Source organism: Pseudomonas sp. UBA4194 (genome assembly GCF_002379585.1).
In the GTDB taxonomy this organism is placed as follows: Bacteria; Pseudomonadota; Gammaproteobacteria; order Pseudomonadales; family Pseudomonadaceae; genus Aquipseudomonas.
This window is the reverse complement of the sequence record NZ_DFUE01000071.1, coordinates 30477-88147: the sequence shown is the minus strand read 5'-3', so window position 1 is coordinate 88147 and position 57671 is coordinate 30477. Positions and strand designations below refer to the sequence as shown.

Sequence of the window (57671 nt, the reverse complement as noted above, 5' to 3'; positions counted from 1 at the left end):
TGAGTTCACTGGCGGCGATGCCCATATATGCCTCGAACCAAGAGAGGAAAGTCGGCGAGCCCGGCGCTTGGCAGCGGTGAATCGGTCAGGCCCGCCTTGAGCGGCTCAGGCCGCTTGAATTGAAGTGTAGTGTCATATATGTGCTGTAAAGGACTGTTTTTAAATCAAATGCGCTGAGGGTTGGATCAGCATATGCCTTGGGGTTTTAAGGCGCCCATAAAAAAGCCCCGAGGATTCGGGGCTTTTGGGCGTTCGCCGCAGGTCAGGCAACCAGTGCCTGACGGGTGCGGTCGATGACAGCCTGCAGCGGTTCGGCGCTGGAATACTGTTCCGGATACAGCCGCTCGGTGTGGCGAGCGATGCCGTATTCGTTGACTACGGTGAAGCTGAAGCAGCCTTTGCGGGCGGCCAGAATCAGGCAGTTCATCGGTGCGAAAGCATTGGTTAGGGTGCGAATGGCATCCTGAGTATGGATATGAGTCATTTTTAGTGTGTTCCTGCAATGGTCACGACTTGGAGCCATGATCGATGAAAACGTTCCAGTAGCGCGGGCCTTTGGGCCGGGCGAAGAACCTGTCTGGAACAAGACAGCCAGTGATCAGCGCAATATAAGGTGGGCGCTTGGGCTGACTGGTAGGTACTTAGGAGGGCAGGCAACACGACCGGGGCTAAGGTTCTGGTGCCCTGGGTGAAGATCCTGATCAATCGCAGGTTGGTCGTTGCAGAGTAATACGCTGGATGCCGGACTTGTTCGCAAGTCGGAAAGCTTTACCTGGGGGACCATCGTGGCGGCCGGTCTTGAGATCAAGACTGCTTCGGCCTAATTGACTTTCAGCTTGGTACTAACGGTCGTAAGCCTACCCCAACGCTGGCTGAGTCGGCAAGCAGTTTCTTGAAAATCAGAAGTCTATGGGGAAGACCCGTGTGCAGCCGGGTATTGTGCACCCGACAACGGCATTTTCAAACCCCTGCAATCCCGTGATTTTCCTGGGTCAGCAGCCCCAGCGACCGAATCTGGTGCGTTCAGGCGCCTCTTTTTATTGCGGTTGTCAACATGTGCCACGCAATCTGTCACATAGATGTAACGCCGGCCATGGCGGGATGGCTAACCGCTATTCGAAGTTTAAGTCAATGAAAAAAAACGCTTTTCTCGATTGGTGAAAAAATCGACAGTTTGACCGCGGCCCCCGTTCTATATGGCTTTGCGGGGTTGAAGAGGGTGTTGTCCACTGAGTTATCCACAGCTTCTGTGGATTGTCCCGACCGCTTGCTCTAACTCGGGCCAGGCAGCCATCCGAGTGGCATCCATGGGTTTTCCAGATGTGTCCGTGTCACGCGTGCACCGCCGTCGAGGTGTCAAGAATATGTAGGGTCGCCTTGGATAGCAGCCTAAGAACTATCGACGAACGGTAGGTGAGCCTGGCCAGCCGTTGGTGTTGCCTTCGATTGCGCCAGGTGGTCGCGGGTCCGATCGGGTCGCGGGAACGAATGACAAAGTCCCGGATCATCAGCAGGTACCGTTTCGCCGCTGCCTGGATTCCTGTATTAAACTGGCCGGCATCCGTTCAACACGACAAAGGATATCCATATGAGTACTCAGACCGAAACCGCCCTTTTGGCTGGCGGCTGCTTCTGGGGCATGCAAGACCTGCTGCGCCGTTATCCCGGGGTGCTCTCCACCCGCGTAGGCTACAGCGGCGGCGATGTGCCCAATGCGACGTACCGCAACCATGGCACCCATGCCGAAGCCATCGAGATCGTGTTCGATCCGCAGGTGATCAGCTATCGCCAGATTCTGGAGTTTTTCTTTCAGATTCATGACCCATCGACGGCTAATCGTCAGGGCAACGATATCGGCCTGAGCTATCGCTCGGCGATTTTCTATCGCGATGAAGAGCAGAAGCGTGTGGCCGAGGACACCGTCGCTGACGTGGACGCGTCCGGGTTGTGGCCTGGCAAAGCGGTGACCGAGATCGCCCCGGCGGGGGATTTCTGGGAGGCGGAGCCTGAGCACCAGGATTACCTGGAGCGTATTCCCAATGGCTACACCTGCCATTTCATTCGCCCGGATTGGAAGCTGCCCGCTCGCGGGTAAAGCTGGCGCGCCAGTGCCGGCCCCATCGCGGGCAGAGCCCGCTCCCACAGGGGATGTTGCCAGTGACGAAGATCTTGCCAGTGACGAAGATCTTGCCAGTGACGAGGTTCCACTGTGGGAGCGGGTTCTACCCGCGATAGGGCCAGCCAGGCTGGCCCAGTACTTAGCGGTTGTCCAACATCGCCTTGCGCAGATCCTTCACTTCACCGGCCGACACCGCCGGCGCCGCGTTGCCCCAGCTATTGCGGACATACGTCACTACATCGGCAATATTCTCGTCAGACAGGTTCCAGCCAAACGATGGCATCGCCGGCGCGGTTGGCGCTGCATCGGTAGCCCCCGCGCGGCTACCGGCCAATACGACGCGAATCATCGACGCCGCATCGGCACCATTGACCAGCGGCGCCTTGGCCAGTTTCGGGAACAGGCCGTCGACCCCCTCACCATTGCCCACGTGACAAGCCGAGCACCGATCGGCATAGATCGCCTTGCCCGCTACCATGGCCGCTTCGCTGGCCGGCAGCGCTTTGGGCACGGCGACGTCTTTGGGCTCATCCTTGAGGTAGACCGCGACGGCCATCAGGTCTTCGTCTTTCCAGTGCTGCGAGGAATGCTCCACCTCTTCAGCCATCGGCCCGGAGGCAATGTCGAAGCGGTTGGCGCCGGTCTTGAGATACTGCACGATGTCTTCGGCGCTCCAGCCACCGATGCCGGAATGGCTATTGGCGGTGATGTCCGGCGCCACCCAGCCTTGCAGATTGGCGCCGCCCAGGAACGCGCTGTTCTTGTCGCCGCCCAGCAGATTCTTCGGCGTATGACAGGTTCCGCAATGCCCCAGCCCCTCCACCAGATAGGCCCCACGGTTCCATTGCGCGGACTTCTGCGGGTTGGCCTTGAATTCACCCTCGGTGAAGTTCACCAGATTCCAGCCAATCAGGGCGGTGCGCACATTGAACGGAAAGGGCAGCTGGTTGGTTTCGACCGCATTGTCCACCGGCTGCAAGGTTTGCAGGTATGCCCAGATGGCCTGGTTATCCTCCCGCGAAACCTTGGTGTAAGCGGTGTACGGCATGGCGCCGTACAGTAGCTTGCCGCCGGGGCTGTGCCCCTTGGACATCACGTTCTGGAAGTCGTCGAAACTCCAGCTACCGATCCCGTTGGCCACATTGGGGGTAATGTTCGCCCCCACCAGTTTGCCGAACGGCGTGTCGATCGCCACGCCGCCCGCGAACGGTGCGCCGCCCGGTTTCGTATGGCACGCGGTGCAGTCGCCCAGGGTGGTCAGGTAGCGGCCCTTTTCCACCAGGTTGTAGGAGTCGCCACCACTGCCCGCGTGAGCTTGGCCCATGGCCAGGCCGAGCAACGCTGCGCATAAAGCCATTGAATTCTTCATACGCTGATCATCTCTCCAGGACGCTTGAGGTAGCGGCTGCGGATCGCGTCCGCCGCCTTGAACGCCAGGGCGCACACGGTGCCGGTGGGGTTGTAGCCAGGGTTCTGCGGAAACGCCGAGGAGCCCACCACGAACAGGTTGGGCACGCCCCACACCTGAAGGTGCTTGTTGACCGAACTGGTAGACGGATCTGCGCCCATGATGAAGCCGCCGACGATGTGCGAGGACTGGTAAGGCGCGCTGTTCCAATGACCTTGCTGGCTGCTCACCACCATTTCGCGGGGGTTCATGCTCTTGGCAATTTCGGCGACTTTGCCGATGCAGTACTTGGCCATGCGCCGGTCGTTCTCGGGGAAGTCGAATGTGATCCGCAGCAGGGGACGTCCGTGGGGATCGTTGTAGTTGGGGTCCAGCGACAGGTAGTTGGTGCGCACCGCATAGCTGCTGGCCTCGCAGCCAATGGACATGTTGCTGGCATAGTTCTTCACGGTGGCGGCTTTCCACTGCTTGCCCCAGGTCGGCGAGCCTGGCGGCATTGGCCGGGAGTCGATGGGGGCGGCGCCGATCGGCGTTACTCGCGTGCTGCCACCTCCCATGAAGCCCAGGCCCGAATGGTCGAAGTTGTCGTTGTTGAACTCATCGATACCCATGCCAATAGCGCCACCACCGATGAAAGGGTTGAAATTCTTGTCATCGAAGAACAGCCGCACGCTGTTGGCGGTCTGGTAGGCATAGTTGCGCCCGGTGGTGCCGGTATTGCTGATCGGGTCGTAGGGCTTGCCCACACCGGAGAGCAGCATCAAACGCACGTTCTCGAAGATGAAAGCGGCCACCACCACAAGGTCGGCGGGCTGTTCGAACTCCTCGCCGTTGGCGTCCACGTAGATGATCCCCGTGGCCTTGGTACCGGTGCTGTCCATCACCACTTTGAGCACTTCGGCGTTGGTCACGGCGGTGAAATTGGGCTTGCGGATCAATGCCGGCAATACGGTGGTGATCGCGCTGGCCTTGGAGTAGTTGGCGCAGCCGTAGTTGGTGCAGAACCCACAGAAAGTGCAGGGGCCCATCTTCACGCCCAGCGAGTTGGTGTACGGCTGGGAGACCAGCGCCGAAGGCACTGGAAATGGCTTGTAGCCCAGGTTGCGGGCCGCTTCGGCAAACAGCGTAGGCGCGTAGGTCTGGGCGGTCGGCGGATTGGGATACTCCGCCGAGCGCGCGCCCTCGAAGGTGTTGCCGCCCTCGATGATCTTGCCGTTGATATTGCCGGCCTTGCCCGACACCCCGGCCAGCCGGTCAAAGGCCGCATAGTGGGGCTCCATTTCTTCCCAGGTGGTGCCCCAGTCCTGCAGGGTCAGTTCCGCTGGCAGTTCCTTGCCGTAGCGTTCGGTGAGATGGCTCTTGAGGCGGAACTCGTTGGGCTGGAAGCGAAAGGCGATACCGGCCCAGTGGTTGCCGGCGCCGCCGGTGCCGTTGCCTGGGTGAAACGAGCCCCAGGTGCGCATCGGCAGTGCGGTCTCGCTGGCGTTGTTGCGCATGGTGCAGGTGTTCTGCTTGGTGCGCAGCATCAATTCCTGGCGGCGGTTGTAGCGCAATTCATCGGCGGCCGATGCGACGTTGAAGTCGCTGGCCGTGTCGCGCCATGGCCCACGTTCGAAGCCCATGACGTTGAGGCCGGTATCGGCCAATTCATTGGCGATGATGGATCCGGCCCAGCCGAGTCCCACAACCACGACGTCGGTGGAAGGTAATTTCTTGGCCATGCGGATTAACCCTTTTTGTTCCAGGCAGAGCTGCCGATGATGGAGAGCGGCACCAGATCGAGCTTCTGGTTGTGCAGGCCGATGTAGTCGCGGTAGTCATACCGAGCGCCAGGAAAACCAATCATTTTCCACGACGCCATATCGCGATTGCCGCCATAGATCGGATCGGCGAAGAAGCCTTCCATGGTGTTGCCCAGCACCTGCTGAAAGAACAGCTGGCTGTCGATGCCGTCGAGCTGCACTGTGCCTTTTTCCAGACCTTGAAGAACGCCATCGCGCTGCTCGGGAGACAGGGCGCTGAAGGACTTCTGGAACTGCGCCTGGCAGTACTTCTCCAGGCCTGCCAGGCCCAGGCTGTAGCGCTCCCGCGGCACCAGTTCGGACTGGTCACCCTGCATCGGGGTGCCTTTTTCGAAGGGGCCTTGACGGTACAGACGGGCAAAGTCGCCGTATTCGCCGGCAAGCTGGCGATCGATGAAGACAGCACACCCCGCGTCCTTGCCGCTGACACTCAGCTCGTCGGCGGGGATCAGCTGCTCGACGATGGCTTCCACTTCACGGGCCTGTGCGGGGGTGAAGAACTGCCAGCCGGGGGTGTCGTAGTGCATCGGCCCGTTGTGGTCGAAGGGGACCCATTGCGGGACGCCATTGAGGGTAGCGGCTTTGGCGCTGGCGGCGACGCCGATGGCCATGGTGGTGGCGGAGGAAAACAACAGCTTCCGGCGCGTCAGGCCCTTGGTCGGTCTTTCGGTCATGCAAGGCTCCTCGCGACAAGCCCGGCGAGGCATCCTAGAGGGATGGCTGGCGATCAGCGCCTGTCACACTGCGGTTTCACGGTTATGCCCTGTCTGCGCAGGGCGCTTTCCAACACGGCGTCGTGCGACCTTTGGTATCAGGCGTGCTCTGGTTCAACCATGCGATCATGGGGAGCGCGAGTGACTGGCCATCTGATGACTGCTCGATTTTGGCAGGTTAGACACATTTGGAAATACTCGCGCCTATGTATCCGTAACGCTCTATTACGCCCCTCGCAACAATCACCTACATCGACCGATTGTTACCGGACCGCCCGCCGCTCGGGGTTGTACGGTCGTGGATCAATCAAGAAACGGACTCGTAAGGCTTACCGATCTCAGCCGTTAACAAGTATCAAATGACATAAATTACCATTTACATAATTTTCACAATTCAATAGCCTTGGGCCGCTTCCGCATCTGCGCGGTTTCGCACGCAAGCAAGTAAGGCTTCCTACAGCCTGCTTCGAGTCTTCGCCCGGGGGGGGCAGACCACCTTGCGTGCATCCTGAGGACACACGCACACATGAAACACTTTGCTCTGCGCTCCGTAGCGCTCTCTGTCTCCTTGTTCGTCGCCGGCCTGGCCAACGCCGCGCCGGTCGCCTTGAACCTGCCGGCTCAACCGCTGGCGGACGCGCTGCAGAAACTGGGTCAGGCCAGCGGCCTGCAAGTGGTCTACGAGCCTGCGGCCATCGCCGGCAAGACCGCGCCATCGGTGACCGGGCAAATGGAGCCGTCGGTTGCGCTGCAGCGATTGCTGGCGGGCAGCGGGCTGGTGGGAAGCGTGCAGGGCAGCACGGTGAGCGTCACGGCCCCAGCCACCGCGGTAGCGGGTGGCAGTGCAGTGGAACTGGGTGCCACGGCGGTTTCGGCGACAGGCGACTCGCTTGCGGGCCAGGCGACCACCGAGAATTCCGGTTCCTACACCACCGGCAAGATGAGCACGGCCACCAAGCTGGGCCTGTCGATTCGCGAGACGCCGCAGTCGGTGAGTGTCATCACGCGCCAGCGCATTGAAGATCAGGGCATGAGCGACATCAACGATGTGGTCAAGTACGCCCCAGGTATCACCTTGCGCAAGTTCGGCGGCGACCGTCAGGCCTTCCAGGCTCGCGGTTTCACCATCGATAACATCATGTACGACGGCCTGCCGACCAGCGTCGGTCAACTGACTCTGGACACCATCTCCAGCGCCGACCTGGCCATGTACGACCGCGTGGAAGTGGTCCGCGGCGCCACCGGCTTGATGAGCGGCGCGGGCAGCCCCTCCGCTACCTTGAACCTGGTGCGCAAGCGCCCTACGGCCATTCCCCAGGTGAGCGTCACCACCAGCGCAGGTAGCTGGGATCGCTATCGCACCGAAGTCGACGCCTCCAACAAGCTCAATGAGTCCGGCACCCTGCGTGGGCGAGTCGTAGCAGCTTATGAAGACAGCAACAGTTACATCGACGAGCGCGAGAAACAGCGCCAGACCTTCTACGGGGTGCTCGAAGCCGATCTGAGCGACTCCACCACCTGGACCATCGGCGCCTCCAAACAGCGTGACGACGCCACTTCCGACTGGGGCAGCCTGCCATCGGGCCCCAATGGCGAGAACCTTCACCTGCCGCGTTCGACCTTCCTGAGTAACGATTGGGCTTACTGGGATCGGGACAACGTCAGCTTGTTCACCGACGTGACGCACCGTTTCGACAACGGCTGGAATGCAAAGCTTGCCGCTGCCAAGATCTGGGCCGAGTCCAATACGTTCTCCAGCTACCTCGGTGCGCCGGTGAATGGCGTGTACTCGCAGTTTTCTGGTCAGTACGACACCACTGACGTGCAGACCAACCTGGACGCCACGGCGAACGGTCCGTTTCAGCTGTTCGGCCGTGAGCATGAGCTGATCGTGGGCGCCAGCAAACGTCAGGAGAAATTCGATCAGACCGGTGGTTTCTGGGGAACCGGTACGCCCATCAATATCTATGATTTCGACCACAACCTTCCCAAGCCGGCTGCCGGCGCGCGTTCGCCCTATGTCGGCAAGAATACCGCCACCGAGGAAGGTCTCTACGCCGCCGCGCGTTTCAACCCGATCGACCCGCTGCATGTGATCATTGGTAGCCGCCTGAGCTGGTACGACTACGACAACCGTTCCGGTACCGGCGACTACAAGGTCACCCAGGAAGTCACGCCGTATGCCGGTGTGGTCTACGACCTCAACGACACTTACTCGGTCTACGCCAGCTACACGGAAATCTTCAAGCCCCAGACCCAGCAGGATGTTGCAGGCACGGTGCTGGACCCGATGACCGGCGAAAGCTACGAAATCGGCCTCAAGGGCGAGTACTTCGACGGTGGGCTGAACGCCTCCGTGGCGCTGTTCGACATGACCCAGCAGAATCGTGCCTACGCCATTCCCGACCAGCCGGCCAGCTGCCGTGCCACCAACCGCACGTGCTACGAGGCGGCAGGGGAGGTTCGCAGCCGTGGTGTAGACACCGAAATCACCGGTGCCCTGACCCCAAACTGGCAGTTCTCTGCGGCCTACACCCTGGTGCTCAGCCAGTACGTCAAAGACCGGACCTACGAGAAGGGTGATCTGTTCGCGCCCAACCAGCCCAAGCATCTGTTCAAGGCAGCCACCACCTACCAACTGCAGGGCGCGCTGGAAAAAGTACGCATCGGCGCTGATGTACTGGCGCAGAGCGAGACCTATGGCCGTGTGGGCAGGGGCCATGCCGTTCAGGACTCCTACGCAGTGCTGGGCCTGATGGCTGGCTACCGCTTCGACGAACATTGGGATGCTCGAGTCAACTTCAACAACGTGCTGGACGAGAAGTACTGGCAGGGCATTCCGACTTCGTCCGGCAGCGGCACCTATGGCGATCCCCGCAACGTGATGTTCTCGCTCAAATGGTCGCTGTAACGGTGGGGTAGGGCCCGGCCTGGATCTGGCGGTGAATGGTCCCCTCTCCCTTCGGGAGAGGGCGCCCTACGCGGTATGCTTCTAGCCCCTCTCCCTCGGCGAGAGTGCGCCCTACGCGGTATGCTTTTAGCTCCCTCTCCCCCAGGGAGAGGGCTGGGGTGAGGGGACCATCCCCTGCCGATCCCACCGCCGATCCCACCGCTGATCCACCGCCGATCCCACCTCCCTCCCACTACCGCTCCACCACCCGCGCCAATCTCACCACAGTCACCCCATTGCCCAAATGCCGCAGCGACGGCTGCACCAGCACACAATCATCGTATGGCGTGACCACCGCTTGATCCCCATCCCAAGCCAGCACACTCCCCGCATCGCCAATCAGCTCCAACCCGCGAAAATCTTCAACGAATGCGAACTCCATGCTGCGGGCTACCACCGGCTCGGTGACCTGCAGGAAACGCTGAGGTTCGGGCTTACTGGTGCTGATGTACGCCGCCATGGCTGCCTTCTCCACAACCCCCGTAGTCACCAGAAAGCGTGCCGTCACGTCCATGGCCACCTCACAGCTACGCCGGGAGAAGTGCTGACCCGTCTCGATCAGCAGGGCATTTTTCGGGCTCGCTGGGTCAGCGAAGCCCTGGTAGTCGCGCAGGCGGCGGCCATTGGGGTGGCCGGCGTCAGCGGCGACGGTTTGCGGGACGCCCAGGGCGGCCGCGAAGTCCATTCCTTTGGTTTGTGCGCCACACATCATGATGGGCGGCGCTTCTTCGTGCATTGAATGGATATCCAGCAGCAGGTCTACGGTATCGACGATGGGGCGTAATTCCCGTGCCCGGCGCAGCTCGATGGAGTCCTCCGGTCCCTCGAGTTTGGCCGGCAACCATACCCGGTTCATGTCTTCATCCAGATAGCGGGTGGCGTCGATATCCTCGGGATCGAAAGCGTGATAGGCGGCGACATTGCCAAACACCAATGTCAGCCGACCGCGCACCGGACGGACTTCATCCTTGAGCAACCTGTCCAGGGTGATCGCGCCGCTCACCTCGTTGCCGTGAGTCAACGCCATCACCATGACGTGAGGGCCGGGCAGGCCGCTGTCGAAGGAGTGCACGTAGTCGACGCCGCAGTTTCCCTGCTGCCACGGGCGAATATCGGGAAACTCTACCTCGATGGGGTAAGGGGTCAGGGTGGCGCGTACTTGTTCCAAGGTCTTCATGCAGGTCTCCGGCAGACAAAAGGGTGCTCTGGCCGCGCAGGGCGGCATTGATAGCGGGTAATGGATTGTTGGAATATCCGGGTTTCAGCTTGGGCGCTGGCTGCGCATGCGTCTGCCCAGCACGATCACCGCGATCACGCTGACCAGCGAGGTCGCCACTACGTAGAAGCTGGGTGCAAGCTTGCTGCCCGTTGCGTCGATCATCCAGGTCACGATCAGGGGCGCGAAACCACCGAACAGGGTCACCGAAAAGTTGTAGCTGAGGGCGAGTCCGGTGCCGCGGATGCTGGTCGGGAAGATATCGGCCAGCATCGCCGGGATCGGCCCCAGGCAGGCAGCGATCAGGATGCCCACCACCGCCTGCACCATCAGCAGGGTGGTGACGCTGGGGTACAGATTCAGCCAGACGAACATCGGATACGACGACAGTCCGGTGATCAACAGCGCCAGCGTGAGCACACGGAAGCGGCCAAAGCGGTCCGACAGGCTGCCGAATACCGGTGCCATGAACATCAGCATCACGCCCGTTACCAGCGCGCCGAGATAGGAGGAGGTCGCGGTAATCTGCAATTGCTTGAGGGCGTAGGTGGGCATGTACAGCTTGTGCACGTAGTTGAACGCCGTGGCACCGGCCACCACGCCGATGGACAGCAGCAGGCTGGTGCGGCCCTTGACCAGCACGTCGCGCAGCGGGGTCTTGGGCTCACCCTTGGCGGCGACTTTCTGGAAGTCCGGGGTTTCGTCGATCTGGCTGCGAATGTAGAAGCCAACGGGTCCGATCAGCAGGCCGACGCCGAACGCCACGCGCCAGCCCCAGTCGTTGAGTTGCACATCGGAAAGCAGGTAGCTGAGCAGGGCACTGACCCCTGCGGCCAGTACGGTGGCCAAGCCCTGGGTCGCCAGCTGCCAGCTGGCGAAGAAGCCGCGGCGGCTGGGGTCCGCATGCTCGACCATGAAGGCGGTGGCAGCGCCGAACTCTCCGCCAGTGGAAAAGCCCTGGAGCATGCGCGCGACGATGATCAGCAATGGCGCGGCGATACCGATCTGTTGGTAGGAGGGGGTGAAGGTGATCATGGCGGTGCCGATCAGCATGATCAGGATCGACATGGTCAGCGATGCCTTGCGCCCGGCGCGGTCGGCGTAGGACCCCAGCACGATGGCGCCCAGTGGTCGCATCAGGAATGAGATGCCGAACGAGCCGACCGCCAGAAGCAGGGACGTGGTCTCGTTGTCGGACGGGAAGAACAGCTTGCCGATGACCACGGCGAAGTATCCGTAGATCAGCAGGTCATAGAATTCCAGGGCGTTGCCGAAGCTGGCGGCGATGATCTCTTTCCATGGCCCGCGCCGGGTCTTGGCCGGGTTCGCGTGCAGGGTGGTCGAGGCTGTACTCATGAGTGGTTTCCGGGTTCGTTTCACGGTTATCGAGCCGTCCACCGGCCACAAGCTGTCGATGGACACGATGGCAGTCATTGTTATGGGTGAAAACGACCAGGCAGCGGTGGAAGGTCTACGCCCTCGTGGCTACCTGGCCCGTGACCAAGGTGAATCAGCATTGCGCCGCGGACAATTGCTGTTTGGGCACAGGCCCGAGCCTATTCGGCACGGGCCAGTAATGACGGGGCCGAAAGACCTGCCAGCCGCGCGATCTTTTTGCCCATGCTCCGCAACGGTGCGGGTGATGGGCGGCTCAAATCGGGTCCAGGCCTTCCCAGATGCGCATCACCTGTTCGCTTCGATTGGCCCGCAGGCGGTGCAACGACACGTCGAACGGGATGTGCAGCTCGCTGCCCCCGGCCAGCACCAGCTCGCCGGCAGCCAGCGCGTCTTTGACTACCATGCCAGGCAGCCAGGCGAGCCCCGAACCGCGCTTGGCCATTTCCAGAATCGCCTCATACGAGTCAGCCTGGTAGATCATGCGCAAGGCCAGGCGCTGAGGGAGCTTGGCCAGGTGCTGTGCCAGCACGCCGCGCAGTGACAGCGACGGCGATAATCCCAGCCAGGCAATGCTCGACGCGTCACTGTCCGGCCCGATGGCGAATCGCGGTTGGCCGTCGGCATCGGCAACGCTTACCGGCAGTAGCTGCTCCTGGGCGAGCACCTTGGAATCAAAGCGCTCGGCGTCTACCAGAATGCGCGTCAAGGGGCTGGAATAAATGAGTTGCAGGTCGACTTCGCCTGCGGTCAATTTGAGGATGGCTTCTTGTGCGCCGCCGGTGACCAGTGATACGGGGAACGCGCCGAAGCGTTGATGCAGAGACTGGTACCAGTCGGGGAAAAACACCCGGGCCAAGGTGCGTCCGGTAGCGATGCGCAGGGGCTGTTCGCGGTTGAGTCCGATATTCTGGAACTGCGCGCGGGCCGCCAGCAGCAATTCCATGGACTGGCTCGCCGCGTCGAGAAACAATAGGCCGGCAGGCGTGAGGGACAATGGCTGCTTGCGTTCGATCAGCGGGGCGCCGACCCAGTCCTCCAGCGCCCGGATACGTCGGCCGAAAGCGGGATGAGTCACGCAGCGAATCTCGGCGGCCCGCGACAGGCTGCGGGTCCGGGCCAGCTCGATGAAGTCTTCCAGCCATTCCAGTTGCATCGATGTTCCTCATCCTGTGGCGCAGGTGCGCGGGTTTTGGCTTGCGTGTTGACTTGGGTTTTGACTGGGCATTTGACGCGGCTTACGCCGCTGCTACGGGGGCGTATGAAAACTATCTTGATCGTTGGTATTGGTGCCGGCAACCCGGAATACATCACGGTGCAGGCGGTGAGCGCGCTGAACCGCGCCGATGTTTTTTTCCTGATGGACAAGGGCAGCGCAAAAGCCAAGCTCAATGCCTTGCGCCGGGACATCCTGCAGCGCTATGTCCGTGGTAGCGCCTATCGCATCGTGGAGGCGCTGAACCCTGAGCGGATTCCCGATAACGGCGACTATCCGGGCGCGGTGGGCCAGCTCAACAGTGACAAGGGCGAGATTTTCGAACGACTGATCGCCACTGAGCTGGGCGAAGGGCAGTGTGGCGCGTTTCTGGTGTGGGGGGACCCGTCGCTGTATGACAGCACCGTACGCATCATCGAAAGCATCGCGGCCAGCGGCAGGCATGCATTGGCGTATGAGGTGATCCCGGGCATCACCAGTGTGCAAGCCCTGACCGCGCAGCACCGGGTGCCTTTGAACAGCATCGGTGGCGCAGTGGAAATCACCACCGGACGCCAGCTTGCCATGGGCCTGCGCGAAGGCGTGGACACTGTGGTGGTGATGCTCGATGCCCAGGAAAGCTATCGACTGTTGGTGGGGCAGGGTTGGCAGATCCACTGGGGCGCTTACCTTGGCACCTGCGACGAAATCCTCATCGACGGCCCGCTGGATCAAGTCGCCGACCAGATCACCCAGGCTCGCCACACCGCTCGGCAGGCACACGGATGGATCATGGACACCTACCTGCTCAAACGCATCGAACCCTGAACGAGCGCCCCGTGGTTGTGGGAGCAGGCAGAACCCGCTCCCACAGGTATTGCTGTTTGTGTGGGAGCGGGTTCTACCCGCGATGGGGCCCGAGCAGGTTCACGAACGAAAGCGCAGAATCTTCGCCCCATCGAACGGATCGACCAGGTAATGCGCCTGCACGCCGAAGGTATCCTGCAACCGCTCGGGCGTGAGCACGGTGGATGGCTCACCCAGCGCTACCAATCGGCCTTTCTCTAGAATGGCCAGACGGTCGCAGCTCAGCGCCTGGTTCAGGTCGTGCAGGGCAATGAGGGTCGTCACCTGCAGCCCCTGCACCAGTTTCAGGATCGCCAGTTGATGCTGGATGTCCAGGTGGTTGCCCGGTTCGTCCAGCAGTAGCACCTGCGGCCGCTGGGCCAAGGCACGTGCGATGTGCACCCGCTGGCGCTCGCCACCGGACAGGCTGCGCCACAAGCGCGTGCTCAGGTGGCCGGCGTCGACATCCTCTAGCGCCTGCAAGACGATGGCCTGATCCTCGGCCGACCAGGGGCTCAATGCCGACAGCCAAGGCGTGCGCCCCAGGGCCACGGCGTCGAATACGGTAATGGCATCGTCGCTATGAGCCTGCTGCTCCACCACCGCCATCTGCTGGGCGATGCGCCGACGTGGCAGGTCCTTGAGCCGCTGGCCATGCAGCCGCACTTCCCCGGCGCTGGGGGCACGCAGCCCCGCCAGCAATTTCAGCAGTGTCGATTTTCCCGACCCATTGGGGCCGACAACGCCCAGGGTTTCGCCTTGGCGAACATCCAGTTCAACGCCCTGCAACAACGGGCTATCACCCACCTTGAAGGACAGCTGCGAACAGCTCAGGCAGTGCGCCGACGGGTTCATCGCGCGCTCCTGCGGCTGATCAGAATCAAGGCGAACACGGGCGCGCCAACCAGCGCGGTGATCACCCCGACGGGAATCACCTGGCCCTTGATCAAGGTGCGCGAAAGCACGTCTGCGGCAATCAGGAACAAGGCGCCACCCAGGGCACTGGCGGGCAGCAGCCGGGCATGACGGGTGCCCAGCAGCAGCCGCGCGGCATGAGGTATCACCAACCCGACGAAGCCGATGGAACCGACAATGGACACCACCACCGCGGTGACCAGGGCCGCGCACCCCACCAGCACCAACTGCACTCTACGTACCGGGATGCCCAGCGAAGCTGCGGAATCGGCACCGAAGGCGAAGGCATCCAGTGCTCGCCGATGCCACAGGCACACCACCAGGCCCGCCAGGGCCACCGGTACCGCCAGCCACACCGAAGGCCAGCGCACGCCGCCCAGATTGCCCAGCAGCCAGAACATGATGCCCCGGGCCTGATCGGCGCTGGCCGATTTGGTAATCAAGAACGCGGTCAGCGCGTTGAACAGTTGCGAGCCGGCGATGCCGGCCAGAATGATCTGCCCGGTGCCGGTGGACGGACCACTCGCCCGGGCCAGCAGAATCACCAGCGCAAAGGCCGTCACCGCGCCCATGAACGCACCCGCCGACAGCGATATCGCCCCCGCGCCGACGCCCAGCAGGGCCACCAGCACCGCACCGGTCGAGGCGCCGGCCGAAATGCCCAACAGGTAGGGCTCAGCCAGCGGATTGCGCAGCAGGGATTGCAGGATCACACCGCACAGCGCCAGTCCGGCACCACACGCCGCGGCTACCAGGGCGCGGGTCAGGCGGTAATTCCAGACGATGCCCTCATCGATGGGGTCGAGCACGTAGCCGGCGCCCATCAGCTTGTTGGCCAGCACCTGCAGCACCACATCGGGCGCCACCGTGGTCTCGCCAATGGACACTCCGGCCAGTATGGCCGCCAGCAGGGCGAGGGCGGCCAGCAATGTCCTCAGTACACTTTGCGTCATTGTGCCGGGGCACCGCTGTCGATGGCCGCAGCCAGGGTTTCCAGGCCATCGAACATGCGCAGGCTGGCCTGCATGGCATCGGCATCGAGGATCACGATGCGGTTGTGCTTCACCGCGTCCATGTGTTGAGTCACAGGGTCCGAGCGCAGGAGCGCCAGCTTCTTGTCGACGTCATCGGCGGGGAAGCGGCGACGGTCCATGCGCGCGATCACCAGAAAGGTCGGATTGGCTCGGGCAATGGTTTCCCAGCCGACGGTGGGCCACTCTTCATCCGACTGCACCACGTTACTCACACCCAGGGTATTGAGCATGAAGTCGGGAATGCCCTTGCGACCGGCCACATAAGGATCGGCCTGCAAGTCGGCACTGGAGAACCAGAACAGCGCGCTGGTCTGTTGCCGCGTGGCATTGGTCGCCGGAGCGCTGACCTTGGCCAGGCGCGCCTTGAGGCTGGCGTTGAGCTGCTCGCCTCGGTCCTCGACGTCGAAGATCCGCGCCAGTTGGCTCACGCTCTTGTACAGCGTGTCGATCAGGAATGGCTGCAGGCGAGTACCGTCGGCGCCCACCAGGTTGTCTTTGCCTTCGCAATCCGATGGCATCAGGTAGGTGGGAATGTTCAGCTCATGGAACTGCTCGCGGGTACCCACTGCGCCCTGAGGCCCCACCATCCACTCCAACTGCACCGCGACCAGTTCGGGCCGCTTGCCGATCACCGCTTCGAAACTCGGTTCGTTGTCCGCCAGTCGCTCGATCCTGGCGTTCTGCGCCTTGTCGCGTTCCAACGGCGCATTGAACCACAGCGATGTGCCCACCAGCTTGTCGCCCAGCCCCAGGGCGAAGAGCATCTCGGTGCCTGCCTGGCCAATGGTCACCGCACGCGTCGGGGCGTGTTGAAAGGTCAGCGGTACGCCGCAGTTTTCCACGGTGAGCGGGTATTGGGTGGGGCTGGCGCAGGCCAGCGAGGACAGCCCGAGGCTGGCGAACAACAGGGCAAAGCGGGGCAGCAGCATGGCGCAATCTCCGTCAGGAACATACGGGGCTGGGGCTGCAAGCTGGGGAAACATCGACAGGCGCGGCCATCAAGGCACGAAGCAAGGCCGCGCAAGAAACGTGCGCCACGGCAGGATGCCCTCCGGACACCCCGCCGGTTGGTTGATCTACGTGGCCGGCAGGTCTCCTGACTGATGCTTCATCACCTGCTTCCTGCCTTCCCGGGGCGACCCAGTGGCATGCGTGGAACAGGTTCGGCACCTACAGTTGCGGGGGCAGTTCCGGTTGATGCTGTGCCAGCATCGCGGATTCCCTATTGATCCCCTTCGGGACCGGCGAGCGCATGGTAGTCGATGCGGCGGGCGAGGGAAACCCACCTCAGGATCGCCCGGGGACCGCGGTAGCACTGCGGCGCGCGCCTGCCACGCAAAGGATGACAGCGGCGCACACCAGCAGCATGCCCATGCTGACCTGCTCATGGAGAAACACTGCCGCCAGCGTCAGCCCAAAGAAAGGCTGCAGCAATTGCAACTGCCCGACGGCGGCGGCACCGCCGTGGGCGAGCCCGCGATACCAGAACACAAAGCCGATGAGCATGCTGAACAACGACACATAACCGAGGCTGGCCCACGCCGGCATTGAGATGCCCTCGAAGGTAGGCGGCGCCAGCAGGTATGCCAGCGGCAGCATGACCGGCAGCGACAGCAGCAAAGCCCAGCAAATCACCTGCCAGCCGCCCAGCACCCGGGACAGCGTGGCGCCTTCGGCGTACCCCAGCCCGCAGGCGAGAACGGCCGCCAACATCAGGCCATCACCCAACGGCGCTGCTGCCAAGCCTTGGCCAGCGGCGTATCCGGCCACCAGCAGGCTGCCAAGGATCGAGCATGCCCAAAAGGCCGGACGCGGCCGTTCGCCTCCGCGCATCACGGCAAATATGGCCGTCGCCAGAGGCAGCAAGCCGATGAACACGATGGAGTGCGCCGAAGTCACGTATTGCAATGCCAGGGCAGTCAGCAGCGGAAAGCCCAGCACGACCCCCAGGGCCACCACGGCCAGCTGTCGCCATTGCTGGACCGTGGGCCGGGGCTGCTTCAGCAGCCACAGCACACACAGTGCCACGCTGCCTGCGATGCTGGCCCTGGCCACCGTCAGAAACACCGGGTCGAATTCCAGCACCGCTAGCCGTGTAGCCGGCAGAGAGCCGCTGAATATCACCACACCGATCAGCCCGCTCAGCCATCCGCTGCTGGCTTTACGCAAAGGGGTTTCTGGCAACTCAGTGCTGTGCGGCATGGCGATCATCTCGGTAAGGACGTTGCAGCCATTGCATTCACGGCTGCGGGGAGGCCATCCTAGGACGCCTTTTCAGTGCAATCAAAAAATTGTCATGGATACAACCGCTCATGCCGCGTGCTCGCTATAAAGTGCTAGTGGACAGCTTTGCCGCTGATATCCGCCGGGGGAAATGGGCGCCGGGCAGCCGCCTCCCCACCCATCGCCAGCTCGCGAGCGAGCATGGGCTGGCGCTGGCCACGGCCTCCAGGGTCTACGCCGAGCTTGAAAGCATGGGGCTGGTCAGTGGCGAAACAGGTCGCGGAACCTTCGTGCGTGAAGTATCGCTGCCGTTGTGGCAGGGCATCGATCAACAGCCGCCTGCACCCGGCGTGCTTGACCTGAGCTTCAACTACCCGGCGTTACCCGAGCAGGCCGAATTGCTGCGCGCGGCCCTGCGCCAATTGGCAAACGCTGGCGACCTGGAGGCTTTGCTGCGCTACCAGCCCCACGGGGGCCGGCCTCATGAGAGGGCCTGTATCGCCAGCGACCTGGCGAGGTACGGCGTGGTCGTCTCCGCCGAGCAATTGTTGATTGTCAGCGGCGCTCAGCATGGCCTGGCCGTCACAGTGATGGCCTTGCTCCAGCCGGGGGATGTGGTGGCGGTAGATGCATTGACCTACCCCGGCTTCAAGGTAGCAGCCGAAGCACAGCGCCTAGAGTTGCTCGCCATCCCATTGACCGAGCAAGGTCCGGACCTCGACGCCCTGGAGTCGATGTGCCGCAAGAGACGGATCAAGGCGGTGTACAGCATGCCCACGCTCCACAACCCCATGGGGTGGGTACAGGATCTGGCTTGGCGGGAAAGATTGGTAAGCATCGCGCGAGCGCATCATCTGCTGCTGATCGAAGACGCTGCCTACGCGTTTTTGGCCGAAAGCCCCGCCGCACCTCTGGTGACCCTGGCGCCAGACACCACGGTGCACATTTCCGGGTTCTCGAAGAACATTGCCACCGGCCTGCGTGTCGGCGTGGTAGTGGCGCCACTTCCCTGGGTGCCCGCGTTGGAGCGGGCTATCCGAGCCACCACCTGGAACACCCCTGGGGTCATGACGGCAATGGTGTGCGGCTGGATCGAAGACGGCACGGTGGCGCGGTTGGAGGAGCAGAAACGGGATGACGCCAGGACTCGCCAGAGTATGGCCAGAGCGGTGCTGGGTGGGTTGTCCCTGATCGGGCATGAAACGTCCTATTTCCTCTGGGTCAAGCTGCCTGAGGAGGTACGTGCGGATCAGATTGCCGTGGCGCTGTTACGCGCAGGGGTTGCCGTGTCCACCGCAGAACCCTTCGCGGCGGCGGATGTTGTGCCGCATGCCATCCGCCTGGCGCTCGGATCGGTGCCCCTGCCAGCCCTCAACGAGGCACTGTTACGGGTCAAGCAGGTCATCACGGACCATGCCTATTGACGAACCGCTCGTTACCGCCGAGCAGTTGGACGAGCACTTCGGCGTTGATCGCGCCGTCGCTGACGCGTGTGACCTTGCCGTCAGGCATAAGCTCATGAACCCTTCCAGCGGCCATTGGCAATCAGCGGGTGTCAGCGTTGATGTTCTGGGTCGCTGATGCGAAAGGGGTTGGTCTGTACCGTGACCTGGCGTGGTGCCAGCGCGGCAGGTGGCTGGTCGGCCAAGGCTGCGAGCAATGCCTCGGGGTGTTCCATGGGCAACTGCGCGAGACGTTCGGCAGGCAGTTCCCACCATTGGCTGGCCAGCAGGCGTTCGATCAGCGCTGGTTCGAAGCGATAGCGGATGATACGTGCGGGCGTGCCGGCCACGATGGCGTAGGGTGGCACGTCTTTATTGACCAGCGATTGAGCGCCTACCACAGCACCTGTGCCGAGCGTGATGCCGTCCATGATCATGGCATCGCGGCCAATCCACACGTCGTGACCAATAGTGGTGGGGGAGGATCGGTAGTGCCCGCTGGTGTCGCCACCCTGAGCCGCGCGCATGGCGAACAATTTGCTGTGAGTGGATAACCACTCCAGCGGATGGGACTGCCGGCTGTGCCCCAGCACCGTGCCGGCGGCAATCGAGCAATAGCGACCGATGGAGGCGACTTCGTGCAGTTCGGCGCCGCTCATGATGTCGGTATGCGCACCGATTTTCAGACGCTTGGCGAACAGCTTCACATCGTGCAGCTTCGCGCCTTCCTCAAGCGTCAGCTCGATATCGCTGCGCAAGCCCTTGGTACCGCTGTCGAGCCGACACTTGCAGGCGGCCAGTGCCTTTTTCAGGCGACGGTCGAGCAGCGCACGTTTGAGAACATTCATTGCAGATTCCAGGTCAGCCGCAAAAGCCCGCAAGAATACACCAAGGTGGATTTGCGGGCTTCAACAGGCGTGGTCAGGGAATCAGGCGCTCGTCACGCAATTGCTGGAACACGTCGAAGAAAGCTTGATCGCTGGCCTGGAACTCCTTGAAACCGAAGCGGCGGCTCTTTGATACGTCGGTAACCACTTCGATCGGCCGTCCCAGATCGGCGTCAGTGTGCCATGGCGATACCAGCCGATCGATGTCGGCTTCCTGCAACCCGTGCTGTTCGACGAGCGTTTTCCAAACCGCGGCATCGTCGGCCATCTGCTCGGCCAAGGGGCTGGGTTGCTCTGGGAACGCGGCGGCTTCGATGTCGAACCATTGGGCGATTTGCTGCCACATCCAGCTCCACCGAAATACGTCGCCATTGGTGACGTTGAACGCCTGGTCGGCGGCTTCCGGCGTGGTGCTGGCCCACAGCATTTGTTTGGCCAGCACGCGGGCATCGGTCATGTCCGTCAGGCTGTCCCACTGCACTCGCGAGCCTGGGAAAACAAAGGGGCGGCCTGTGGCCTTGCAGATCGAGGCGTACACCGCCAGGGTGGTCGCCATGTTCATCGCGTTGCCCACCGCGACACCGGTAATGGTGTGCGGACGGTGCACGCTCCAGGTGAAACCGTCGCGCTTGGCGGCGGCGAACACCTCGTCCTCCTGGGCGTAATAGAAATTCTCCACGTCCAGACGGCCTTGTTCTTCACGGAACGGGGTTTGCGGCAGGCTGCCCTTGCCGTAGTTCTCGAACGGACCCAGGTAATGCTTCAGACCCGTGACCAGCGCCACATGCTGCACGCTGCCGGCGCCGCGCAGGGCGTCCAGTACGTTGCGCACCATGGCGGCATTGACACGAATGTTCTCCGCCTCGGTGGCCTGGCGCGACCAGGTGCTGAGGAACACGTGGGTTGGCTTGAGATCGGCCAGGGCCTGGGCCAGGGAGGCCGGGTCCTGCAGGTCAGCCTGGATCGAGGTGACACCCTCGGTCTGCAGCGGCTTGCGGGCCAGGCCCGCAACCTGCCAGCCCTGTTCGACCAGCAAGCGGGAAGTGGCGCTGCCGACGATGCCGCTGGCACCGACAACCAATGCTGAATGGCTCATGCTGTCTCCAAATGTGATGAATGCTGTGGCTTTGGACCACACCATACCCTCGGCGACTGCATCCATCGACGTGCGACCCGCCGTCGCGGCAATCAGCGCTCGTTCAGGGCGAACCGAGTCAGGCAGAACGTCGGTACGCCGGCGTCTTCCAGGCGTTGCGAGCCTTGCAGTTCGGGAAGGTCGATGATGGCAGCCGCTTCGTACACCTTGGCGCCCATACGCTTGACCAGGTTGGCTGCGGCGATCAGGGTGCCGCCGGTGGCGATCAGGTCATCGAACAGCACCAACGAGTCGCCTTCGCAAAGGCTGTCGGCATGCACCTCCAGAAACGCTTCGCCGTATTCGGTCTGGTAGCCCTCGCTGAGTACATCGGCGGGCAGCTTGCCCTGCTTGCGGAACAGAATCAGCGGCTTGTTCAGCTCATGGGCCACCACCGAGCCGATCAGAAAGCCCCGGGCGTCCATGGCGCCGATGTGGGTGAAGTCAGCTTCGATGTAGCGGTGTACGAAGCTGTCCACCACCAGGCGCATGGCCTTGGGCGACTGGAACAGCGGAGTGATGTCGCGAAACACCACACCGGGCTTGGGGAAGTCCACCACCGGACGGATCAGGGACTTGAAACTGAATTCATCGAAAATCATGGAGAAGTAGCTCTGGCAGGGCAGGGATGGCGGGCAGTATACCCACCTGCGAGCTGCCGCTGAATCAACCGAGCATTGAACCACCGGCCACGGCGCACAACTGCAGCGGATTCAGAATCCTTATTTCCTTGCCTTCAGCCTCGATCAGCTGGCCCTGCTGAAAGCGGGTGAACACCCGCGAGACGGTTTCCACCGCCAGCCCCAGGAAGTTCCCGATGTCGTTGCGCGACATGCTCAGACGAAACTGGTTGGCCGAATAGCCTCGTGCACTGAAGCGCGTCGAGAGGTTTACCAGAAACGTGGCAACACGTTCATCGGCGGTCTTTTTCGACAGCAGCAGCATCATCTGTTGGTCGTCGCGAATCTCCCGGCTCATCACCCGCATCAGCTGCCGACGCAGTTGCGGCAGCTGCACCGAAAGGTCATCGAGGCGGTCGAACGGGATCTCGCACACCGAAGTGGTTTCCTGGGCCTGGGCGCTCACCGGGTAGCGCTCGCTGTCGACACCCGATAGCCCCAGCAACTCGCTGGGCAGGTGGAAACCGGTGATCTGCTCCTCACCACCATTATTGAGGCTGAAGGTCTTCAGTGACCCCGAGCGCACCGCATACACCGCGCCGAAGCTGTCGCCCTGGTGAAACAGGAGTTCTCCCTTCTTCAGCGGCCGACCGCGCTTGATGATGTTATCCAGCGCATCCATGTCGGCCAGGTCCAGGGACAGGGGAAGGCACAACGGGGCCAGGCTGCAATCCTTGCAATGGGCCTGATGAGGGGCGTGGTTCGATGCCGGTGCGGGCATTGTTTCGATCCTTGTTCAAACACCTGAGAGTTGTAAGGGTAACTCAGTCAGACCCACCCATCACCCATGGCGATTTGCCAAGATTCGCCTGCAAGAGGCGGTTCAGAGCATTCGGCGCGGGGCAGATCGCGGTAACAGTATGTGAAAAATTTGTTAGTGACTGATAACAATTTGCAAACACGCCTGCTAATATCCGCGCCTGAGAATCAGTCGTATCGCCAGGGAGGCTATCGAACCTTTACCCGTCATGCCCTCATAGGTAACGCATCATGGCTCTGCTCTTCCCTTCGCGTCCGACTCTTCTGGCGGTCTGCTGCTCCATCAGTTTCCTTGCGCATGCCGCCGATCCGGTGGTTGAGCTGGGCGCTACGGATGTCAACGCCGACACGGTCAAAGCCAATTCGAATACCTTGCCCGATTCATACGCCGGCGGTCAGGTTGCGCGTGGTGGGCAGATGGGCATGCTGGGCAATCAGGACTTCATGGATGTCCCGTTCACCATGACCAGCTACACCGCCCAGCTCATCGAAGATCAGCAAGCCGAAGATGTGGGCGATGTGCTGCTCAACGATCCCTCGGTACGTCAGTCATTCGGCTTCGGCAATCAGGCGCAGGTCTTCGTCATTCGTGGCCTTCCCTTGAGTGGTGACGACATTTCGTACAACGGCCTCTACGGCGTATTGCCCCGGCAGATACTTTCGACCGACGCTATCGAGCGGGTAGACGTGTTCAAAGGCCCCAACGCCTTTATCAACGGTGTCAGTCCCAGCGGCTCGGGCCTGGGCGGCAGCGTCAACCTGCAGCCCAAGCGGGCAGGGGACACGCCGACACGGCGATACACCCAGGACATCAGTACAGATGGGCGTGTTGGCGAACATCTGGACCTCGGCCAGCGCTTCGGTGAGGACAACCGTTTCGGCGCGCGCCTGAATCTCAGCCAGCGCGAAGGCGAAACGGCCATTGACGACCAGGATCAACGCACCAAACTGTTCGTCGCCGGATTGGACTACCGCGGCGATGACTTCCGCGTCTCCACCGATTTCGGCTACCAGAAACAACGCGTGAATCACTTGCGCAACACCGTACAGTTGGGCAGTGCCACGCGCATTCCCACTGCCCCCGACGCCGACCACAACTACGGGCAGGACTGGACCTACACCGAAACCGAAGACACCTTCGGCATGATCCGCGGCGATTATGATCTGAGTGAAAACTGGACGGCCTACCTGGCTGGCGGCGCCAAGCACACCCGCGAAACCGGCGTCTACGGCACGCCGGCCCTCGTAGGCAACGATGGCACTGCCACCATCAGCGGTTCGGAAATCCCCCACAACGAAAACAACACCAGCTTCGCCGCTGGTCTCAACGGTCGCTTCCAGACGGGGCCCATCAGCCACCAGGTCGCTCTGAGCGCCAGCACCCTGTGGGCCGAGCAGGAAAACGCCTACGTGTTCTACCGACCGAACCCTGGCAATACCAATATCTACAACACGCCGTCACTGCCTAAACCCACTGATGGCTATTTTACCGGCGGGGACATGGGCGATCCGGGCGTGACCAACAAGGTACGCAACCGCAGCATCGCCATCTCCGACACCGTCGGCCTGTTCGACGACAGTCTGCTGCTGACCTACGGCATCCGCCGCCAGCAACTGCGAGTCGAGAATTACAGCTACGACGGCGGTACCTTCAACGGCGTTGCCAACAGCAACGATGGCAGTCGCACCAACCTTTATGACGAAGGCATCACCACACCGGTCTATGGCATCGTCTACAAACCGATCGAAAGCGTGTCGCTGTACGCCAACCGCATCGAGGGTCTGGACCAGGGCGAAACAGCTTCGGGCAGCGGCGTCCTCAACATTGGTGAAGTCTTCCCACCAGGCCGTACCAAGCAGTTGGAAGCCGGCATCAAGCTGGATCTGCAAAGCTTCGGCGCCAATCTGGGCGTTTTCCGCATCGAGCGTCCCACCGATGGTTTCGTCGAGGGCAACCTGTTCGTGCGCGATGGCGAGCAGGTCAACAAGGGTCTGGAGCTGAGCGTGTTCGGCGAACCCATCGAAGGCCTGCGCCTGATGGCCGGCGGCACACGCATGACCTCCGAGCTGAAGAACACTTCGGGCGGCCTCAACGACGGCAACCACGCTGTGGGCGTACCGACCTTCCAACTCAACGCCAGCGTCGACTGGGATATCCCAGGCCTGCAAGGCGCCGCTCTGAACGCGCGCATGCTGCGCACCGGCGGCCAATACGCCGATCCGGCCAACAACCTCAGCCTGCCCACCTGGAACCGCTTCGATGCCGGCGCACGCTACAAATTCAAGGTCTCGGAAAAAGACCTGACCTTGCGCGTCAACGTGGAAAACATCACCGACAAAAACTACTGGGCGTCGGCCAACGGCGGCTACCTGACCCAGGGCGAGCCACGGCTGGTGAAGTTTTCGGGGACGATTGATTTCTAGATCAAGTAGCCTGGAGTCGCAGCGCCCGCTGCGACTCACTGGCGCAGACGCTATGTGGTTGGCAGTGCATCTCGCGGCTGGACAGTTCCGAACCTCGGCGTGCACCCGGAGCATGGTTTTGTTAGATTTGTGCGCATCTGGAACATCGCTTTACAGCGCTTCTGCAGCCCTCGCATCGGAACTTCCATGCCCAAGAAATCCGCTCCACCGGGAGATGTCGCCGCCGTGGGCAAAAAGCCCGCCAGCTTGACCCTGATCGATGTCGCCAAAGTCGCTGGGGTCTCGCCTATCACCGTGTCCCGCGCGCTGCACCGGCCCGAGATCGTCAGTGAGGCGGCGCGGGAAAAAGTGTTGGAGGCGGTGCGTCGCACCGGCTATGTGTCCAACATGCTCGCCGGCAGCCTGGCCAGCAATAAGAGTCGCCTGGTCGCCATCTTCGTGCCGACCATTGCCAACTCGATCTTCGCCGACACTGTCCAGGCCCTGATGGATCGTTTGACTGAAAACGGCTACCAGACCCTCATGGGATTGACCGGTTATTCCGCCAAACAGGAAGAGAAGTTGCTCGAGGCCGTGCTGGGTCGTCGACCCGATGGCATCGTGCTGACCGGCACGCTGCATACGGAGGCCAGTCGCCTGCGCCTGGCGCAAACCGGTATTGCAGTGGTCGAGGCGTGGGACCTTAGCGATGACCCACTGGACATGCAGGTCGGCTTTTCCCATGAAGGAGTAGGGCAGGCCATCGCACGGCACCTGCTCGCCAAGGGTTACCAACGCTTCGCAGCCATTACCCTGGACGATCCCCGCGGCCTGCGCCGCTGCGCCAGCCTGATCGCAGAGCTGAACCGACACGGTGTCGAACGCGTGCCTATCCAGACCCTGCCGGCACCCGCCACTTTGCACACTGGACGCCTGGGTTTGCAGCAACTGTTGGAGAAAGGGCAACCTCAGGTCGTGGTGTGCAGTTCGGACACCATCGCTCAAGGCGTATTGGCAGAAGCCGCTAGCCGAGGCCTGCGCGTGCCGCAGGATCTGGCGGTAATGGGCTTCGGTGATCTGAGCAGCGCTGGGCAAGTGTTCCCTGCTCTGTCCACCGTCTCGGTCAATGGCAGCACCATCGGTGACCAGGTTGCCAACGTGCTTCTGAACCGCTTCAAACATCTCGCCGATTCCCACCCACCTGCGCGCATCGACACCGGTTTCCAAATGATCGACCGCCAAAGCACCTAACCCACCCCTGTAGCAGCGGCGTAAGCCGCGTCCCTATCCCCCTTCATCCCCCATTCGCACACCTTCTCCGTCCCAAACAACGTTGGCGGCCATGACGCGGCTTACGCCGCTGCTACAGGTTGGGGTTTGCATGATTGCGCAATCAGTGTAGGCTTCGGCGGTACTGGTTGCGCAATCATTTATCTCCATAGGAGCGGTTTCATGCAAGAACAACAACAAAACCTTCCATCCTCCGACCACGACCGAATCGCCTGGATCAAGGTGTCCTCGGTGTTTCTGCCACTGGCCAACCCCATTAGCGACGCCAAAGTCCTCACCGGGCGGCAGAAGCCGATGACCGAAATCGCCATGCTTTTCGTCGAGATAGAAACAGTAGACGGGCACCAAGGTCTGGGCTTTAGCTACTCCAAACGCGCCGGTGGGCCGGGCCAGTTCGCTCATGCTGTTGAAATCGCTCCGACGCTGATCGACGAGAACCCCAGCGATATCGCCAAGCTCTGGACCAAGCTGTGCTGGGCCGGCGCTTCGGTTGGTCGCAGCGGCCTGGCCACGCAAGCCATTGGTGCCTTCGATGTCGCCCTGTGGGACCTCAAGGCCAAACGCGCCAATTTGTCCCTGGCCCGCCTGCTTGGCGCCCAGCGGGATTCGGTGCGCTGCTACAACACCTCCGGCGGATTCCTGCACACCCCGCTGGATCAACTGCTGAAAAACACCGAGCTGTCCAGAGAGAAGGGCATAGGGGGCATCAAGCTCAAGGTAGGCCAGCCCGATTGCGCGCTCGATCTGCACCGCGTCAATACCGTGCGCAAGCACTTGGGCGATCAGTTCCCGCTGATGGTCGATGCCAACCAGCAGTGGCACCGGCCCACCGCGCAGCGCATGTGCCGGCAGTTGGAAGACTTCAACCTGGTATGGATCGAGGAACCCCTGGATTGCTACGACGCCGAAGGCCACGCCGCGCTGGCGCAACAGTTCGATACGCCGATTGCCACCGGCGAGATGCTAACCAGCGTGGCCGAGCATGCCGAATTCATCAAACTGCGCGGTGCCGACTACCTGATGCCTGACGCACCTCGCGTCGGCGGTATCACCCCGTTCCTGAAAGTGGCCGCCATGGCCGAACACGCCGGTCTGATGATGGCGCCACACTTCGCCATGGAACTCCACGTGCACCTGGCTGCTACCTACCCGACCGAACCCTGGGTCGAGCATTTCGAATGGCTGGAGCCGCTGTTCAACGAACGCCTGGAAACCCGTGACGGACGCATGCTGGTGCCAACCCGACCAGGACTGGGCCTGTCGCTGAGCGAACAGGTGAAGCCCTGGACGGCGCAGCAGATGGAGATCGGCAAGCGGCCTTAATGCAGCGCTCAGGAGTTTTGGTTCATCACGCAGACCGGTCCGCTAGTCCAGTAGGCGGAACGAACAAGCGGGCGTTGGCTCATTGATATTACTGCCCAACGCTCGCCAACCCGGAGGCTCTCTCGATGAAACCCCTTATCCACGCCCTCAAATGCTCTGCCCTGGCCAGTATGCTGTTCGCGGCGTCCTGTGGCGTTGGCGCTGCGCCCGGTCTTAGCAATGCCGCCCCGTCAAGTAACGGCACCTCATCAGGCACGGGCAGCACTGCGCCAACCCCAACCTATCAGCCGCAGGCCAATACCACTCGCACACCGTCTGGCAGCCTCAACCGGGCACCGGCGACTTACCCCAGCACCTCGCCATCCACGTCCGATGCCACTGGCGATACCCTCCAGCAACAACGTCAGCAGAGCGGCGAGCAGATGATTCAGGAGCGCAAGGGCCAGGCTGCGGACACTAACTAGGCTCCACCCCAGCGGATTTTTCCCGCTTGCGGTACTGACCAGGTGGCACGCCATGGGCTTGCCGGAAGCGTCGGGAAAAATAGGCTTCGTCGGTAAAGCCGCACAACCCTGCAATCTCGCCGACACTCTTGCTGCCATTGAGCAGCAGGCTGCGGGCGCTGTGCATGCGCCGGTCCAGTACCAGTTCGCTGAAGCTCTTGCCCGTCTCCTTGCGCAACCAGTGTGTGAGGTAGTGCGGTGAGAGGAAGGTCGCCGCCGCCGCTTCGGTCAAGGTCAGGCCGGGGTCAGCGAGGTGCTTGCGCATGTACTCGTTGAGTCGCGCCAGGGCATCTCGTCGACCGCTCTGGGCGGTCTTGCTCGCGGCCAGCGTCTTGAGCGGCTCGGCATACAACTGGCAGACGATGCCAATCAGTTGCAGCAGGCACCCCTTGAGGTACTCCCGCGTACCGAACTCGCGCTGGGCGTCCAGCCCGCGCATCCGCTCGAGCAGTCGAAGCACCTCGCTGAACGACTCGTCGTCCAGACAGAAATCCAGATGCTGTTGAAACAGAAAAGGTGAGAGCTCCGGCGCCTCGAAGATCGCCACGTCTTCCAGATCCAGCGGGGAACACTGAAGATGGGGCAGCAAAAACTTCTGGTCGAAGTTGATCACCACAAAATGCCCATCCTGAGGATGAGGAATCAGATGAATGCGGTGAGGGAGGATGAATGCCACGGAGCGGTGGGCGAACTGGCGCTGCACGTTGCCCAGGTGCTGCACGGTATCGCCGCCCAGGTTGACCTGAATCTGGAAATACTCGTGCCGATGGGGTCGCACCTCCGCTGGCCGGGCCTGCTCATCGCGAATATAGAAATCCGGACGCTTGCTGCGCTGCTGCATGCCAAAGGTGGGAACACGGGACGGCGATGGCATGGAGGGCTCCTGAGCTGAACACGCGGTGGCGGGTCGCCCATCCGGGGAAGGCAGGCGCGTGGCGTGATCGCGATTGTGATTTCAAAGGTGTCCCTGCGCAATAGTACGACGACTGTTGTCATCTTCATCGGGGAGGCGCAACGGTGATGTACAAGAAAAGATGGTCCAGGCGATATCCATCAAGGGCCTCTAAATCAGTCAATCCAGCGATTCTGGCCTGCGCTTTCGACGAGTTTTGCTGATCGGTGAGTTTTTGAACTTTTCATGGTCGAGACCCGATAGCGCACTCAATCGGTATAAGCAGATCCTTGTAATTCATGGGTTGTACGATAACTTGGCGCCGTGGTACCGCGACATCTTTCATAACAATTCCAATAACAAGAGGCCTCCCATGGCGAGCATTCACCCCTCGGAAACCGCTACCGCGTCCGCGGTCGGCGCGACTTCGGATGCGGTCGTCCCGCAACGTCTTCCTACCCGTCGCCGCTGGTTCATGCTGTCGCTGCTGTTGATCGCGACCATCATCAACTACGTCGACCGCGTTAATATCTCCATTGCCGCGCCCTTCATGGCCAAGGACCTGGGCCTGGACAAGATCCAGATGGGCCTGATCTTCTCGGCGTTCGCCTGGACCTACGCCTTTGCCTTGGTACCGGCAGGTTTCATCGCCGACCGTTTCGGCTCCCGGTTCACCTACGGCGTTTCCCTGATCTCATGGTCGGCGGTGACCATCTGCCAAGGCCTGGCCAGCGGCTTTGCCACCTTGTTCGGTCTGCGTCTGGCGGTGGGGGCCATGGAAGCACCGGCATTCCCGGCCAACAGCCGCGCGGTCACGGTGTGGTTTCCCGCCCGCGAGCGCGGCATGGCCAGCAGCATCTATGTGTGCGGCCAATACCTGGGCACCGCGCTGTTCACCGGCGCCTTGCTGTGGCTGGCGACCACCTATGACTGGCGCCACGTGTTCTACAGCACGGGTGCGGCCGGGGTGATTTTCGGTGTGGTGTGGTTGTTTCTCTATCGCGACCCAATGTCCTGCAAGAAGGTCAGCAAGGAAGAACTCAAGTACATCGAAGACGGCGGCGGCCTGGTCAAGGCCAGCCAGGAACGCACCCGCTTCAACTGGCGGCAGATTGCCGAGCTGTTTCGCTACCGTCAGGTATGGGCGATCTGCATCGGCAAGTTCGCCAGCACCTCGGCGCTGTACTTTTTCCTCACCTGGTTCCCCACCTACCTGATGGAAGAGCGGCACCTGACCAACCTCAAGGTAGGGATCTTTGCCGTGCTGCCGTTCATTGGCGCAACGGTGGGCATCCTGCTGGCGGGGATCGTTTCCGATGCCTTGATCCGCCGCGGCGTGTCGCTGTCTTTCGCCCGCAAACTGCCGCTGGTGGTGGGCTCGATGCTGGGCATGTCCATCGTGCTGGTGAACTTCACTGACTCCAACGAGATCTGCATCGCCATCCTGACCGTGGCGTTCTTCGCGCAGGGCATTGCCTCGTCCTCATGGGCGGCGGTGTCGGAAGTGGCGCCTAAGGAGTTGATCGGACTCACCGGTGGGGTCACCAGCCTGGCAGCCAACATCGGCGGCATTGTCACGCCCATCGTGATCGGCGCCATCGTGCAGACCACGGGGTCGTTCGCCTATGCATTCTGGTTCATCGGCGGTGTGGCGTTGATCGGCACCCTGTCTTACTCGTTCCTGCTGGGACGCTTGCACCGGATCGTCCTGCAAGCGCGGTGAGTCCGCTCGCCGTGGAGGGGTCCATGGCGCATCTGCCACCCCGCAGCCTTGTTGCGGGGGCCGGTTCTACCCGCGATGCGGCCCTCGGCGAAACCGCCACACCTGCAAATTACCCGCATTTGTCCAAGCCCACCCCTGAGATCTACAAGTCCTCGGGAGCAGCAGCCCGTAGGCTGAGGTTTCTGCGCCGAATGCAGAAAAGGAGATCCGCCATGACGCAGTTCGCTTTTACCCCAATGCCGGCCCCCAGCCTGCCCATCACCGGCAGCGACCAGCGCTTCCCCATTGCCCGGGTGTTCTGCCTGGGTCGCAACTACCCTTGGGGTGACGCCAAGGATCAGGTGCGTGAGTTCGCCCGGTATTTCATGAAGCCCGCCAGCTCCGTGGTCGAGGCACACGGTGACGTGGCATTCCCGCCCCAGACCGAAGAGTTCTGCTACGAAGTGGAACTGGTGGTGGCCATCGGCAAGGGCGGCACGCGTATCGCCGAAGACCAGGCGCTCGAGCACGTCTGGGGCTACGCCGTCGGGCTGGACCTGACTCGTCGTGACTTGCAGAAAGCGGCCATGGCGGCAGGTCAGCCGTGGGAGGCAGGAAAGGCGTTCGACGGTTCGGCGCCGATCACGCCGATCACGCCGGTCAGCCAGATGGGCCATCCCAACGAGGGCGCTATCTGGTTGCACGTCAACGATGTGCCGCGCCAGCAAGCCACGTTGCAGAGCCAGTTCTGGTCGGTGGCGCAGATCATCAGCCGGCTCTCGCAGTCGGTGCAGCTCAACAGCGGCGATCTGATCATGACCGGAACACCGCCCGGCGTCGGCGCTCTACAACCCGGTGACTGCATCACCGCCGGAATCGACGGCATCGATCAACTCAGCATGCGAGTCGGGGCTCGGCCCCTCGCGTGAAAATGTAATTGTCCAGGAGAAACAGACATGTCCAGCGAAACAAGAAAAATAGCGTTGGTGACCGGTGCCGGTAGCGGGATCGGTCGTGCGGTGGCCCTTGGGCTGGTAAACGATGGCTTCACCGTCGTGCTTGCCGGTCGCCGCCTGGAGGCTTTGGAAGCGGTTGCGGTTGAAGCCCGTGCCCACGGCGGCGAGGTGCTGGCGGTTGCCACCGACGTACGCGACAGCGCCAGTGTCGATGCCCTGTTCGGTGCCGTCGAGGAGGCCTACGGGCGCCTGGATGTGATCTTCAACAATGCCGGTGTCAACGCGCCGGCGGTGCCAGTGGATGAATTGGACGTGGCCAGTTGGTCGAACGTGATCGAAACCAACGTCACCGGCGTGTTCCTCTGCAGCCGCGCGGCGTTCGGCCTGATGCGCCGGCAACAGCCCCAAGGCGGGCGAATCATCAACAATGGCTCGATCTCTGCGCATACGCCACGGGCTTTCAGCGTTCCCTATACCGCCAGCAAGCACGCCGTGCTGGGCATCACCAAAGGCCTGGCACTCGATGGCCGTGAGTTCAACATCGCCTGCAGCCAGATCGATATCGGCAACGCCCTGACCGACCTGTCCGTGCGCATGACCAAGGGGGTACGCCAGGCCAATGGCCAGATCGCCGTCGAGCCCATGGTCGATGTCGCCCACGTGGTCGATGCGGTGCGCTATATCGCCGGTCTGCCGCTGTCGGCCAACGTGCTCAACATGACCGTGATGGCGACCAACATGCCGTTCGTGGGCCGGGGCTGATGCCGCGGTCCGAAAACTATCCAGCAAGAGGTGCGGCATGAAAGTCGAAATCCTGCAGTTAAGCCCGATCCTGATCCCTGAAATCAACGAACAGTTGCACGCGCTGTACACCGTACGGCCCTATTTTCAACAGAGTGACAAGGCGGCCTATCTCAAGGTGCATGGCGCCAATATCCGCGCCGTGGTCACCGGTGGTCACACCGGCATCACCCGCGAAGTGATGGCGCAGTTGCCCAAGCTTGAAGTGGTGGCCGTGAACGGTGTAGGTACCGACGCGGTGGACCTGGCCTACGCCCGCGATCGTGGCATCAAGGTCACTGCCACCCTTGGCGCGCTGACCGACGATGTCGCCGACCTGGCCATCGGCTTGTTGATCGGCGCCTGCCGCGGCTTGTGCACGGCGGACCGCTTCGTGCGGGCCGACCTGTGGCACAAGAGCGCCACGCCACTGGCGCCCTTGCCGCTGGCGCGGCAGTTCAGCGGCATGCGCGTCGGTATCGTCGGCATGGGCCGGGTAGGGCGGGCCGTGGCCGTGAGGGCGGCGGCGTTTGGCTGCCCCATCAGCTACACCGATCTGCAGCCGATGAGCGATGTTCCGTACAGCTTTATCAAGGACCTGGTGGCGCTGGCCGAGCAGAGCGATGCGCTGATTCTCGCGGCGGCTGCTGACAAGGCAGAGGGCATCATCGATGCAGAGGTGCTGCATGCGTTGGGTCAGGATGGTTACTTGATCAACGTCGCTCGTGGGCGCCTGGTCAATGAACCGGATCTGGTGGCGGCGTTGCAGGCCGGGCTGATTGCCGGGGCCGGGCTGGATGTATTCGTCGACGAGCCGAACGTGCCGGGGGCGTTGTACGAGATGGAGAACGTGGTACTGCAACCCCACCGCGCCAGCGCCACGGTGCAGACCCGCACGCGCATGGGGCACATGGTGCTGGCCAGCCTGGCCGATGGCTTGGCGGGGAAAGTGCCGGCGGGGTGCGTGACCGGCTGATGATCTTCGATGCCTGAGCTGGCCTCATCGCGGGTAGAACCCGCTCCCACACAGGATCTCCCTCTACCCCAGATCCTCCACACCCGTAGGAGCGGGCTCTGCCCGCGATGAGGCCAGCCCACACACCACAACTCCCCCAGACCCCACCCACCCCACCTGTGGGAGCGGGCTCTGCCCGCGATGAGGCCGCCCAGACACCACAACTCCCGCTGACTGCACCCACCCCAACTTTGGGAGCGGGCTCTGCCCGCGATGGGGCCCGCCCAGACACCAGAATCCCACCTGACCGTCAATGCCCGCCAGGCACCATAGAGGTAAAGGGAGACACATAAGCCTGCAATGTCACCAATCCTCCCACCAGCACCGCCAGCACGATGGAATGGAAGAACACATAGCGCAGAATCTCCCCCTCATGCCCATACCACCGCGTCGCCGTCGAGGCCACGACGATGGATTGCGCATCGACCATCTTGCCCATCACCCCACCCGAACTGTTGGCTGCAGCCATCAGCACCGGATTGAGCCCCAGCTGCTCCGACGTCACCCGCTGCAAGCCACCGAACAGCACGTTGGAGGCCGTGTCCGACCCCGTCAGCGCCACCCCCAGCCAGCCCAGCAAGGTGCCGAACATCGGATAGAAGATCCCGGTGGCGGCAAACGCCAGGCCCATGGTCGCATCCAGCCCCGAGTAGCGCGTCAGGAACCCCAGGGCCAGCATGGCGACAATGGTGATCAGGGAATAGCGCACCACCCAGATCGTACGCAGGTACTGCTTGATCAACTGCGGCACCGAATAGCCCATCAGCAAACCACCCAGAATCGCCGCCAATAGAATCCCGCTGCCGGTACTGGTCAGCCAGGTGAACTTATAGATGGCCTCTTCGGTTTTCGGAGTCGCCACCACCGGCGGGACCTTCTCGATCTGCTGATGCAGACCACTGAAGGTGATCGCCGGCGCGAACACAGGATCGGCCACGCGCAACGGTTTGCCCTGCGGATCCATCAACGCCACGCCCGTCTGCGGGTCCACCGCGGCGCGGGTATCGAAGGTCGACTTGAAGCTTGCCGTGCCCCACACGAAAACGAACGCGGTGAGGATGATCCACGGCATCCACGCGCGCATCACCGCAGGTTTGGCGTCGTTACCGAAGGTGCGCGCCGAAGCCGGCAACTCGTCCGGATCGGCATCCACCTTGGAGTTGTCGACGCGCCCGGACAGCGCCGCAGAGGTGTGAATGGTCGCCGGCTTCCAGACCTTGAGGAACCCGGTCAGGCAGGCCATGGAAATCAATGCCGCGATCACGTCCACCAACATCGGCCCGTGGTAGTTCGAAACGATGAACTGCGGCACCGCGAAACTCACCCCGGCCACCATGATGGCTGGCCACACTTCGAGCATCTTGCGCCACCCGGCGAACGCCCAGATCAGCCAGAAGGGCACCAGCACCGAAAAGAACGGTAACTGTCGGCCCACCATCATCGACAGTTCCATCTCGTCCAGACCGGTGACCTTGGCCAGGGTAATGATCGGCGTCCCCAGCGCGCCAAAGGCCACGGGCGCAGTGTTGGCGATCAATGCCAGGCCGGAGGCCGCCAGCGGCGAGAAGCCCAGGCCAATCAGAATCGCCCCGGTCACCGCCACCGGCGTACCGAACCCCGCTGCGCCTTCGAAGAAGGCACCAAAACAGAAGGCGATCAACAGCAGCTGCAAGCGGCGGTCATCGGTGATGCGGGCCAGGGAGTCCTGGAGCACCTTGAAAGAGCCGTTTTCGGTGGTCAGGCGGTGCAGAAAAATGATGTTGAGCACGATCCAGCCGATGGGCAGCAGACCATTTGCCGCACCATACAGCGCCGCCGAACCGGCCATGCCTGCCGGCATGCCGAAGGCGATGATGGCGATCAACAACGCTGACGCCAGCGCCATCAGGGCCGCGAGGTGAGCTTTTACATGAAAGAACGCCAGGGATGCGAGCATGACCACCACCGGCACAGCGGCCATGATAGTGGACAGCACCGGGCTGCCGAAGGGGTCGTAGACTTGTTGCCAGACCATATGCCACCTCTGTTCTTGTTATCGGTAAGGCACAGCTCCGAGGGTTGGGAAAATCGAAGTATAGGTGGCATTCTGGATAGGCTTGAAAACGGTGAGGGACCATCCACCACCATACCCCTAACCCAATCCTCTTCTACAAAGGCCCCAACCCAGCCAGGATCCGCCGAGCATCCCCTTCACTCAACGCATAATCGAAAAACCGCCCATAGAAGCTCCGAGTCTGGGCAACCATATCCACCCCCTCGAACCGATCCGGATGCAGCACCTGAGCCGCCCACTGCACCTGCAGGGCAACCTCCGTCCCATAACGGTCCCAGGGAAACACCCCCGCCGGATTGCGCAGCACCCGGCCTTGGCGCACCGCCTCCAACTGGCTCAACACGGCCCCAGCCTGCGACAGCTCACCGCTTCCTGCCGCCAGAATCACCACATCCGGTTGCCAGGCCAGCACCTGTTCGGCGGACACCGCTTGCAAATTGCCCTTCACCCCGGCCGCCGCGTTGCGTCCGCCGGCAATACCGATCCAGTCATCGATCAGGGTATCGCTGCCGTCCACCTTCAATGGCACCAGCGAAGCGATATGCAGCACCCGCGGCCGCTGGGTCTCAGGCAAGTCGGCCAGCCCTTTGCCGACCTGCGTCAATTGCTCGTCCAGATAAGCGTTGTAGGCCTTGGCCCGCGCCAGCGGCTCAGGGCCACCCAGTGCACGGGCGGTGCTCAGCATCGAGCGCTGCAGCCCGGGCAGGTCGGTATAGCCCATGCGCATCACCGGCAGACCCACCTGCTCGTAGGCCCGCGCCTGGCGGTCACCTAGCGAGGTAAACACCAGATCGACCTGCTTACCCAGCAGTGTCTCGACATTGAACGCGGTACCGTGCACCGCGGTAGCCTGGTTCAGGCTGGGCTGTACCTTGAACATCCACGGCTGGCTGGCGGCGTGATTGACCGTGGCGACGATCCGCTCACCGGCGCCCAGTGTCATCAGCAAGGCATGGTGGGCGTACCAGCCGTCGGCGATGCGCAGGGCGGTCGTCGGCACCGCCACTTCCCGACCACTGTCATCGACCACCGAGTCAGCGGCCCCGCAGGTGGCACTCAGCGCCAACAGCAGCACTGCACACCAGGACCGACCCGTCACAGATCCACCTGCACCGAAGCCTGCAGCATGCGCGGCGCACCGATGCTGGCGCTGGCCTGACCCGCCCCGGTATAGCCGTTCAAACCACCGGGTACGATATTGGTCCAGTAACGCTCGTTGCTGAGGTTGGTCATCTGCAGTCGATAGATCGTGTCGCGCTGCAGCAGGCGAGTGCTGTAGCTGGCGCCGACATCGAAGGTGCGATAGCTGCTCACCCAGTGATCGTTGCTGTCATCGACGGGCCGGGCACTCATGTAGCGCGCATTGAAATTGACTGCCAGGCCTGGCACCTGGTCGATACGGTACTCGGTGAGCAGGCTGACGGTGGTGCGTGCCAGGCCGACGATACGGGTGTTTTCGGTCGCCTCGTTGCCGGTGTCCAGCAACTTGGGGTCCAGCCAGGTGATGCCGCCGAACACCCGCAGATTCTCGGTCACGTTGCCGTCGGCCATGAACTCGACGCCGCGATTGCGTTGCTCGCCGGCGATGGCGTAGACGTTGTCCGCCTGGGTATAGGCGAAAGGTCGCTTGATCTGGAAGGCCGCCACGGAGAGGTTCACACCCCTGACCACCCACTTGCTGCCCAGCTCCCACATGCGACTGCGATAGGGGCTCAGCACGGTGCCCGCATTGCTGCTGCCGGTGGCGGCGCTGTCGCCTTGCTGCAGGCTGTCGGCATAGGTGAGGTACAGGGTCAGATCGTCGATGGGTTTGTACATCAGGCTACCGGCGCTGCTGATGCCTGAATCCTGAGCGTCGGAATGAACGCCCGTAAGGCTGTAGTTATCCACGGTCAGGCGGCTCTGACTGGCACTGAGCATCAGGCTCCACTGCGGCGTGAAGGTCAGGGTGTCGCCGAAAATGAACGAGCGCTGAGTGGCATTGGCCGAGTGGTAGCGATCGGTGAAGTCCGGGTAATCAGGCTCGCTGAAGCTGGCCGGATGGCTCAGCGACGCAGTACCCAATGTCTGGCTGCGCCCGGCAACCGGGTTGTAGTTGTCCCAGTCGAACCCGCTCAGGCCCACGGTCAGGTCGTGGCGCACGGGACCGGTGAACACGCTGCCGTTGAGGTTGGCCAGGTAGCTGTTGATGGTGAAGCGGCTGGCAGTGGCACTGGACACGGCGCTGCGATAGTTGCCGGCGTTATCCAGCAGCGTATTGGTCACGGCCGTGGATTCGCGGTCGGCAATCTGCCGCAGGCCGCCGACGTCCAGTTTCCAGTTGCCGTCCAGGTCGTGCTTGAAATGCAGGCTGGCGGTGTCCGTGGTGTTGTTGTTGCCGGCATAGTTCTGGCCCAGATTGCTGCGGGTGGCATCCGGGGCGTGGGGCAGGGCGACGCCGGACGCCACCGCGAATTTGCCGGGCAGCCCTTTGGCCAGATAGTTGTAATGGCTGAGGTTGGTTTCGATGACGCTGTCTTCGCTGAGCTGGAAGTCTGTGGCCAGGCTCACCAACTGGCGCCGCAGGGTGCTGCCCGGGGCGTAGCTGTGGCCTTGCTCGTCGACCAGGTTGAGGCGGTATCTGATCCGGCCCTGGTCATCCCAGGGGCCGCTGAGGTCGGCCGCCTTGAGCCAGCTCAGGCCTGTGCCGAGCCCCAGGGTCACACGGTTGCGGGTGAAGTCGGTCGGGCGCTTGGAAATCATGTCAAAGGTACCGGCCGGGTTGGCCGGGCCGTACAGGGACCCCGCCAGGCCATTGAGCACGCTGACGCTGCCCAGCTGTTCGGCCGGGTAGTCGGTGGTGGAGACCACGTTCAGCCCGTCCAGCCGGCTGTTCTGCACCACGCTGCCCTGCAGGCCGCGACTCTGTGGACGGGCTCCATCGCCCTGCACCGAGGGCAGGTAACGGATGATGTCCTTGAAGCTCTTCAACTGCTGGCTGTCGATCAGCTCCTTGGGCACCACGCTCAATGAATAGGGGGTGTCCTGCAGACGCCGCTGGCCCATGGGGCCCAGGCCGGCGGACTTCTCGCGCGCCTGTTGCATCGCGGCGTCCTGGGCATTGACGCTGATCGGCGCCAGTTGCAGCTCATCGGCGTGAGCCAGGTGAACAGCGCTACCGAGCAATAGCGGGGTGAAGGTGAGACACGAGGAGCGAAAGCGCGACATGACAATATCTACGTGAAGGGAATGAAGAAACGTTGGCCGTGAGCATCGATCTGCCGTACCCGAACCTGATACAGGCGCTGCATCAGGGCGCTGTCGATCACCGCATGGGGCGCACCGTCGGCGATCAGTTGGCCACCGTCCAGGACCAGCACCCGGTTGGCGCAGGCCAACGCCTGCTCCGGGTGATGGCTGCTGCAAAGCACCGCAAGCCCTTGGTCGGCCAAGCGTTGCAGCAGGGTAGCCAGGCGGGCCTGCTGGCCGTAGTCGAGCCCTGTCAGCGGCTCGTCGAGGATGATCACTCGCGCCTGCTGCACCAGCGCGCGGGCAATCAGCACGCGCTGGCGCTCGCCCCCGGACAGTTCGGTGTAGAGGCGTACCTGCAAGTGCGTGATGTCCAGATCCTGCAGCGCCTGTTGCACCGAGGCCTTGTCCACGCTGTCGGCGGCGCGTAGCAGCCCGGTAGTGGGCAAGCGGCCCTGGCTGACGATCTGTTCGACGGTATAGGGAAAGCTCGGTACATGGCTCTGCGGCACATAGGCCAGATGCCGGGCGATGTGTCTGCGGCTCAACTGCGCCAGTGGCAGGTCGTCGATGGCGACGCACCCCGACGTCGGTTTGAGCAACCCCAGCAGCAATTTCAGCAAGGTGCTTTTACCGGCACCGTTGGCGCCGAGCAGCGCGATATTGTCCCCGGGGTGGATGTGCAGCGAAATGTCATTCAGCACCGTGCGCAGGCCGATCCGGTAGTTCAGTCGGCGGGCTTGCAGCAGGGTCATAACTATCCCCTGCGCACGCGGTGCAGCACCAGCACGAAAGCCACCGCGCCGAACAGCTCGGTGATGATGCCCAACGGGATTTCCCCGGCCGACACGCTGCGCGCCACCGCGTCGGCGGTCAGCAGAAATACCCCACCCAAGCAGGCGCTGACGGGCAGCAGACGGGCATTGGCGGGGCCGGTCAGCAGGCGTGCCAGATGCGGCACCAGCAGCCCGATCCAGCCGACCATGCCGGCCAGACTGACGGTCAAGGCGCAGATCAAGGTGGCGAGCACGATGACGCCATAGCGGATCGTTTGTACCGGCACCCCCAGGCTATGGGCCTCGTCATCGCTCAGCGACAGCGCGTCAATGGCCCGTCCAGCCAGGCACAGCACCGCGATGCAGACCGCCAGCAGTGGTCCGATCACCGCCAGCGCCTTGGGGCCCACGGCACTCAAGCTGCCGAGCATCCAGTAGACGATGGTGGGCAGTTGATCCAGCGGGTCGGCCAGGTATTGGGTGATCGACAGCAGCGAGGTGAACAGCGCGTTGGCGACGATGCCGCCCAGTACCAGCAGCATGATCGAGGGGCTCTGGAACAGATTGGCAATGCCTACGCCGACGGCGACTGCTACCAGCCCGGTCACGCAAGCGAGCAGGGCGATGGGCAGCGCGCCGAGATGGCAGACGATGCCCAGCGCCGCACCGAATGCGCAGCCGCTGAGCACCCCCAGCAGACCGGGGGACACCAAAGGGTTGCGAAACACCCCTTGGTAGGCAGCCCCAGATACCGACAACCCGGCACCCACCAGCATGCCCGCCAGGATTCTGGGCAGTCGCCCTTCCACCAGCACGCTGTGCAGCACGGCGTAACGTTGTGCAGGCATGTCGGCGAGGCCAAACATGGCCAGGCTGAAATCCAGCAACTCGGACAACGACAGGGAGTATCGGCCAAACAGCAGCGCCACTAGCATCGCCGTCAGCAATGAGCAGGCGGCCAACCATGGCCACAGGGTACGGGAAGGGAAAGACATCGACTGCTCAGGTTTCGGTATGTAACAAAGTATATAGCGGTAGGGCGGGAGCTGCTATCCAGAGCACTTGCCTGTGGGAAATCGTCATCTTCGAGCGGGCGCCGGGTGATCAGGTAGAATGGCCGCCAAATCGCCCGTATCCCGCAAGAGTCCCGTGCCCGATGTCCCTGATCAGCCACTTCAAACGTCCGCCTCCTGAAGCGCTGAAAAGCCAGATCCTGCAAATGGTGGTCGATTACCTGACCGACATCAGCAGCATGGCCATTGCCCCGAGCAATCCGCTGTACAACCTCTATCAGTACGGCATCGGTTATGAAGTGCACCTGTATCTGGAGGCGATGGCCGGCGGCAAGGGCGTGAGCGTGGAATTATTGCTGGCCTGCGATCCCCAAGACCCGGAACGGGTACTGGGCTTTGCGCTCTATCTACCCGCTGCAGAGGACCCCCAAGCCTGCGCCGTGGCTTACCTGGCAGTGCAGGCCAGTCATCGTCGTCAGGGTATCGCCCGCATGCTGCTGGCTGAGGTGGTGGCGCGTTACCCGCACACGGAACTGAACTGCGTGGTCGCCAAAGTGCCATGGTTCGAGGCACTGGGATTTCAGGTGGTAGGCGCCAAAGGGCCACAAGTGAAGCTATGCACACACGCCGAGCCGATCGACAGTCTCGTGGCTGTACTGGACGTGGCGCCTATCTATAGCTCACTGGAGGTTCGACAGATCCATGCCTACCTGCTGAATCAGCATGGGCGCAAAGCCATGGTTGAGGCTGAGAAGAAGCGGGATCGCCAGTTGGATCAGATGACCCGTCAGGCAGCGACCTTCGTGCGTGACCGGTTAGGTCGCTAGTCGCGTGAGCGCCTGAGCGCGATCCGCGCTCAGTGCAGATGCAACGAAGTGTCGATCTGGCGAAGCAGCCTTTCGTTGCTCCAGGGCTTGGGCAGGAACTGCACGTTCGGACCCAGTTCCAGGTCGCGCCCGGAAAAGCCCGAGGTCAGCAGAATGGGCAGGTCAGGCCAGCGTACACTGGCTTCGCGACTCAGGTCATAGCCATCCAGATGGCCCGGCATCCGGATATCGCTGACCACCATGTTGACCTCACTGGAATGCTTTTCCAGGTATTCGAATCCCTGGTCCGCAGTGGCAAAGGCCTTGACGTCATAGCCGGCATCTTCCAGCACTGTGGTAAGCAGCAGACGTATCAGTTCCTCGTCTTCGAGTACCAGGATAGAGGCGTTAGGCATGGAGGCGTCCCTTCAGTGATGCGGTGAACTGTCTATGGAGTCGACTGACGGCAACGCCAAGGGTTCGACGACCAGGAAAATTGTCTGACGAAAGGAAGTAAAGTATTGCGCGCAAGTAACGGATATGCCGCACAAAAATACTTTCGGGCCGGCGCCCGTTACCCCCTGTTGCAGAATCGTCCATACCGCCCCACCCGTGCGCTGGCCCCTGCTTCAGGTGAGTGCTAACCTCCGTTCGCTCTGGCGTGGTCACCGTTTCGCGCCCCCCTTTTCGAATGGAATCTGTCGAGTCGCTCTATGAAAAAAGCAGTAGGCATTGCCGCGGGAATCGTTGTCGTCGTGGCCGCCGTAGCGGCCACCGGCGCCTGGTACACCGGCACTCAGCTGGAGCCCGTATTGGCAGATGCCGTGCGTCAGGCGAACCAGGAAATGGCAACGTCCCTGACCGGCGCTGATGGTCAGCCGGTGGCCAAGGTGGAACTGGTCAGCCTGCAGCGGCACTTCTTCAGCAGCGTCGCCCAGTACCGAGTCACGCTGCAAGGTGCAGAGTTGGGCGGTGAAAAAGGTACTCGAGCGTTGCTGCTCCAGGACCGCATCGAGCACGGGCCGTTGCCGATGTCGCGGCTCAAGCGTCTTGACCTGATGCCGGTCATGGCCGCCAGTCATTTCAGCCTGCAGAACAGCCCCGATACCGCCGCCTGGTTCGCCATGAGCAATGGCCAGACGCCCCTGACCGGCACGGCCACCATCGGCTACGACCGGTCCAGCGACACCGCGCTGACCCTGTCGCCACTGCAGTTTCAGGATGACACGGGCAGCGTCAGCTTCTCTGGGCTCACGGCCCGTGCCACGCTCAGCGGCGATGCCCAGAAGTACAGCTTGACTGGCGCCAGCCAGAGCCTGGTGGCGGACATCAAGGGCGAGCAGGGCAGTGCGCGCTTCCAGTTCCAGGGGCTGTCCTTCGACATGGGCGGCACCAAGGGGGCTTCCGGGTTCTATCTGGGACACAACGACGCCAAGGTTGCCGAAGCCATACTCGGCCTGCCGAACCTGGATGTGCTGCACTTGCGAGATGCAAGCAGCAGTGGGCTGATGCAGGAAGTTGCTGGCAACTTCGCTGCTCAGCTCAGCTATGACATCGGCATGATCACCTACGCGGATCGCCCCGTGGGCGCGGCACAGATGGCCTGGAAGTTCGCCAATTTCGATATCGGCGCCAGCAAAGGGCTGCTCAAGCTCTATCAGGACGTGATCGCGCCACAGCTTGCCGTTGAAGTGCCTGAAGGGCAGGTGCCGGCGGTCAATCTGTCCCCTGCCGAGCAGCAACAGCTGAGCAGTGGCCTGGCCACGCTGCTGGATGCCCACCCGCATGTCGAACTCGAGCGCCTGACCCTCAAGACGGCCAACGGCGAGAGCCGCTTCAACGTGGCCGCTGATCTGGCCAATCCCGCGCCCTTGCAACCTGGCGCGCCGGGCTATGCGCAGAAGATATTGGGACAGTTGGATGCCAAGCTCAGCCTGTCCAAGCCGATGCTGGCTGATCTGGGCAGTCTGCAAGCCAGCGCGCAGGGCCTTACCGATCCGGCAAGGGTCGCCCAGGCCGGTGAGGACCTGAGTGCCACCGTGGCCGGGCTCGGACAGATGCTGGGATTGGCCAGGGATGAGGGCGAACAGGTGGTCAGCAGCCTGAGTTACAAGGACGGCACGGTGGACTTCAATGGCCGCAAGATGAGCGCACAGCAGTTTTTCGGCATGGTGATGGGCCAGGTGGGTGCGTTGCGCCAATAACCCGCATTGTGCCCGCGGCCCTTTCGCGGCTGGACGCCGCTCCTACAGGAAACCCGCCTGCCGTAGGAGCGGCGTCCAGCCGCCCCGCAGCCTCGCCATTATTCCCGTTGCTGGGGCAACATGCGCTCCAACAGGCCATCGCGTTTCACCGCCACATGCCACACCGTGGCCGCCACGTGCACGATCACCAACCCGTACACCACGAACTGACACCACACGTGCACCGTGTTGGCGACCTTGCCCAGTGCTTCGCTCTGCGCAAAGCCCGGCAGCGATACCAGCCGGAAGAACGGCACATCCTGCCCATTGCCGGCCATCAGGTATCCCGTGACCGGCATCACCAGCAGCACCCCATACAGCAGCGCATGCACCAGCCCAGCCAGCACGGCAGCCAGTCTTCCGATTCCGGCCGGGTAGGGTGGGGCAGCATGCCGCCAGCGCCAGGTCAGGCGCAGCAGCACCAACAGGAACACGCAGATGCCCATCGACTCATGGGCCATGTACCAGAACACCCTGACGGGCCCCGATGGAAAGTTTTCGGCCACCCATACGAAGGGAAGCAGGAAGCACAGCGCCGCAGCCGTCAACCAGTGCAGCGCCTGTGCCATCCCGTTGTAGCGCTCCCGCCTGTTCAAGCCTTCAGGCACAACATTCGATACACCCCTTCCTCCGCCTCGATGCCATGAGTGTCATGTGTGAACCCTGGGAACGACAGATCGAAATTCTCCAGTGCCTTCAGATAGCTGAGCAGCGGTCCATCCGCGGCCCCGGCGTTCTCGCCGGGCATCAACAGCGGAATGCCCGGCGGGTACGGCACGATCCCGGTGGCTGCCACGCGACCGGCTGCCTGATCCAGGGTCACCAGCTCCACCTCATCCTTGACCAGTCTTTCATAAGCCTGCACCGGGCTGTACACCGCCTTGGGCAGCGTGCCGAAGGCCTTGGCCATGGCTGAGGTGGTACGGGTGGTCTTCATGGCAGCGAAGATCTCGTCGGCCAGGTCTTTCAGACCCATGCCGGCATAGCGCTTTTGATGGCTCTGCAGCAGGTCCGGAATGCACAGCTCCAGCTCCAGATTGCTGTCGTAGTCGCGCTTGAAATCCAGCAGGGCATTGACCAGCGTCCCCCACTTGCCCTTGGTGATGCCAATGGAGAACAGAAACAGGATGGTAAAGTCAGTGGTTTTCTCCACCACGATGCCCTGGTGACTCAAGTAGGCACTGAGCACGCATGCAGGTATGCCGAATGCCTGCAGTTCACCGTCATCGCCCATGCCGGGGCTCAGGATCGACACCTTGATCGGGTCGAGCATGCAGTAGCCGTCCTCGATATCGCCAAAGCCATGCCACACTTCGTTGGGGTGCAGCACCCAGCAATACGGATCGGCCTTGAGCTGCGCCGGGTCGGCCTCGTGAAAAGGCAGCCCTTGCACCGTCGGCGGCTGCCAGCAGGAGAAGAACCACTGATCGGTAGCCAGCATGTCATGGTGCATGCGCGAGATCACCTGGCGAAAGGAAATCGCTTCCTCTATCGACTCGGTGGTGAGGATCTGCCCGCTGGGGGCCTCCATCATCGCCGAGCTGACATCGCAAGACGCCATGATGGCGTAGTTCGGCGACGTCGAGGCATGCATCATGAACGACTCGTTGAAGCGGCCATGGGAAATGGCCTTGCGCCCGTTGCGGACATGGATCATCGACGCCTGGGACAATGCCGCCAGCAGTTTGTGGGTGGACTGCGTGGCGAACACGGTCGGCTTGGATTCGTCGTGATCCTCAGGGTTGCCATGCATGGCGAAGCGATCGCGGTAAATCGGATTGAAGCGTGCGTAGCCGTACCATGCCTCGTCGAAATGCAGCCGGTCGACGCTGGCGCCCAGCAGCTCCTCTACCCGCGTGACGTTGTAGCACAAGCCATCGTAGGTCGAGTTGGTGATGATGGCGTGCTTGGGCTCGGCGTCGATGCCATCGCCCACCAACGGATTATCGGCAATGGCCTGGCGGACGCCTTCGGCACTCAAGGTCTGGGGCAGAATCGGGCCGATGATGCCGAAGCGATTGCGCGTCGGCACCAGGTAGGTGGGGATAGCCCCGGACAAGGTCATGGCATGCTCGGCGGACTTGTGGCAATTGCGGTCGCACAGCGCAATCTGATTGCGCGCTACGCTGGCCATCAGGATCACCCGATTGGACGTCGATGAACCATTGGTCACGTAGTAGGTACGGTGAGCGCCGAACACCTTGGCGGCATACCGCTCACCCTGGCCGATCGGCCCGCTGTGATCGAGCAGCGAGCCCAGGTCACCCACCGAAATCGACAGGTCCGAGCGCAACAGGTTCTCCCCGAAAAACTCGTAGAACGCCCGTCCCGCCGTGCTTTTCAAGAAGGCGGTGCCACCGGCGTGGCCGGGCGTATGCCAGGAGTACTCGTAGCTGCGGGAGAATTTCACCAGTGCACTGAACATCGGCGGCAGCACCGCCTGGCGATAGCGTTCGATGGCCGCCAGAATGCGCCCGCTGAGAAAGGCGCTCGTATCCTCGGGCAGCCAGATGAAGTCATCGGCATGCTGCATCACCAGCAGCGGCACATTGGAGGCGGTGCTGCGGTCGCTGATCAGGAATACCGGCACCCGGGTGTTGCGCTCGCGCAGGCTCTTGAGCAGCTCGATGCACTGCTGGTGGCCCTCGCTGTTGTCCATGTCCCAGTTCAACAGCACGCATTGAATGGCCGGATCGGTGCGCAGTATCAGATTGGCGTCGCTGATCGATTCACTGAACAGTACGCTCACCGAGCGCTGCTCCACGTCATGAATCAACTGGTCCAGGGAGCGACCGAACACGCTGCGTTTATCCGGGGCGTTGCTGACCAGCAATGCCAGCATGCCCAGGGTGTGTTTGTACTCGCTCATGTGTTTGCCTCCATGGCCGATGGGGCCGTACGGTCAGGTTGCCCTTGGGCGCTGACGGTTTGGACCGGGACTCGATGGGCCTGTTCCGCTTCGAGGCGCAGCAGGCGGTTGTTGACGAAGCCGAACAGGGTGTAGCCGACGATGGTGGCCACGCCGCCGAGCATCAGCGCCTGAGCACCGGAACTGTACAGCGCCAGGTAGCTGTAGGCCGCGGCCACCCAGGCCACGATGTTGGTGATCAGCGCCTTGCCCGGCGGTACGTTGGAAACTTTCTGGATGGTCAGCAGCGCCGCCATGGACAGGATGTACGGGATGATATTGGTCACTACCGCCAGATTGACCAAGGTGTCGAACTGCTTGGTCAGGTCGGGACTGATGGTCAACAGCCCCAGTGCGGTCTGGCCGGCCAGCAGGATCAACATCCCCACGATAGGCGTACCGGCCTTGTTGACCTTGGCGAAGATGGGCAGGAAGTAGCCGGTGTCTGCCGAACTCTTGAACACCTGGGCAATGGTGAACTGCCAGCCCAGCAGGGAGCCAATGCACGCCAGTACCATCAAGCCCATCACCAGGCTGCCCACCATGGGGTTGAACATCTTGGCGAACACCAGCCCGAAAGGCGCGGTGGAGCTGGCCAGTTCCGGGTTGTCGACGATGCCTGCAATCACGTTGGTGGACACGATGTAGATCACTGCCGCGCCCAGGGTGCCGCCGAGCACCGCAATGGGCACATTGCGTTCAGGATTCTCCACCGCGTCGGTGTTGGCGCAGGCCGACTCCAGGCCCAGGAACGCCCACAGCGTGATGGCAATGGAGGCGCCAGCAGCCTCGAGCCAGGTTTTCTGGTGCGGATTCCAGCCGGCCGAATAGATGCTGCTGTCGAACCAGAACCAACCCAGCGTGGACACCAGCAACACCGGCAGGATGACACCCCACACCGTCACGCTGCCAATCTTGCCGGTAATGGCTGCACCGCCGAAGTTGGCAAACGTGGTGATCCAGAGCAGTGCAATGGTCGCCAAGCCAACGTTCAGTGCGCTCAGGTTCAGGTTGAACAGCACCTGGATGTAGCCCACCGCCGTGATACCAATGGCAACGTTGGCAATCAACAGTGAACTGCCGTAGGTGTAGTTGGTGATGTAGTTGCCCGATTTGCCGAAGGTGTATTCGGCGTATCCGCCCATACCCCCGGTTTTGCGGCTGAGCATGCCGCAGCGCGCGAAGGCATAGGCCAGAGCCAGCGCGCCGGTGGCCGTGACCAGCCAGGAAAGAATCGAAATGGCACCCACTTCAGCCAGTTTGGAAGGTAGCAGGACAATGCCCGAGCCGAGCATGTTCACTGCCGTCAACATGGTCAACTGACCCACGCTCATCTTCTTGGTTGTAGACATTCCATCGCCTCGTTCTTGAAGTGTGAGAAGAGGCTTTTTGGTATAGCAGATAAATACGCAGTTACCAGTTGTCCGACCACTTTCGTATATTAACCGCCTATCGGCTAAATCATGCAAAAACAGGCGGTTGCATAACTTTGCGCTCAACTCGCAAAGTTTTCCGCCGATAGCCCGGTCAAGACCTCCGCGGACCTCATCGGCCATGAATAAAACCTTGAAATTCAGTCACAAGATCCTGCTTGCGGCTTCTCTTATCGTGATGGCAGCGTTCGCCCTGTTCACCCTCTATAACGATTACCTGCAACGCAACGCCATTCGTGACGACCTGGATAACTACCTGCACGAGATGGGCACCAGTACCGCCGGGAATATCCAGAACTGGCTGTCGGGACGCATCCTGCTGGTGGAAACCCTGGCTGAAAGCGTGGCGCTGAATCCCACCCCCGATGCCATCGGCGCGCTGCTCAAACAGAAGACCCTGCTGGGCAACTTCGACTTCGCCTACCTGGGCGACAAGGCCGGTGGCTACTTTCTCGAGCCGCCGGACACCATGCCCGAGGGCTATGATGCCCGCACCCGGCCCTGGTACACCGACGCCATCAATGCTCGCAAGACCATCCTTACCGAGCCTTACGTGGACGCCGCCAATGGCAAGACCATCATCACTGTGGCGACACCTTCGGTCAGCACCGATGGCCAGCCGGTGGGCGTGGCGGGCGGTGATCTAAGCCTGGAAACCCTGGTCAAGACCATCAATGCGCTGGACTTCGACGGTAGCGGCTATGCCTTCATGGTCAGCGCCGACGGCAAGATCCTGGTGCACCCGGACAGCAAACTGGTGATGAAATCACTGCGCGATATCTATCCGCAGAACACGCCGCCCATCAACGATGACATCACCGAAGTCACCCGGGACGGCGAGACCCGTATTCTCACGTTCGCCAAGGTCCAGGGCTTGCCCACGGTGGACTGGTACATCGGTCTGAGCATCGACAAGGCCAAGGCCTACTCGATGCTGACCCAGTTCCGCAGTTCGGCGGTCATCGCCACGGTGATTGCCGTGGTCATCATCATTGCCTTGCTGGGCATGTTGATCCGCTTGCTCATGCAGCCGTTGCACGTGATGGGCCGGGCCATGCACGACATCGCCGAAGGGGAGGGTGACCTGACTCGCCGCCTGACCATCCACAACCATGATGAATTCGGCACACTCGGGTTGTCGTTCAACCGCTTCGTGCAGCGTATCCACGACTCCATTCGCGAAGTGGCCTCGGCCACTGGCCAGGTCAATGAAGTGGCGCTGCGCGTCGTCAGCGCGTCGAACTCCTCGATGCTCAACTCCGATCAGCAAGCCAACCGTACCAGCAGTGTGGCGGCGGCTATCAATGAGCTGGGCGCAGCAGCCCAGGAAATTGCCCAGAACGCTGCGCTGGCTTCGCAGCATTCCAGCGAGGCGCGCAGCCTGGCGGCCGATGGCCAGGCGGTGGTAGGGCAGACCATCCAGGCGATGAACCTGTTGGGCGAGCAGATCAGCGGGTCCTGCGGCAACATCGAGAGCCTCAACGCCAGCACCGCCAATATCGGTCAGATCCTCGATGTCATCACCAGCATTTCCCAGCAGACCAACCTGCTGGCACTCAACGCCGCCATCGAAGCGGCGCGCGCCGGTGAAGCCGGTCGCGGTTTTGCGGTAGTGGCCGACGAGGTGCGCAACCTGGCCCATCGCACTCAGGAGTCGGCGCAGCAGGTGCAGACCATGATCGAGCAGTTGCAGGTGGGCGCGCGCCAGGCCGTGGGCTTGATGAATGAGAGTCAGGGCCAGAGCCAGTCCAGTGTGACCATCGCCAACCAGGCCGGCGAACGCCTGCAAAGCGTGACCCAGCGTATCGGCGAGATCGACGGCATGAACCAGTCCGTGGCCACCGCGACCGAGGAGCAAACCGCAGTGGTGGAGTCGATCAACGTCGACATCACCGAAATCAACATGCTCAACCAGGAAGGCGTCGAAAACCTGCAAGCCACCCTACGCGCCTGCGCCGACCTCGAACAGCAGGCCCAACGCCTGAAACAACTGGTCGGCAGCTTCCGCATCTAACCCCCGACACCCGCCCCACCCCCACAGGTGGGAGCGGGAGAGGGTTAGCTCGGCCCACTGTAGGAGCGGGCTCTGCCCGCGAAGAGGCCCGCCCCGGCACCACAAACATCAACCCACCGCCACCCATCCGGCGGCCATCGCGGGCAGAGCCCGCTCCCACAGGAAGCAGTGTGGGATCAGGAAAGGCTGAGGATCCACACGGTCCACTGTGGATCAGCAAATCTCAGGATCTACACGGTCCACTGTGGGAGCGGGCTCTGCCCGCGAAAAGGCCCGCCCTGGCAACACAAACATCAACCCAGCACCGCCCATCCAACCGCCATCGCGGGCAGAGCCCGCTCCCACAGGAAGCAGTGTGGGATCAGGAAAGGCTGAGGATCCACACGGTCCACTGTGGATCAGCAAATCTCAGGATCTACACGGTCCACTGTGGGAGCGGGCTCTGCCCGCGAAGAGGCCCGCCCTGGCAACACAAACATCAACCCAGCGCTACGCATCCAACCGCCATCGCGGGCAGAGCCCGCTCCCACAGGAAGCAGTGTGGGATCAGGAAAGGCTCAGGATCCACACGGTCCACTGTGGGATAAGCAAAGCTCAGGCCCTACACGGTCCACTGTGGGAGCGGGCTCTGCCCGCGAAGAGGCCCGCCCCGGCAACACAAACCTCAACCCACCGCCACCCATCCAACCGCCATCGCGGGCAGAGCCCGCTCCCACATCCGCGTCCCATGCAAGGCTGTGCTACACGCAAAGTCAGTGTTACAGTATAACGTAATGCCCTAGCATGACCTTATCCCATCCTCTGCCTGGAACCCCCGTTCACCATGAGTGCCCCGCCCGCCGCTGCGCCCCTGCTCACTGCCAATCCCTCCCGCCGCCTGATCGCCATCGACGCCCTGCGCGGTCTGGTGATCCTGTTCATGCTGCTCGACCACGTGCGTGAAACCTTTTTCCTGCACCGCCAAGTCGGCGACCCCATGGACGTTGCGACTACAGAGCCAGCGCTGTTTTTCAGCCGCACCCTGGCTCACGTATGCGCCCCGGTGTTCATCTTCCTGACAGGTTTGTCGGCTTATCTGTACGGCGAGAAACACAGCGGTCGCGCCGCGGTTGCCGCCTTCCTGTTCAAGCGCGGGCTGTTTCTGGTGCTGCTGGAATTGACCGTGATCAACTTCGCCTGGACCTTCCAGTTCCCCCCGACCGTGATCTACCTGCAGGTGATCTGGGCCATCGGGATCAGCATGTTGGCGTTGTCGGCACTGGTGTGGCTGCCACGCAGCGCATTGCTGGCGCTGGGCCTCGTGATCGTGGCCGGGCATAACCTGCTCGACCCGCTGCATTTTCCTCAAGGTCATGCACTGCACGGCCTGTGGGCGGTGTTGCACGACCGCGGCTGGCTGGTCTGGGACGAGACCTTGCGTCTGCGCACCTCGTACCCCGTGCTGCCGTGGATCGGCGTGATCGCCCTGGGTTACGCGGCCGGGCCCTGGTTTGGCAAGACTGCGCGTGCGCAGCAACGGCTGACGCGGTTGGCCACCTCGGTCGGCGTGCTGGCAACGGTGTTCATCGCCATGCGCTGGCTCAACGGCTACGGCGAAAAACCGTGGCAGGCGGGTGCCGATGGGCTGCAGACCTTGATGAGCCTGCTGAACATCACCAAATACCCACCGTCGCTACTCTTCCTGTGCCTGACCCTGGCCTTGGGTCTGGCGCTGCTGATGCTGCTCGAGCGACAGCAAGGCCGCCGCGCGGTGCAGTGGCTGGCCCTGCTGGGCGGGGCGCCGATGTTTTTCTACATCCTGCACCTGTATGTACTCAAGCTGCTGTATCTGGCGGCGCTGGCGATGTTCGGCCAGAACCAGGGCGGATACTTCGGCTTCGACCATATGTATCAGGTGTGGCTGGCCACGGTAGCGCTGGGCATTGCCCTGTACCCGGCGGCCGCCTGGTTCGCTCGACTCAAGGCGCGGCGGCGGGATATTGCCTGGTTGAAATATCTATAGGAACTGGCGACGCCTTCGCGGCTGTACACCGCTCCTACACTGTCCGCGAAGGCCCACCTGTAGGAGCGGCGTAAAGCCGCGAAGAAAGCCTCAACGTTCACCTGCGTCCACTGACAAAATGCGCCGGATCGTTGAACCCATGGGTCGACGCGTGGCCCGGTGTCACCAGCCCATCGATGAATGCCTCGTCGTCGGCTGTCACCTGAAACTGCAACGCCGGGATGTAGGCCTGCCACTGCGCCAAGGTCCGTGGCCCGACAATCGCTGCACTGACCACCGGATTGGCCAGCACCCAGGCAATGGCAAAGGTCACCGGGTCCGTGCCGCGACCGCGCGCATATTCCGCCACCTGCTGAGCCAGCGCCAGGGACTCAGGCCGCCACTCGGTTTCCTGGATGCGCTTGTCCTGTCGCGCTGCCCGAGAGTCTGCCAACGGCGCGGCGCCGGGTTCGTACTTGCCGGTCAGAACACCGCGGGCCAATGGGCTGTACGGCACCACACCGATGCCGTAATAGCGCGCAGCCGTCAGTTGCTCGGTCTCCACCTGACGGTTGACGATGTTGTACAGCGGCTGGCTGGCGATCGGATCGTCGATGCCCATGCGCCGCGCGATGTTCACCGCTTCGGCAATGCGCCAGCCGCGAAAATTCGACAGGCCCCAGTAGCGGATCTTGCCTTGGCGCAACAGGTCGCCGATGGTCGACACGGTCTCTTCCAGCGGCGTGCTGTGGTCTTCGCGATGCAGGTAGTAGAGGTCCAGATAGTCGGTGCCCAGGCGGGTCAGGCTGTCTTCCAGACTGTTGAAGATGTACTTGCGGTTCAAGCCCTGCAGCGCTTCATGAGAGCTCGGCCGGGGGCTGCCGACCTTGCTGGCCAACACCCAGTCGGCGCGGTTGGCAGTAATGGCGCGGCCGGTGATCTGCTCGCTGAGGCCGGCGTTGTACACATCTGCCGTGTCGATGAAATTGACCCCCAGGTCCCAGGCCTGGTGAATGATGCGACGTGCATCGACTTCGGCGGTGGCGCCGCCGAACATCATCGTGCCCAACGCCAGCGGTGAAACCTTCAAGCCCGATTTACCCAACGCGCGGTAGTGCATGTGTGCCTCTCCCAATTGTCGTTGCCAGGGCTGCGCAGTATAGCTGCACGCCCGCGATACCGATTGGCGTGCGCGAAAGTGCCGCCAGAATGATTCTGACCGGTCCATCACACACTCGTGCACAAATTCCCCGGCCGGCCAATCAATGGTTTAAAACAACCCCGGGCAACCCTTTCGCCTACCAATTGTTTTCAACGCCTGGGGCCGCCCAACGGGCCGCCGGCGGCAAACAACAGGGGATCACGCACATGGCCGTTCAACCATCATCGGGCACTCAGGAGCGTCCGCTCAGCGAGGATTTTTCCGGCGTCAGCGCGCCGTTCAATCTGGCACTGGTCAAGAGTCGCAAGAACGACTACCGGTTCGCCAAGGCCGATGAGTCGGCTCCCAAGCTCAATGACTACGCCAGCATCGAAGAGCCGGGCAAAAGCGCCGCCGACACGGTGCGCTATACCACCAACGCCGGTGACAAGGTCATCGTCCTCAAGTCCACCAGCCCGCAGCTCTATCAGCAGGTGTGTGACGACCTGCAGACCCGTACCGGCCTCAAGAGCAGCGAGGACAGCGGCTACCGTGTGGCCACCGGCGATGAAGCCGGCCCGGCGAAACTGGGCGATTTCCACCTGGTTGGCCCTCCGGACGAAGTGGGGCCGGGCTTGATCCGCTACGTGACCCAGGATGGGGAAAAGGTGGTGGTGTCCGAGCGCGACAATCCAGCCTTGTTCGAACGCGCCAGCGACGCCTACAAATCCCTCACCGGACTGAGCAAGAGCGAAGGGGAAGGCTACCGCCGCGCCACCGACAATGAAGTCTGGCCTACCTTCGAAGGCACCATCGTTGGCCCGGAAAATGAAGCGGGGCCAGGCACCATCCGCTACGAGAACGGCGAGCAGAAGGTCGTGGTGGCCCGTGATGACAACCCGCTGTTGTTCGATTACCTCACCACCCTGTACGAACTCAAGAGCGACCCCGGCAAGTCTTCGGCCCTGGAGGGTGCCATGTCCGGCGGCGCCAGCTTGGCGGGCCGCGACACCGTGGCACCGGGGCTCGATGACTACAAGGGGTTCAGTTGGCAGGAAGGCGAACAAGGCAGCGTACTCACCTACGAAACCCACAGCGGTGAGCGCACGGTTGTGTCAAAAGACCTGACGCCGGAACTGTTCAAACAGGTGAGCACCGCCAACGATAGCTGGGCGAAAATCCACTCCAGTGAGGCCGAGGGCTACACCTTGGCCGGCCCCAACGATTTCCTCAAGAACAAGGACATTACCTTCGGCTCACCCGACGAGTTGGGCAATGGCCTGATCCGTTACGAAACCGAGGAAGGCAAGGTCATCGTCTCCAAGGAACTCAGCCCGCAGCTGTACGACGAGGTGGTGGCCAAGTGGGACGCCTGGAGCGCCGGCAGCGTCGACGAAACCCGCGGCAATTTCGACTTGCCCACCCGCGACGAGCTGGACGTGCTCAACCTGGGCACCGGGGTCAAGGCCGACGAAAAAGATGAAAATTCCGCCGAGCTTTCGGTCAGCGAACTTGCCACCAAGGATCTGCTCGACTCTTACCGCAAGGGGGTCGAAGACGGCTCCATCGGCAAGGACGACCCACGCGCCAAGCTGGTCCGCGCCCTCGAAGCCCAGGCCGCCTACCAGAATGGTCGGGGCATCACCGGCTATGAAGAAGATCAGGGCATTTTCGGCGGCACCTGGCGCGTGTTTGACGACAAGCAGACCGAGCTGACCTCGGCCGACATGCACGACATCATCGATGGCGGCAAACTGCAAGAGCAGCTGGCGACATTGTTTTCCGATCCCACCGTGCAGAAGGACTACAAGGAAAAGATGGACGCGGCCATCGACAAGCTGCCGAACAAGGACGAGATCAAGCAGCAGCTGCTGGATCTGGTCGGCAATCCCGAATACATCGAATACCTCAAGGACCTGAACAAGCAGGGCAAGACCCATGAAGCCCAGCAGGACCTGAGTGACACCCTCACCGCGCTGTCGCTGTTCGACCCTGATGCTGCTACCAAGGCAGCCCAGGATATCCAGGCCGACGGCCTGACTTCAGACCTCAATGACCTGATTGCCGACCCTAGCCAGATTTCCGAAGAGAACAAGGAACTGGCCACCAAGGACATGTTCGGCCTGCTCAAGAGCGTGCTCAAGGGCGAGCTGTTGGATCTGCCACGGCGTACTCAGGAAACCATCGAGAAATTCATCGAAGAAGGCCTCAACGACAAGAGCAAGTCCAGCGCCGTGAGCGCAGCGCTGGAAGAGCTGGGCGAAGTCTATCGGCAGAACGGCAGTATCAGCGAGGCCGACCTGAAGACGGCGCTGTCCAAACCTTACATCCCCGTGGCCGACCGCGGCGCCCTGGGCGAGGTATTCAATGCCCTCAACAACAAGGGCATTCTCGGTTCCATGGGCGCCGGCGTATCGCTGTTTTCCGGCATCTACCAACTGGTGGGGCAGGGCGGCAAACTGGCCGAGACCGACCTGCAACGCTTGTCCATTGCCAAGGACTTCCTCAGTTTCGCCGGTGCTTCGAGCCACTTCGTGCGTCTGGGCGATGCGGTGGGCGACCTGGTGGGCAAGGGCGGTCTGGTCGATCTGCTCGGGCTGGACAAGACCTTGCCGGAAATCTGGGGCAAGGAGGGCGTCCAGGGGCCGAATTTCGAATTCAAGGTCAGTGAACTGCCCGACGCGGTCAAGGCCCAGATCGGCACTGCGCTGGACAGCGTGCCCAACAGCCAATACGACGGCATCGCCAACATGTTCGGCGACACCGACGACGGTCGTGCGGCAGCGCAGCAGGTCAACGACGGCATTAGTCAGCACCTGGACGATGCCGTGACCGGCGCGGGCGGCGCCAAGCTGGCTCCCGGCAAGGCGGCGAAGATCACCGGTTCGGTGATCAAGGTGCTCGGCCCGGCCACCGATGCGGCGGGCGGCGTTGCCGATATCGTGCTGGGTGCCTTTACCATCAAGAGCGGCATCGAAACCAACGATGCCCTGGCCAAGGCCCAAGGGGGGCTGCAGATCGCCGCAGGCGCTTTCGGCGCCTCGGCCGGGGTGCTCGGGGGCGCGGCGTTGTTCGGTGCAGGTGCCGGCGCGGCTTTGACCGGTCCCTTTTTCCTGGTGGGGGTAGTGCTGGCGGTCGTCGGCGGGATCATTGGCTTCTTCGTTGACCACAACAAGAAGCAGAAGGCCAGCGAGAAGGAAAACGACTGGTACCGCGACCTGGCGGCCGATGGTCTGTTGCAGGGGGACTGGGCCGAGAAGGTTGAGTACGCGCATTACTCCTTCCACCACTACGAAGGTCGCGACGCACCTACCGACGACAGTATCTTTCGTTATCAGGAACCGGAGTACACGTACTTCGAGGACACCCCGCAGAAGAATGGCTCTTCAAGCAATCGCCTCGACGAAGACCTGCACAAGGACCACGCCTGACCGACAGCCTTCGCGGCCGCACCCGGACTCCGTTACTTGCGGCTTGCAGGAACGGCGTCCACGCCGCGAAGGTCCCAACCCAGGCCCAAACATTTGCCCTGGAATCAAGCCGCCCTGCGCAACGAAATGAACATCGCATCATCGGCCAGGATCGCCGCAATCATCGCCCCTGTTTCTGCCAACCGTTGCGCCAGCTGCGGGTCGGGAATATGCAGGTCCCACGCGGCCTGCAAACCCTTGGCATCGGCCGGCAAGGCATCGACCCGCCGCAACGCCGCCAGGAACGCCGCCGCATCGGGTAGGTAGGTGGTAAACCCGTCACCTTTGAGCGCCGCCGTGTGTATCCCCAACTCATTGCAGATGCGTGCCTTGTCGGCAATGTCATCACGGTCGGCCTGACGCGAGTGCTCGATCAGCTCGGCCAGTGGCGGGTCGACCAGCAGCCCACCATGAATGAGGGCCGGACCGGTTTCCCACGCCTCAGTGGGGCAATCCTTCATCTCGGGCCGCAACGGGATGTGTGGGTTGATTTCCATCGGGTAGATCCGGCACACCAGTGGCCGCTTGGCGTAGATCGCGCAGCGGTTGTCTTCCCCCAGATTGCGACACCTGCCCACGTTGTAGGCGGCAAAGGTGATCGACACATGGGCCGCTGCCGTGCCGCACATCACCGGCAGCGAACGCCGCCGCGCGTGCTCCTGCTGGCCGTGGCTGAGCTTGAGGTTATGCAGACCCTCGCCGTCGTCGAGAAAGGCTTCGAGCAGCACGATCAGTTGACCACCGTCCTCCGCCCAATCCCGAGCCTCGGAAAGCGTCAGAGGAACATGGTGATCCGTGCAGCATTTGCCGCAGCCGGTGCAGGAAAAACGCGTGTCCATGCAGAAGCCTTGTGTCTGTCGGAAAGTTGGCGCAGGGCGCTCGGGTGGTGTGGACGGAGCAGGTTTCGTGCCAGAGATCGGCGGTGAATGGTCCCCTCACCCCAGCCCTCTCCCTGAGGGAGAGGGAGCTGATCACCGACAGCCGTAACACCGCGTTCTGCTTTTAGCTCCCTCTCCCCCAGG

General features: G+C 62.2%; 44 protein-coding genes, 2 pseudogenes and 1 riboswitch (1 of these 47 only partly in view). Of the genes and pseudogenes, 18 read left to right on the top strand and 28 right to left on the bottom strand.

The window, feature by feature from the left end:
* Positions 1–25, bottom strand: partial view of a hypothetical protein gene (locus B3397_RS17545; protein WP_296252524.1) — the 5' portion only. The gene continues 446 nt to the left of window position 1, outside the view; only the first 25 of its 471 coding nucleotides appear in the window; it begins with the start codon at positions 23–25; the stop codon falls past the left edge of the window.
* A gap of 237 nt (positions 26–262) precedes the next feature.
* Complete coding sequence (locus tag B3397_RS17540; protein ID WP_296252523.1) at positions 263–484, bottom strand: hypothetical protein; 222 nt, start codon at positions 482–484, stop codon at positions 263–265.
* 1104 nt (positions 485–1588) lie between these two features.
* On the opposite strand from B3397_RS17540, the gene msrA reads away from it, so the two are divergent.
* Positions 1589–2095, top strand: coding sequence for a peptide-methionine (S)-S-oxide reductase MsrA (gene msrA, locus B3397_RS17535; RefSeq protein ID WP_296252521.1), 507 nt, complete (start codon positions 1589–1591; stop codon positions 2093–2095).
* 163 nt (positions 2096–2258) lie between these two features.
* Here the strand turns inward: msrA and B3397_RS17530 are convergent, their stop codons facing one another.
* The 3 genes from B3397_RS17530 to B3397_RS17520 are packed head-to-tail and all read right to left on the bottom strand — an operon-like array spanning position 2259 to position 6003.
* Positions 2259–3488 carry a c-type cytochrome gene (locus B3397_RS17530; protein ID WP_296252519.1) on the bottom strand — a complete coding sequence of 410 codons (1230 nt, stop codon included), beginning with the start codon at positions 3486–3488 and terminating at the stop codon, positions 2259–2261.
* Positions 3485–5248 carry a GMC family oxidoreductase gene (locus tag B3397_RS17525; RefSeq protein ID WP_296252518.1) on the bottom strand — a complete coding sequence of 588 codons (1764 nt, stop codon included), beginning with the start codon at positions 5246–5248 and terminating at the stop codon, positions 3485–3487. The genes B3397_RS17530 and B3397_RS17525 overlap by 4 nt, the downstream gene beginning before the upstream one ends.
* A gap of 5 nt (positions 5249–5253) precedes the next feature.
* Positions 5254–6003, bottom strand: coding sequence for a gluconate 2-dehydrogenase subunit 3 family protein (locus B3397_RS17520; protein ID WP_296252516.1), 750 nt, complete (start codon positions 6001–6003; stop codon positions 5254–5256).
* 565 nt (positions 6004–6568) lie between these two features.
* On the opposite strand from B3397_RS17520, the gene B3397_RS17515 reads away from it, so the two are divergent.
* Positions 6569–8953: a TonB-dependent siderophore receptor gene (locus tag B3397_RS17515; RefSeq protein ID WP_296252513.1), complete on the top strand. Its 2385-nt coding sequence runs from the start codon at positions 6569–6571 to the stop codon at positions 8951–8953.
* 232 nt (positions 8954–9185) lie between these two features.
* Here the strand turns inward: B3397_RS17515 and B3397_RS17510 are convergent, their stop codons facing one another.
* From B3397_RS17510 to B3397_RS17500, 3 genes are all read right to left on the bottom strand, one after another.
* Positions 9186–10169: a M14 family metallopeptidase gene (locus B3397_RS17510; protein ID WP_296252511.1), complete on the bottom strand. Its 984-nt coding sequence runs from the start codon at positions 10167–10169 to the stop codon at positions 9186–9188.
* A gap of 84 nt (positions 10170–10253) precedes the next feature.
* On the bottom strand, positions 10254–11564 hold the full coding sequence (locus B3397_RS17505; protein ID WP_296252510.1) for an MFS transporter: 1311 nt from the start codon (positions 11562–11564) through the stop codon (positions 10254–10256).
* Positions 11565–11859: 295 nt separating this feature from the next.
* Complete coding sequence (locus B3397_RS17500) at positions 11860–12759, bottom strand: LysR family transcriptional regulator (protein WP_296252509.1); 900 nt, start codon at positions 12757–12759, stop codon at positions 11860–11862.
* A 105-nt stretch (positions 12760–12864) separates the two neighbouring features.
* Here B3397_RS17500 and cobF point away from each other — a divergent pair, with 105 nt between their 5' ends.
* Positions 12865–13626 (top strand): precorrin-6A synthase (deacetylating), encoded by a 762-nt coding sequence (cobF, locus tag B3397_RS17495; protein WP_296252508.1) that lies wholly within the window; start codon positions 12865–12867, stop codon positions 13624–13626.
* A 99-nt stretch (positions 13627–13725) separates the two neighbouring features.
* On the opposite strand, the pseudogene B3397_RS17490 reads toward cobF, so the two are convergent.
* From B3397_RS17490 to B3397_RS17475, 4 genes and pseudogenes are all read right to left on the bottom strand, one after another.
* Positions 13726–14394 (bottom strand): annotated as a pseudogene (locus B3397_RS17490) (ABC transporter ATP-binding protein); the annotation flags it as partial.
* A 101-nt stretch (positions 14395–14495) separates the two neighbouring features.
* On the bottom strand, positions 14496–15512 hold the full coding sequence (locus B3397_RS17485; protein ID WP_296252504.1) for a FecCD family ABC transporter permease: 1017 nt from the start codon (positions 15510–15512) through the stop codon (positions 14496–14498).
* A complete protein-coding gene (locus tag B3397_RS17480; RefSeq protein ID WP_296252502.1) occupies positions 15509–16522 on the bottom strand; it encodes an ABC transporter substrate-binding protein in 1014 nt (337 codons plus the stop codon). The genes B3397_RS17485 and B3397_RS17480 overlap by 4 nt, the downstream gene beginning before the upstream one ends.
* Before the next feature lie 141 nt (positions 16523–16663).
* Positions 16664–16854: riboswitch (cobalamin riboswitch) on the bottom strand.
* Between the two features lie 26 nt (positions 16855–16880).
* Positions 16881–17795: a DMT family transporter gene (locus B3397_RS17475; RefSeq protein ID WP_296252500.1), complete on the bottom strand. Its 915-nt coding sequence runs from the start codon at positions 17793–17795 to the stop codon at positions 16881–16883.
* Positions 17796–17905: 110 nt separating this feature from the next.
* On the opposite strand from B3397_RS17475, the gene B3397_RS17470 reads away from it, so the two are divergent.
* Positions 17906–19240: a PLP-dependent aminotransferase family protein gene (locus B3397_RS17470; RefSeq protein WP_296252499.1), complete on the top strand. Its 1335-nt coding sequence runs from the start codon at positions 17906–17908 to the stop codon at positions 19238–19240.
* Between the two features lie 131 nt (positions 19241–19371).
* Here the strand turns inward: B3397_RS17470 and B3397_RS17465 are convergent, their stop codons facing one another.
* The 4 genes from B3397_RS17465 to fnr form a co-directional block, all read right to left on the bottom strand.
* On the bottom strand, positions 19372–20106 hold the full coding sequence (locus tag B3397_RS17465; protein ID WP_296252497.1) for a CatB-related O-acetyltransferase: 735 nt from the start codon (positions 20104–20106) through the stop codon (positions 19372–19374).
* A gap of 73 nt (positions 20107–20179) precedes the next feature.
* Positions 20180–21241 carry an SDR family oxidoreductase gene (locus B3397_RS17460; protein WP_296252495.1) on the bottom strand — a complete coding sequence of 354 codons (1062 nt, stop codon included), beginning with the start codon at positions 21239–21241 and terminating at the stop codon, positions 20180–20182.
* Positions 21242–21333: 92 nt separating this feature from the next.
* Positions 21334–21882: an adenine phosphoribosyltransferase gene (locus B3397_RS17455; protein WP_296252493.1), complete on the bottom strand. Its 549-nt coding sequence runs from the start codon at positions 21880–21882 to the stop codon at positions 21334–21336.
* A 64-nt stretch (positions 21883–21946) separates the two neighbouring features.
* Positions 21947–22681: a fumarate/nitrate reduction transcriptional regulator Fnr gene (fnr, locus tag B3397_RS17450; RefSeq protein WP_296252491.1), complete on the bottom strand. Its 735-nt coding sequence runs from the start codon at positions 22679–22681 to the stop codon at positions 21947–21949.
* A 269-nt stretch (positions 22682–22950) separates the two neighbouring features.
* Between fnr and B3397_RS17445 the strand changes: the two genes are divergently transcribed.
* The 4 genes from B3397_RS17445 (at position 22951) to B3397_RS17430 (ending at position 28199) form a co-directional block, all read left to right on the top strand.
* Positions 22951–25143 carry a TonB-dependent receptor gene (locus tag B3397_RS17445; protein ID WP_296252489.1) on the top strand — a complete coding sequence of 731 codons (2193 nt, stop codon included), beginning with the start codon at positions 22951–22953 and terminating at the stop codon, positions 25141–25143.
* A 186-nt stretch (positions 25144–25329) separates the two neighbouring features.
* On the top strand, positions 25330–26373 hold the full coding sequence (locus B3397_RS17440) for a LacI family DNA-binding transcriptional regulator (protein ID WP_296252487.1): 1044 nt from the start codon (positions 25330–25332) through the stop codon (positions 26371–26373).
* 201 nt (positions 26374–26574) lie between these two features.
* Positions 26575–27735 carry an L-talarate/galactarate dehydratase gene (locus tag B3397_RS17435; protein WP_296252485.1) on the top strand — a complete coding sequence of 387 codons (1161 nt, stop codon included), beginning with the start codon at positions 26575–26577 and terminating at the stop codon, positions 27733–27735.
* Positions 27736–27860: 125 nt separating this feature from the next.
* On the top strand, positions 27861–28199 hold the full coding sequence (locus B3397_RS17430) for a hypothetical protein (protein WP_296252483.1): 339 nt from the start codon (positions 27861–27863) through the stop codon (positions 28197–28199).
* On the opposite strand, the gene B3397_RS17425 is transcribed toward B3397_RS17430, so the two are convergent.
* Positions 28192–29112: a helix-turn-helix transcriptional regulator gene (locus B3397_RS17425; RefSeq protein ID WP_296252481.1), complete on the bottom strand. Its 921-nt coding sequence runs from the start codon at positions 29110–29112 to the stop codon at positions 28192–28194. The two genes, B3397_RS17430 and B3397_RS17425, sit on opposite strands and share 8 nt — an antisense overlap.
* A 391-nt stretch (positions 29113–29503) precedes the next feature.
* On the opposite strand from B3397_RS17425, the gene B3397_RS17420 reads away from it, so the two are divergent.
* The 4 genes from B3397_RS17420 to B3397_RS17405 all read left to right on the top strand — a co-directional run bounded on the left by B3397_RS17420 (position 29504) and on the right by B3397_RS17405 (position 33544).
* Complete coding sequence (locus tag B3397_RS17420) at positions 29504–30853, top strand: MFS transporter (protein WP_414704401.1); 1350 nt, start codon at positions 29504–29506, stop codon at positions 30851–30853.
* 212 nt (positions 30854–31065) lie between these two features.
* Positions 31066–31761 carry a fumarylacetoacetate hydrolase family protein gene (locus B3397_RS17415; protein WP_296252479.1) on the top strand — a complete coding sequence of 232 codons (696 nt, stop codon included), beginning with the start codon at positions 31066–31068 and terminating at the stop codon, positions 31759–31761.
* A gap of 27 nt (positions 31762–31788) precedes the next feature.
* On the top strand, positions 31789–32550 hold the full coding sequence (locus tag B3397_RS17410) for an SDR family oxidoreductase (RefSeq protein WP_296252477.1): 762 nt from the start codon (positions 31789–31791) through the stop codon (positions 32548–32550).
* Between the two features lie 37 nt (positions 32551–32587).
* Positions 32588–33544 carry a 2-hydroxyacid dehydrogenase gene (locus B3397_RS17405; RefSeq protein ID WP_296252475.1) on the top strand — a complete coding sequence of 319 codons (957 nt, stop codon included), beginning with the start codon at positions 32588–32590 and terminating at the stop codon, positions 33542–33544.
* A 289-nt stretch (positions 33545–33833) separates the two neighbouring features.
* Here the strand turns inward: B3397_RS17405 and B3397_RS17400 are convergent, their stop codons facing one another.
* From B3397_RS17400 to B3397_RS17380, 5 genes are all read right to left on the bottom strand, one after another.
* Positions 33834–35597: an L-lactate permease gene (locus tag B3397_RS17400; protein WP_296252473.1), complete on the bottom strand. Its 1764-nt coding sequence runs from the start codon at positions 35595–35597 to the stop codon at positions 33834–33836.
* Positions 35598–35730: 133 nt separating this feature from the next.
* A complete protein-coding gene (locus B3397_RS17395) occupies positions 35731–36735 on the bottom strand; it encodes an ABC transporter substrate-binding protein (RefSeq protein ID WP_296252471.1) in 1005 nt (334 codons plus the stop codon).
* Positions 36732–38843: a TonB-dependent receptor gene (locus B3397_RS17390; RefSeq protein WP_296252469.1), complete on the bottom strand. Its 2112-nt coding sequence runs from the start codon at positions 38841–38843 to the stop codon at positions 36732–36734. Before B3397_RS17390 ends, B3397_RS17395 begins: the two co-directional genes overlap by 4 nt.
* 8 nt (positions 38844–38851) lie before the next feature.
* On the bottom strand, positions 38852–39619 hold the full coding sequence (locus B3397_RS17385; protein ID WP_296252468.1) for an ABC transporter ATP-binding protein: 768 nt from the start codon (positions 39617–39619) through the stop codon (positions 38852–38854).
* Positions 39620–39621: 2 nt separating this feature from the next.
* Positions 39622–40635, bottom strand: a complete 1014-nt coding sequence (locus tag B3397_RS17380; protein WP_296252466.1) for a FecCD family ABC transporter permease — start codon at positions 40633–40635, stop codon at positions 39622–39624.
* Between the two features lie 161 nt (positions 40636–40796).
* On the opposite strand from B3397_RS17380, the gene B3397_RS17375 reads away from it, so the two are divergent.
* A complete protein-coding gene (locus tag B3397_RS17375; protein ID WP_296252464.1) occupies positions 40797–41480 on the top strand; it encodes a GNAT family N-acetyltransferase in 684 nt (227 codons plus the stop codon).
* Between the two features lie 29 nt (positions 41481–41509).
* Here the strand turns inward: B3397_RS17375 and B3397_RS17370 are convergent, their stop codons facing one another.
* Positions 41510–41875, bottom strand: coding sequence for a response regulator (locus B3397_RS17370; RefSeq protein ID WP_296252463.1), 366 nt, complete (start codon positions 41873–41875; stop codon positions 41510–41512).
* 297 nt (positions 41876–42172) lie between these two features.
* On the opposite strand from B3397_RS17370, the gene B3397_RS17365 reads away from it, so the two are divergent.
* A complete protein-coding gene (locus tag B3397_RS17365) occupies positions 42173–43663 on the top strand; it encodes a YdgA family protein (RefSeq protein ID WP_296252461.1) in 1491 nt (496 codons plus the stop codon).
* A gap of 98 nt (positions 43664–43761) precedes the next feature.
* On the opposite strand, the gene B3397_RS17360 is transcribed toward B3397_RS17365, so the two are convergent.
* Genes B3397_RS17360 through potE form a run of 3 tightly spaced genes read right to left on the bottom strand, consistent with a single transcriptional unit; the run spans position 43762 to position 47962 of the window.
* The gene (locus tag B3397_RS17360; RefSeq protein WP_296252460.1) at positions 43762–44271 is read right to left on the bottom strand and encodes a cytochrome b; all 510 of its coding nucleotides are present in this window, start codon (positions 44269–44271) and stop codon (positions 43762–43764) included.
* 23 nt (positions 44272–44294) lie between these two features.
* Positions 44295–46571 (bottom strand): Orn/Lys/Arg decarboxylase N-terminal domain-containing protein, encoded by a 2277-nt coding sequence (locus B3397_RS17355; protein WP_296252457.1) that lies wholly within the window; start codon positions 46569–46571, stop codon positions 44295–44297.
* The gene (gene potE / locus B3397_RS17350; protein WP_296252455.1) at positions 46568–47962 is read right to left on the bottom strand and encodes a putrescine-ornithine antiporter; all 1395 of its coding nucleotides are present in this window, start codon (positions 47960–47962) and stop codon (positions 46568–46570) included. Before potE ends, B3397_RS17355 begins: the two co-directional genes overlap by 4 nt.
* 202 nt (positions 47963–48164) lie before the next feature.
* Here potE and B3397_RS22585 point away from each other — a divergent pair.
* The 3 genes and pseudogenes from B3397_RS22585 to B3397_RS17340 form a co-directional block, all read left to right on the top strand.
* Positions 48165–49202 (top strand): annotated as a pseudogene (locus tag B3397_RS22585) (HAMP domain-containing protein); the annotation flags it as partial.
* Between the two features lie 90 nt (positions 49203–49292).
* On the top strand, positions 49293–50057 hold the full coding sequence (locus tag B3397_RS22580) for a methyl-accepting chemotaxis protein (protein ID WP_414704404.1): 765 nt from the start codon (positions 49293–49295) through the stop codon (positions 50055–50057).
* Positions 50058–50880: 823 nt separating this feature from the next.
* On the top strand, positions 50881–52059 hold the full coding sequence (locus tag B3397_RS17340; protein WP_296252450.1) for a DUF1624 domain-containing protein: 1179 nt from the start codon (positions 50881–50883) through the stop codon (positions 52057–52059).
* A 97-nt stretch (positions 52060–52156) separates the two neighbouring features.
* On the opposite strand, the gene B3397_RS17335 is transcribed toward B3397_RS17340, so the two are convergent.
* Positions 52157–53158, bottom strand: a complete 1002-nt coding sequence (locus tag B3397_RS17335) for an aldo/keto reductase (protein ID WP_296252449.1) — start codon at positions 53156–53158, stop codon at positions 52157–52159.
* 239 nt (positions 53159–53397) lie between these two features.
* Here B3397_RS17335 and B3397_RS17330 point away from each other — a divergent pair, with 239 nt between their 5' ends.
* Entirely contained in the window at positions 53398–56610 is a 3213-nt protein-coding gene (locus tag B3397_RS17330) for a hypothetical protein (protein WP_414704403.1), read from the top strand.
* Between the two features lie 104 nt (positions 56611–56714).
* Here the strand turns inward: B3397_RS17330 and B3397_RS17325 are convergent, their stop codons facing one another.
* Entirely contained in the window at positions 56715–57488 is a 774-nt protein-coding gene (locus B3397_RS17325; protein WP_296252444.1) for a YkgJ family cysteine cluster protein, read from the bottom strand.
* Positions 57489–57671: the final 183 nt, after the last annotated feature.

Excerpts from the sequence above, each read along its gene's own strand:
- B3397_RS17540 (WP_296252523.1), bottom strand. The coding sequence starts at position 484 with ATGACTCATATCCATACTCAGGATGCCATTCGCACCCTAACCAATGCT.
- B3397_RS17520 (WP_296252516.1), bottom strand. The coding sequence starts at position 6,003 with ATGACCGAAAGACCGACCAAGGGCCTGACGCGCCGGAAGCTGTTGTTT.
- B3397_RS17380 (WP_296252466.1), bottom strand. The coding sequence starts at position 40,635 with ATGTCTTTCCCTTCCCGTACCCTGTGGCCATGGTTGGCCGCCTGCTCA.
- B3397_RS17360 (WP_296252460.1), bottom strand. The coding sequence starts at position 44,271 with ATGGCACAGGCGCTGCACTGGTTGACGGCTGCGGCGCTGTGCTTCCTG.
- B3397_RS17465 (WP_296252497.1), bottom strand. The coding sequence starts at position 20,106 with ATGAATGTTCTCAAACGTGCGCTGCTCGACCGTCGCCTGAAAAAGGCA.
- B3397_RS17430 (WP_296252483.1), top strand. The coding sequence starts at position 27,861 with ATGAAACCCCTTATCCACGCCCTCAAATGCTCTGCCCTGGCCAGTATG.
- B3397_RS17445 (WP_296252489.1), top strand. The coding sequence starts at position 22,951 with ATGGCTCTGCTCTTCCCTTCGCGTCCGACTCTTCTGGCGGTCTGCTGC.
- B3397_RS17485 (WP_296252504.1), bottom strand. The coding sequence starts at position 15,512 with ATGACGCAAAGTGTACTGAGGACATTGCTGGCCGCCCTCGCCCTGCTG.
- B3397_RS17325 (WP_296252444.1), bottom strand. The coding sequence starts at position 57,488 with ATGGACACGCGTTTTTCCTGCACCGGCTGCGGCAAATGCTGCACGGAT.
- B3397_RS17370 (WP_296252463.1), bottom strand. The coding sequence starts at position 41,875 with ATGCCTAACGCCTCTATCCTGGTACTCGAAGACGAGGAACTGATACGT.
- B3397_RS17375 (WP_296252464.1), top strand. The coding sequence starts at position 40,797 with ATGTCCCTGATCAGCCACTTCAAACGTCCGCCTCCTGAAGCGCTGAAA.
- B3397_RS17510 (WP_296252511.1), bottom strand. The coding sequence starts at position 10,169 with ATGAAGACCTTGGAACAAGTACGCGCCACCCTGACCCCTTACCCCATC.
- B3397_RS17425 (WP_296252481.1), bottom strand. The coding sequence starts at position 29,112 with ATGCCATCGCCGTCCCGTGTTCCCACCTTTGGCATGCAGCAGCGCAGC.
- B3397_RS17525 (WP_296252518.1), bottom strand. The coding sequence starts at position 5,248 with ATGGCCAAGAAATTACCTTCCACCGACGTCGTGGTTGTGGGACTCGGC.
- B3397_RS17440 (WP_296252487.1), top strand. The coding sequence starts at position 25,330 with ATGCCCAAGAAATCCGCTCCACCGGGAGATGTCGCCGCCGTGGGCAAA.
- cobF (WP_296252508.1), top strand. The coding sequence starts at position 12,865 with ATGAAAACTATCTTGATCGTTGGTATTGGTGCCGGCAACCCGGAATAC.
- B3397_RS17410 (WP_296252477.1), top strand. The coding sequence starts at position 31,789 with ATGTCCAGCGAAACAAGAAAAATAGCGTTGGTGACCGGTGCCGGTAGC.
- B3397_RS17455 (WP_296252493.1), bottom strand. The coding sequence starts at position 21,882 with ATGATTTTCGATGAATTCAGTTTCAAGTCCCTGATCCGTCCGGTGGTG.
- B3397_RS17480 (WP_296252502.1), bottom strand. The coding sequence starts at position 16,522 with ATGCTGCTGCCCCGCTTTGCCCTGTTGTTCGCCAGCCTCGGGCTGTCC.
- potE (WP_296252455.1), bottom strand. The coding sequence starts at position 47,962 with ATGTCTACAACCAAGAAGATGAGCGTGGGTCAGTTGACCATGTTGACG.
- B3397_RS17530 (WP_296252519.1), bottom strand. The coding sequence starts at position 3,488 with ATGAAGAATTCAATGGCTTTATGCGCAGCGTTGCTCGGCCTGGCCATG.
- B3397_RS17355 (WP_296252457.1), bottom strand. The coding sequence starts at position 46,571 with ATGAGCGAGTACAAACACACCCTGGGCATGCTGGCATTGCTGGTCAGC.
- B3397_RS17435 (WP_296252485.1), top strand. The coding sequence starts at position 26,575 with ATGCAAGAACAACAACAAAACCTTCCATCCTCCGACCACGACCGAATC.
- B3397_RS17460 (WP_296252495.1), bottom strand. The coding sequence starts at position 21,241 with ATGAGCCATTCAGCATTGGTTGTCGGTGCCAGCGGCATCGTCGGCAGC.
- B3397_RS17415 (WP_296252479.1), top strand. The coding sequence starts at position 31,066 with ATGACGCAGTTCGCTTTTACCCCAATGCCGGCCCCCAGCCTGCCCATC.
- B3397_RS17500 (WP_296252509.1), bottom strand. The coding sequence starts at position 12,759 with ATGCAACTGGAATGGCTGGAAGACTTCATCGAGCTGGCCCGGACCCGC.
- B3397_RS17385 (WP_296252468.1), bottom strand. The coding sequence starts at position 39,619 with ATGACCCTGCTGCAAGCCCGCCGACTGAACTACCGGATCGGCCTGCGC.
- B3397_RS17405 (WP_296252475.1), top strand. The coding sequence starts at position 32,588 with ATGAAAGTCGAAATCCTGCAGTTAAGCCCGATCCTGATCCCTGAAATC.
- B3397_RS17470 (WP_296252499.1), top strand. The coding sequence starts at position 17,906 with ATGCCGCGTGCTCGCTATAAAGTGCTAGTGGACAGCTTTGCCGCTGAT.
- B3397_RS17340 (WP_296252450.1), top strand. The coding sequence starts at position 50,881 with ATGAGTGCCCCGCCCGCCGCTGCGCCCCTGCTCACTGCCAATCCCTCC.
- B3397_RS17515 (WP_296252513.1), top strand. The coding sequence starts at position 6,569 with ATGAAACACTTTGCTCTGCGCTCCGTAGCGCTCTCTGTCTCCTTGTTC.
- B3397_RS17365 (WP_296252461.1), top strand. The coding sequence starts at position 42,173 with ATGAAAAAAGCAGTAGGCATTGCCGCGGGAATCGTTGTCGTCGTGGCC.
- msrA (WP_296252521.1), top strand. The coding sequence starts at position 1,589 with ATGAGTACTCAGACCGAAACCGCCCTTTTGGCTGGCGGCTGCTTCTGG.
- B3397_RS17420 (WP_414704401.1), top strand. The coding sequence starts at position 29,504 with ATGGCGAGCATTCACCCCTCGGAAACCGCTACCGCGTCCGCGGTCGGC.
- B3397_RS17505 (WP_296252510.1), bottom strand. The coding sequence starts at position 11,564 with ATGAGTACAGCCTCGACCACCCTGCACGCGAACCCGGCCAAGACCCGG.
- B3397_RS22580 (WP_414704404.1), top strand. The coding sequence starts at position 49,293 with ATGCTCAACTCCGATCAGCAAGCCAACCGTACCAGCAGTGTGGCGGCG.
- B3397_RS17335 (WP_296252449.1), bottom strand. The coding sequence starts at position 53,158 with ATGCACTACCGCGCGTTGGGTAAATCGGGCTTGAAGGTTTCACCGCTG.
- B3397_RS17400 (WP_296252473.1), bottom strand. The coding sequence starts at position 35,597 with ATGGTCTGGCAACAAGTCTACGACCCCTTCGGCAGCCCGGTGCTGTCC.
- fnr (WP_296252491.1), bottom strand. The coding sequence starts at position 22,681 with ATGCCCGCACCGGCATCGAACCACGCCCCTCATCAGGCCCATTGCAAG.
- B3397_RS17475 (WP_296252500.1), bottom strand. The coding sequence starts at position 17,795 with ATGCCGCACAGCACTGAGTTGCCAGAAACCCCTTTGCGTAAAGCCAGC.
- B3397_RS17390 (WP_296252469.1), bottom strand. The coding sequence starts at position 38,843 with ATGTCGCGCTTTCGCTCCTCGTGTCTCACCTTCACCCCGCTATTGCTC.